Source organism: Camelimonas sp. FR25 (assembly GCF_059740505.1).
Map to the genome: position 1 here is coordinate 115,343 of NZ_JCAWFG010000021.1, position 56,250 is coordinate 171,592.

Below are 56,250 nucleotides of genomic sequence, written 5' to 3' on the forward strand. Positions count from 1 at the left end.
AACGCCATCTTCACCGCTTTTGGCATGACCAAGCGGGCGGGGCGCTCGGCGGCCAATGATCCGGGCGTGGCGGCGCTGCTCGACAGTAAGGCCGACGCCATCTGCTTCGTGGCCAAGAGCTGGGACTACCAGGTGCATGTGGCGCTGGAGATCTCGCTTGACGACAATCTCGAAGGCATCCGCGACAGCATCGCCACCGCCAGGGCCACTGGCCGCGAGGTGATGCTGGACTGCGAGCACTTCTTCGACGGCTACAAGGCCAATCCGGACTACGCGCTCGCCTGCGCCAAAGAGGCCTATGCCGCCGGCGCCCGCTGGGTGGTGCTGTGCGACACCAATGGCGGCACGCTGCCCGACGAGGTGGAGAAGATTGTCGGCGAGGTGGTGCAGCACATCCCCGGCGCCCATGTCGGCATCCACCCCCATGACGACACCGGCTGCGCCGTGGCCAACGCTTTGGCCGCCGTCCGCGCCGGCGCACGTCAGATTCAGGGCACGCTCAATGGGCTTGGCGAGCGCTGCGGCAACGCCAATCTGGTTTCGCTGATCCCGACGCTGATGCTGAAGGAGCCTTACGCTTCTACGCTGCAATTGGGCGTAACGCAGGAGGGGCTGACGACGCTGACCCACGCCTCGCGCGCCCTCGATGAGATCCTCAATCGCGCCCCCAACCGGCATGCGCCTTATGTCGGGGCCAGCGCCTTCGCCACCAAGGCGGGCATTCACGCCTCTGCGGTGCTCAAGGATCCGCGCACCTATGAGCACGTCGCGCCAGAGACGGTCGGCAACGCCCGCCGCCTGCTGGTGTCGCTGCAGGCTGGCAAGTCTAACATTCTCGCCGAGCTGGAGCGGGTCGGCATCAACCTCGACAAGGACGATCGCCGCATCGGCCGGCTGCTTGAGGTGGTGAAGGAAAAAGAGGCGTGCGGCTACGCCTATGAGGGCGCCGACGCTTCGTTCTATCTGCTGGCCCGCCGCGTTCTTGGCGAAGTCCCGGCCTTCTTCGACATCGAGCGTTTCAGCGTCAATGTCGAGCGCAGGTTCAACGCCGTCGGCGATCTGATCACCGTCACCCAGGCCGTGGTCAAGGTGCGGGTTGGCGATGAGGAGCTGATCTCGGCGGCCGAAGGCAATGGCCCGGTCAACGCCCTCGACGTGGCGCTGCGCAAGGACCTCGGCAAATACCAGCCGCTGATCCAGGGCCTCGGCCTGCGCGACTTCAAGGTGCGCGTCTTCCAGGGCGGCACCGATGCGGTGACCCGCGTCCTGATCGAGAGCGGCGACGAAACCGGCGACAGCTGGACCACCGTCGGCGTCAGCGCCAATATCATCGACGCCTCCTTCCAGGCGCTGGTGGATTCCATCATCTACAAGCTGATGAAGAGCGGCGCCCAGGTCTGAGGCGCCGCACGGGGGAGGGCGCCGCGAGGCCGCCGCTCCCCCGTCATCCCCGTGCCTGTCACGGGGATCCACGCGTTACGCGCGCTCGACATCAGCCACGCCAGACGTGGATGCCCGTGACAAGCACGGGGATGACGGCGAAATTGCCTGTCGCGACAGCGCTTGCAGCCCCGCATGTTGACGCGGGTCTCCTGCGCCTGACCGCGTAAAGTCTGACAGCCTCCCGCACGCTTCCTGCCCAAACGGCAATCCTCCCCCGTCATCCCCGTGCTTGTCACGGGGATCCACGCGTTACGCGCGCTCGACATCAGCCACGCCAGACGTGAATACCCGTGACGGGCACGGGCATGACGGCGCAATTGCCGGTCGCGACAGCGCTTGCCCCCCATTTAGGCCGGACCCTCTACGCTAAACGCGCGTTCAATGCCGATACGCGCAAGGAAGGCTGCGTCGTGGCTGGCCGCCAGCAGGGCGCCGTCAAACTGGCGCAGGGCGTCTTCGAGAATCTCACACGACTCAATGTCGAGGTGATTGGTCGGCTCATCGAGGATCAGTAGCCACGGCGGCTGCGGACCCGAGAAGGCGACCGCGAGGCCTGCCCGCAGCCGCTCGCCGCCGGAGAGCGTTCCCACCAGACGCTGGGCGTCGCGATTGCGGAAGGCGAAGCGCGCGCAGATGGCATGGGCCGCTTCATCGCGCAATCCAGGGTGACGCGCCCTGAGATTGGCGAGGATGCTGCGCTCCGGGTCCAGCAAGGCCATATGCTGGTCCAGAAACGCAATCGGCCCCTCGCGTCGCCAGATTTCGCCGGAACTGGGCGCGTCGAGGCCGGCGACGAGGCGGAGCAGGGTGGTTTTTCCGGCGCCATTGGGCCCCGTCACGGCGATCCGTTCCGGACCATGCGCCAGCAGGGACCACGGGCCAAAGCGCCGGTGGCCGCGCTGCGCCGTCACGTCCTGGATGCTCAGCGCCAGCGCCTTCGACGGCATGTGGGTTGGCGGCAGGGCGATGGTCAGCGGTGTGATGATCGCCACCTGGGCCCGGGCTTCAGCCAGCGCCTCCTGCGCCAGACCGATCTTCTGCTGGCGGAACGCGGTGTCTTTCGCGCGCGTCACCTCCGCCTGGCGCGCCATTGCGGTGAGGACGTGGCGTGGTTCGGAGGAGTTCGCCGCCCAGGCGCGGCCTGCGCTCGCCCGCTTGTCGAGGGCCTCGCGGCGCGCCTGGGCCTCGCGCTGGGCCGCCCTGCACGCCGTTTCCGCCTGTTCCACCTGTTTCGCGGCGCGCTCGCGCGCCATGTCGCGCGCTGCGGCGAAGGCGTCCCAGCCGCCGCCGAACCGGCGCACGGCGTCGTGAGCCAATTCGGCAATGCTGTCGACGCCTTGCAGTAACGTCCGGTCGTGGCTGGCGATGACCACGCCGCCGCGCCAGTCGGCGATCAGGGACATGACCGCTTCGCGGCCCGCGGCGTCGAGATTGTTGGTGGGCTCATCGAGCAGAATGAGATCGGGCGCCTCCACATAGAGGCGGGCGATGCTGACACGCGCCCGCTCCCCGCCCGACAGCTCGCCCATGCGGCGCTGCAGAGACAGGCCATGGAGGCGCACCCTGGCCAGCGCCCTGTCGATGCGCGCTTCAAGCTCCCAGTCGGCGAGGGCGAAATCAGCTGGCGCGCCATGGCCCGCAACAATGCGCGCCATGGCTTCGCAAGCCTCAGAAACGCCCAGTGCGTCGGCCACCGACCATTGCGGCGGCGCCTCCTGCGCCAGCAATCCAACCGAGCCATGGCGGCTGATCTCGCCCTGCCATGGCGGCAGATCCCCGGCCATGATGCGCAACAGGGTCGATTTGCCGGAGCCGTTGCGCCCAACCAGGCCGATGCGCTCGACGCCGACCAGCAGCGTCAGGTCATGAAACAGGACGCGCCCGTCAGGCGTGCGCGCGGCGACAGAGGAAAGAGAGAGAAATTGCGGCATGGGTGGACCTGTTCAATGAGACAACACGGAGCATCGGCGACGTGTTGTTGGTCATTGTCTGGTCCTCCTCTGGCGGCCCGCTGGTATGCGTAAACGGGCGGCCTGTGGCGCTGTCCTGCGCTGTGATCTCCACCTCGCGACTGGTCAACGTAGCTGCTGACATGGTCTGCGCAGGAGCGCCGGACGTGGGCTATTGTGCCAGAAGCGTCTGATGTGCGCAGTCCCTATATGGGGACTGCGGTAGCCAGGGCAGGCTTTTCATCGTGATCCCCACGCTGAAAGGCCGCCGTATTTTAACGCTTACTTCTTTTCGGTCGCCGCTTCAGGCGCCGGGTCGAGCTGGGTGCAATTGCCCTCGGAGATCGGGCGCATGATGTCCTCGGCCTTCACCACCTGCTTGATCTTCACCAGATCCCAGGGGGTCTTGACCTCGTCCGGCTTCTTCACCTCGACCAGCAGCATGTCGTTCATCAGGCGGCCATCCGGACGGATGGTGGCGCCGCGCGAGAACACGTCGTCCAGCGGCTTCGACTTCATGTCGCGCATGACGGTCTTGCCGTCGAGCGAGCCAGTGGCCTCGACCGATTTCAGATAGTGCTTGACGGCGCTGTAGACGGCGACGTGATTGTGGTCCGGCTTCTTGCCGCCCGACTTGGCCTCATAACGCTTGGCGAAAGCGCGGCTCTCGTCGTCCTTGTCCCAGTAATAACCGGACAAATACTGCACGCCCTGCAGCGCTTCAGCGCCGAGCGAATGCACCGAGGTGAGATAGAAGATCAGCACGCCGAGCTTCTGGTCGCCCTGGCCGACCTGGAACTCGCGGGCCTGCTTCAGGCTGTTGACGGTGTCGCCCGAGGCGTTGGCGAAGGCGACGATATTGGCGCCCGAGGCCTGGGCCTGCATCAGGAACGACGAATAATCCATGACGCCGACTGGATGCCGCACCGAGCCGAGCACCTTGCCGCCGGCAGCCTCTACCACCTTGGTGACGGCGGCCTGCATGGCGTGGCCGAAGGCGTAGTCGGCGGTCAGGAAGTACCAGGTCTTGCCGCCCTGGTCGACGACGGATTTGCCGAGGCCCTTGGCCAGCGAATAGGTGTCATACAGCCACATGGCCGAGGTGGGGGCGCAGGCCTTGCCGAACACGTCAGCGGTGGCCGAGCCGGTGTGAACCACGACCTTGCCGCGCTCGCGGGCGATGTCGTTGACGGCGAGCGAGATCGCCGAATTGCCGATGTCGAACAGCGCGTCGATGTTTTCGCGGTCATACATCTGGCGGGCGAGCGAGGCGCCGATGTCAGCCTTGTTCTGGTGGTCAGGCGCCAGCAGCTTCACCGGATGGCCGCCAACCTTGCCGCCAAAATCCTCGATCGCCAGTTCGGCGGCCCACACCGAGCCAATGCCGCCTGGGTCGGCGAACACCGACGATTTGTCATTGAGCACGGCGATGCCGACCGGGCGCTCGAGATCCTTGGCCGAGGAGGCGCTGACCTGCGCCGCAAGGGCAAGACCGAGCACGGCCGCCGAGGCGAGGCTGCGGCTGAGGCAGCGGGAGAGAGTACGACGCATGGATATTCCTCCGGAAGCTTTATGCTTTGTGCAGAGCGCATAGCTGCGGCCCTGTTGAACATCAATATATTGTCATATTCGACTTTAGGCGATGTGGATCAGCGCAGAAAAACCTTGCTGCGACACTGAAGCCGGCACGAACGGCCCCGCTGAAGCCCCGCTCAAGCCCGGCCGAAATCTGGTTCATCCCGCGCGCCGTCATGCCCGTGCTTGTGACGGGCATCCACGTCTTCCCAGTCCAGCATCACCAGGCGCGTCACGCCAGCACAAACGCCGCCAAATGATACAGCCGCCGCGCAGGGATGCGCAGCGGCTGCTCAGTCGTCTGACACTAACCAAACCCGACCGAGGCCCTCACAGCCTGGCGGTCCGGGCCCGATTGCCCCGTGCGGCTTACTGCGGGTCGAGCTGCTTGCAATTGCCCTCGGAAATCGGGCGCATGATGTCGTCGGCCTTCACCACCTGCTTGATGCTCAGCAGGTCCCACTCGCCATTCTTCACGTCTTCCGGCTTTTTGACTTCCACCAGCAGCATATCGTTCATCAGGCGGCCGTCCGGACGCACCTTGGCGCCATTGGCGAAGAAGTCGTTGACCGGGGTCTCCTTCATCTTGCGCATCACGGTCTTGCCGTCGGTGGACTTGGAGTCCTTCACCGCCTGCAAATAGTGACGCACCGACGAATAGACGGCGGCGTGGGTGTGATCAGGCTTCTTGCCGTTCACCGCCTCGAAGCGCTTGGCGAATGCGCGGCTGGCGTCGTCGCGATCCCAGTAATAGCCGGACAGATATTGCACGCCCTGGGTGGCCTTGGCGCCGAGCGCATGCACCGAGGTCAGATAGAAGATCAGCACGCCGAGCTTCTGCTTGCCTTCGCCCACCTGGAATTCGCGCGCCTGCTTCAGCGAGGTGACGGTGTCGCCTGAGGCGTTGGCGAAAGCGACGATGTCCGCGCCAGAGGCCTGGGCCTGCATCAGGAACGAGGAGAAATCCATGGTGCCGACGGGATGGCGCACGGCGCCCAGAACCTTGCCGCCACTTGCCTCGACGACCTTGGTCACCTCATTCTGCATGGCGTGGCCAAAAGCGTAGTCGGCGGTGATGAAGAACCAGGTCTTGCCGCCCTGTTCGACCACCGATTTGGCGAGGCCCTTGGCCAACGAATAGGTGTCATACAGCCACATGGCGCCGGTTGGCGAGCAGGCCTTGCCGAACACGTCCGCCGTGGCCGAGCCGGAGTGCACGACGATCTTGCCGCGCTCGCGGGCGATGTCCTGCACGGCGAGCGAGATGGCCGAATTGCCAATGTCGAAGATCGCCTCGACGCCCTCTTGGTCATACATCTGCCGGGCCAGGGAGGCGCCGACGTCGGTCTTGTTCTGGTGGTCAGGGCCGAGCACCTTGACCTTCATGCCATTGATCTCGCCGCCGAAATCGTCGATGGCCAGCTGCGCCGCCTTCACCGAGGCGACGCCGCCGGCGTCGGAGAACACCGAGCTCTTGTCGTTGAGCACGGCGATATTGAGTTCTTTCTTCTCCTGCGCCGCAGCGCCGGCGAGCGGAGCCGCTACGGCAAATCCAACGGCGAGGCAGCTGGCGAGGCAGCGCGTCAGCAGGGCGTTCATCTTTATCCTCCCGCAGACCTGGCCTGGGGCCAGGTTCCGACATGTCCTGGCAGAGGCCAGGGTCCGACATGTCCTGGCCAAGGGCCAGGGGCCGATATGACCTGGCATGCGCCAGGGTCCGGCATTTTCTGGTCGCGGACGCAGAGTGCGTCGCAGTCGTCCCAAGGCGCGCCCTGGCCTTGTTGGCCTTGTGGCGGCGCGTGCGCCGGCTGGGTTCTGACATGGCGGGACAGCGGCGCGCGGCGGTTGGCCGCAACGACTGACCAAGACCTTGCGCCACGCCAGTCCGCGCGACCAGGCAAGGCCTGGCGCGTTCGCCAACGCATCATGGTGACAACAGATCTACAACTATCGCGGCGGAAAAATCTGAGCAATCGCCGCTATATGCGCCTTTAGACTAGGCCGAGGGGTCCCGGCCGGCGCGCCGGCCAGCGCCGGTCAGAACGGCCCAGGGGCGGCGGGACGATCGGCGTCAGGCGGGGCGTCGCGGCGGGCGTCGCTGTCGCTGGCAGCCTGGGCCATGGCGGCGCGGAGCAAGGGCACGACGTGCTCGGGCTCATCGACCACGGTGAAGGTGACGTCGAGATTGGGACGGATGAACTGCAGGCGCCGCATGTGCTGCAGCAGGTCCAGCAGCGGCGTCCAGAAACCGAGGGTGTTGAGCAGCACGATCGGCCGGTCATGGGCGCCCAATTGCGCCCAGGTCATTTGCTCGACCAGTTCCTCCAGCGTGCCGATGCCGCCTGGCATGGCGATGAAGGCGCCGGCGCGCTCATACATCAGGCGCTTGCGGGTATGCATGTCGGGAACCACGATGGTCTCCTGCACCTCGGCGAGCACCCGCTCGCGGCGGACCAGGAATTCGGGAATGATGCCCGTGACATGGCCGCCATGGTCGAGCACGCTGTGGGCGACTTCGCCCATCAGCCCGACATTGCCGCCGCCATAGACCAGGCCAATGCCTGCGCCGGCAAGGGCCGCGCCGAGCCGCCGCGCGGCGTCGGCAAATTCAGGATGCGCGCCCGCGCTTGAGCCGCAGAAGACGCAGGCTGTGGCGGGAATGGCGACGGGGGCCGCGCCGTGCGTCTGCTGATTATCGCCAGTCATTGCCAGTCATCGATTGTAACGCCAAATAGTCTCTGCGAAACTTGCTACAGGATTGCAGACAGGGATGGGCGCAACTCGCCCCTTCCTGCGCCTGCGTCTGACAGTGCGGCGTCTGCCCCAGGGGGGCGCCGCGGCGGTCAGGCGTCATAGCGCAGGTTGCGGGTCACCGCCGGCCCATCGCGCAAGGATTGAGCGCCGCATGAGCGAACCGGAAATGCCGCCTGTCAACGTCAAGGCCATCGCCCGCATTGCGCTGGGTTTCGTCGCGGCAGCGGCTCTGGCCATCGTTGCCCTGACATTCGGACCATTCCGTGACCGCAGCGGCGACGATGCGACGCGGCTCGCCCAGACTGACGCCAGCGGCGCGGCGACGGCGGCGGCCAACGGCAAACCGAAGGACGGGCAAGGAACGGCGCCGCCTGGCGGCGACGCGACATCGACCGGCGCGGCGGCAGGTGCCGGCGCGGCGGCAGGTGGCGGCGCGCGCGGCGCTGCCGGGAGCACGGCGCAACAGGGGACGTCCGGGGCCGCCACAGACGCTGGTCAAAATCCCGTGCAGGCCGCCCCGCAGACGGCGGCGCCCGCTTTTGATGTGGCGCGGTTCGAGCCCAATGGCGAATCGGTGGTGGCGGGCCGCGCCACGCCGCACGCCATGGTGGAATTACTGGCCGATGATGGCTCTGGCGCGCCGCCGAAAGTGGTTCAGAAGGGCGCGGCTGACGCTGCGGGGCTGTTCGCCTTCACCGGCGGCCCCTTGCCAGCTGGCCGCCACGCGTTTTCGCTGCGGGCGACGGATGCCGGCGGCGTGGTCAGCCAGTCGCGCCAGGCGGTGACGGTTGAGCTCGCGCCGCCCCGGCCGCCGCTGGTGGCGCTGGTCGAACCCGATAGGCCAACCGTGTTGCTGTCGCGTCCCGACGGCCAGCCAGCCAGCGCAACGGCGACTGCACAGGCAGGGGCAGCGGGTTCTGGGGCAGCAGGTTCGGGGGCAGCGGGTTCTGGGGTAACGGGGGCAGGGGGCGCTGGCGTGCAATCGTCTGGCGCCGTTCCGGCGGCGGCCGCAGCGACAGGGCAGGCCGGTGGCGCTGGCAAGGACAGCAGCGGCGACGCGGGCACAGCCATGGCCGCCGCGGCCCGGGTGGTGCAGGTCGAGGCTGATGACGGCGGCAAGCTGTTCGTCGTCGGCAAGGCGCGGCCTGGCGCGACCTTGCGGCTGTATCTCAACGACTCCTTGCTGGCTTCGGGCGTCGCCAATCCGCAGGGCGTGGTCGAATTCGCCATGGAATCACTCCTGCCAGACGGCGCCTATCGGGTGCGGCTCGATGAGGTCGATCCGGCGACGGGCAAGGTGCTGTCCCGGGCCGAAGCGCCATGGGACCGGCGTCAGCACGCTCAGGCGGGGCAAGTCGCTCAAGGTGGGCAAACTGCCCAGGCTGGCGCGACGCAAGCTGGCGCTGGCGGCAAGCCTGGCCAATCAGGCGGCGCGGCCAGCGCCCCTGGCCAGCCCGGCGGGCGCGACGACCAGTCTGGCGTTGCGGCGGCGGATGTGGTGCGGGTGCCGCCGGTGCGCACCCATGTGGTGGCGCGCGGCGACAGCCTGTGGAGCATCAGCCGCCGCACCTATCGGCTCGGCTCGCGCTACACCACCATCTATGACGCCAACCAGGACCAGATCGCCGACCGCGACCTGATCTATCCCGGCCAGGTGTTTGTGCTGCCGGATCACAAGGCGACAACGCCGCAGCGCTGACCGCCCCACGTTAACAAGGCCTCATGCACGGCGGCGCCCCTCGAGCGGGCGTCTGCGCCGCGTCATGTCGCTGGCGCTGGCCGGTGTTTCCGTCTAGTGACAGGCCCTTGAGCGGCTCCCCCAAGCGTCATCGTCGCGGGAGCGGGCGCTGCGCGCCGTTCGCTACGGGCGCAGATCGGGACCTGGCGCAGATCAGGCGCGGGTCTTGCGCCTGCGGGTCTTGTTCCTGCGGGTCGATGCGGACCTGCGGTCGCTTCACATGGTGAGACGAAGGTATTTTCCCTGATGGCGCGCGGGTTTGGTCGACAGGCCGGATTGTATCCGGCCCCTGGCAAGACGGATGTGGAAGGGGGCCTGCTCGGCGCGGCCCGGCGGCTGGCGCCCTATGTCTGGCCGACCGCCGATCGTGGCGACCTGCGGTTGCGCATCTATATCGCCACGGCGCTGATCCTCGCCGCCAAGCTGGTCACGGTGGGCATGCCCTATGCCTTCAAATGGGCGACGGATTCGCTGGCTGGCGACCAGCCGCTGTCGGGCGGCTCGCTGCACTGGCTGTGGCAGGCGCCGCTGGCGCTCACGGCGCTCTATGGCCTGACCCGCATCGGCATCGCCGTGCTGACCCAGTCGCGCGACGCCATCTTCGCCACCGTCACCATGGCGGCGGTGCGGCGGCTGGCCACCGACACCTTCGAGCACATGAACCAGCTGTCGCTGCGCTTCCACCTCGACCGTCGCATGGGCGGGCTGACGCGGGTGCTGGAGCGGGGCCGGCTCGGCGTGCAGGAGCTGTCGCGGCTGTTCGTGCTGCAATTACTGCCGACCATCGTCGAATTCGCCCTGGTGCTGGCGGTGCTGACCTGGCAGTTCGACTGGCGTTACGCCGCCATCGTCGTGGTGATGGTCGCCGCTTACATCCTCTACACCTACCACGCCACCAACTGGCGCATCGCCATCCGCAAGCGCATCAATGACAGCGACAATGTGGTGCAGACCCGAGCCGTCGACGCGCTGCTCAATTTCGAGACGGTGAAATATTTCGGCGCCGAGGCGCGCGAGGCGCAGCGCTATGACGAATCCATGGCGCGCTACGAGGTCAATTCGGTCAAGAGCTATGTCTCGCTGGCGGTGCTCAACGCCGGCCAGGTGATCATCTTCACCCTCGGCCTGACGGCGGCGATGGCGCTGGCGGTCACCGATATCCGCGCCGGCCGCACCACGGTCGGCGGCTTCGTCATGATCAACGCCATGCTGATCCAGCTGTCGATACCGCTGAACTTCATGGGCATGATCTATCGCGAGGTGAAGCAGTCGCTGCTCGACATCGGCCAGATGTTCGACGTGCTCGACCAGGCCCCGGAAATCCAGGACGCCCCAGGCGCGCAGCCCCTGCAGGTGGCGGGCGGATCGGTGCGGTTTGACAATGTGCGCTTCGGTTATCACGCCGATCGCGAGATACTGCGCGGCGTCACCCTGGAGGTCCCGGCGGGCCGCACCCTCGCCATCGTCGGCCCGTCCGGCGCCGGCAAGTCGACGCTGTCGCGGCTGTTGTTCCGGTTCTACGAGCCAACCTCTGGCCGCATCCTGATCGACGGCCAGGACATCGCCAGCGTCACCCAGCACAGCCTGCGGGCGGCGATCGGCATGGTGCCGCAAGACACGGTGCTGTTTAACGACACCATCGGCTACAACATCCGCTACGGCCGCTGGGACGCCAGCGACGACGAGGTGCGCGCCGCGGCCCGCATGGCCCAGCTCGCCCCGGTGGTCGAGGCGATGCCTGAGGGATATCAGACCATTGTCGGCGAACGTGGACTCAAACTCTCAGGCGGCGAGAAACAGCGCGTCGCCATCGCCCGCACCATTCTGAAAGCCCCGCCGATCCTCGTGCTGGACGAAGCCACCTCGGCGCTCGACAGCTTCACCGAACGGCAAATCCAGGACGCGTTGGCCGAAGTCAGCCGTGGCCGCACCACTTTGGTGATCGCCCACCGGCTGTCGACCATTGTCAACGCCGACCAGATCGTGGTGCTGGACAAGGGTGAGGTGGCGGAGCGGGGCACACACACCGAATTGCTTGCTGCTGGCGGGGTTTACGCTGGTTTGTGGAATCGGCAACGCAAGGCCGAGGCGGCGCGGGAAACCCTGCGCGAGACAGGCGAAGACCTTCAGGTCGAAGCCGCCGGCTGAGCTGGGGGGGTGGGGGGCGAAACCGGCTGCGCCGGTGGCCCCTTGTGATTGGCCGCGACCCTCGCCACATGGCGGGAGCTGGCCAGCGCGGGCCGCGCCTGCCTGCGTGGGGCGACGCAATGTGGCCCGCGGTGGCGCTGCGCCACAGGCTCATTGCGGCATTCCCTGGCTGGCCGTGTTAGGATAGAGCTTGTCCTCCCCGCAGGCCGTGGTTTGCGGGGCTTCGTCTGCGCACTTCTTACGCGCGTACTCGCGCAACCTGACGGCAGGCGCCGTGGCGCGCCAGTCGCTGAACACCGCCCGCTGGGCAATGCATGGAGCAGGAATGTCGGTCTTCAACTCGGTCCGTGAAACGCTGGTTCCGATCCACAAGGAAGGTTACCCGTTCATCGCCATCGGAGTGGTCGTATCCCTGCTGCTCGGCTGGCTGTGGGAGCCGCTGGGCTGGATTGGCGCGCTGATCACCTTGTGGATCTGCTATTTCTTCCGTGATCCGGTGCGCGTCACGCCGCAGGACGCCGATCTGGTGATCTCGCCTGCCGATGGCCGCGTCAGCTCCATCGTCGAAGTGATCCCGCCGCCGGAGCTGGCGCTCGGCTCCGAGAAGATGCTGCGCATCTCGGTGTTCATGAATGTGTTCGACGTGCACGTGAACCGCGCTCCGGTCGCCGGAACGGTCAAGCGCATCGCTTACACCCCCGGCCTGTTCCTCAACGCCGATCTCGACAAGGCCAGCGAGGACAATGAGCGCAGCGCCATGGTGATCGAGACGCCGCGTGGCGATGTCGGCGTGGTGCAGATCGCCGGCCTGATCGCCCGTCGCATCGTCGGCTTCGTCAAGGAGGGCGACGCCCTTGTCACCGGCGAGCGCTATGGCCTGATCCGCTTCGGCTCGCGCGTCGACGTGTTCCTGCCGCTCGGCACAATCCCTGCCGTGGGGCTGAACCAGCGTGCTGTCGCCGGTGAAACCGTGCTGGCCGACCTGCGGGCTGGCGCGACCCGCCGCACGTTCATCAGCGCCTGAGTGGAGTAGCACGCCATGGCGGACCTGTTTCCTCCCTTCGCTCCGGACGGCGGCGAACCTCGCCGACGCGGCCTCAAATCCGTGCCGGTGCGGGTGCTGGTCCCCAATCTGATCACTTTGGTGGCGCTGTGCCTTGGTCTCAGCGCCATCCGCCTCGGCATCGAGGGCAAGCTTGACCTCGCCGTGCTCGGCATCCTCGCCGCCGCCATTCTTGATGGCGTCGACGGCCGGGTGGCGCGCCTGCTCAAGGGCACCTCGCGCTTTGGCGCCGAGCTCGATTCGCTGGCCGATTTCGTCAATTTCGGCGTGGCCCCGGCGTTGCTGATTTACACCTTCACCCTCGACGGCCTGCGCTCGGTCGGCTGGATCGTGGCGCTGATCTTCGCCGTGGCGGCGGCGCTTCGGCTGGCGCGCTTCAACGTCATGCTCGACGATCCGACCCGACCGGAATGGATGAAGAACTATTTCGTCGGCATGCCGGCGCCTGCGGGCGCCTTGTGCGCGCTGCTGCCGGTGTATCTGCACCTGATGGGCCTGCCGACGCGCGACTTCGCCGGGCTGATCTGCATCTTTATGCTGGCCATCGCCTTCATGATGGTGTCGAAGATCCCGACCTGGTCGGGCAAGAACCTTGGCCAGCGCATCCCGCGTGAGCGGGTGCTGCCGCTGTTCGTCGCCTGCGTGCTGATCGCCGGCCTGCTGGCCAGCTACACCTTCGAGGTGCTGACGGCGATCACCCTGGTCTATCTGGCGCTGATTCCTGTCGGCATCATCAGCTATCGCCGCAATCTGCAGCGCTTCGGCGCCGTGGCGCCCGACGCGCCAGCGGCCGATGCCGTTCCGCCGTCGCCGCGCCCCGCCGGCACGGACAGCGAGACCCCGACCGGAGCGTGAGGCGATCGTCGCCGCCGGCGACCACGCGGCGGCGTCGGCGCGCCTGAAGACATGGCCAAAGCAGGTCACAGGCCTCGTCCTGTGGCCGCCGCCTGGAGAGTTTGATGTCGGCAGAAACTGCCTCCCCCCCAACCTTGCGGCTGATCCTGGCGTCGGCGTCGCCCCGGCGTCTCGCTTTGCTGGAGCAGGTCGGGGCGCGCCCCACGGCGCTGTTGCCCGCCGATATCGATGAGACGCCGCGCAAGGCCGAGAAGCCGCGCGACTACGCCCGACGCATGGCGCGGGAGAAAGCCCGCGAGGCTGAGCGCCTGCTGCGCGAAACCGGCGGCGCCGATGACGCCTTCATCCTCGCCGCCGATACGGTGGTGTCGGTGGGGCGGCGCATCCTGCCCAAGACCGAACTGGTGGAGGAGGCGGATGATTGCCTGCGGCTGCTGTCAGGCCGCAGTCATCGCGTCCACACCGCCGTCGGCCTGATCTCGCCGCGCGGCGGCCTGCGCGAGCGCCTTGTCGAGACGCGGGTGCGTTTCAAGAATCTTGGCCGGGAGGATCTGGCGGCTTACCTTGCGTCCGGCGAGTGGCGTGGCAAGGCTGGCGGCTACGCCATTCAGGGCATCGCCGGCGGCTTTGTCATCAAGCTCGTCGGATCCTACAGTTCGGTGGTTGGCCTGCCGCTGTATGAGACGCTCAATCTGCTGTCGGGCGAGGGCTATCCGGTGCGCGCCGGCTGGACAGCGGATTGACAATGCATGGCGGACGCCTGCGCGCTGCATGGCCTGTCGCGCCGTCCGCCAGCAGACCCCAACGGGCGTTGCGCGCCACCCGTCGCGGCAGTGGGCAGGCCTTGGCGATGCATGCCCGTTCAGACCGCCGATGCATGGGTGGCTGGCGCAAGCTTGCTTGAATGAGGACGAGATGAGCGACAGCGACAGGCTGCAGCAGGATAATTCACCACTGACGAGCCCTGGCGATAGGGGAACCGCTGCGAAGGCGTCGGCTGGCCAACCCGGCGGGCGCACCGGCAAGGCGCTGGCCTGTCCGGTCTGCGGCAAACCAGCGACGCAGGCGCACAAGCCGTTCTGCGGGCCGCGCTGCGCCGATGTCGACCTCAATCGCTGGCTCACTGGCTCTTATGTGATCCCGGGCCGGCCAGTCGATGAGGTTGAGGACGACTGAGTAAGGAGCACGGCGCATCGTCAGTGCGTTGTCGCGCCGAGCGCCTGCGTGAGGGACGTTGCCCCGAATACAGTCACACCTTGTGGCGCCGTCTGCGCATGAAAAAACGCCCGGCGCGCCCGGGCGTTTTCTGCGTGACATGCTCTCCAACCGGTCGGTGGCGAGCTGAAGTCCGGCGTCTACGCCGGTCAGACCGGAATGGTCGGCAGGATAAAGGGGAAGATCGCCAGCGCCGACACCACCGTCAGCACCAGCGCGACCACCGCCGCGCGCACGCTGCCTTCCTTGCCCATATCAACCTCGCCATGCCGGGCGTCGACCTGGCGTGGGCCCACGCCCGTGGAGGCGGTGTTGGCATGGACGGGGTTGGTGGCGGTGGAAACGGTGGTCATCAAACACTCCGGCGACCCGGTTCAGGGGCAAATCATGGCTGAGGCTGTGGTTATGTCCACAATGGACCTGCGCGCGCCGGCGCTAAACGCACTGCCGGACGAGGCGCACAGGCCACGCCAGCCAAAAAACTCTTCTGCAGCCATAACGTGCTGCCCCAACATTGGTTCCGGATTTTAGCAGCGCCAGCTGTCGACAAATCAGGAAAATTTTGGCGTCAGCACGCCTCCATGCGCTGGGCACACGGCTGGCGTCGCCGCGCTTGCGAAAATCATGTTCATTTATACGCTGGTTGCTCTACAAGCAGACGCAACCCGCGCCACGCGTGGGACAAATGCGGTCGCCTCCTGATGCCGCAGCGCGCCTTGCAGCGCCCGCCATGCGCTGCAGCGCCGGTGATCCGGGCTGGCGACCCTCCGGGAAACGCAACGATGGACCCTGGCTTCGGCGCACGCGGTCCAGGGCAGGGATCAGACATGGCTGCATTCAGCGACATGAACGTCATCATCACCGGCGCGGCCACGGGGCTCGGCGCCGCCACCGCCATTGGCCTTGCCCGCGCGGGCGTGCGCCGCATGGCGCTCAATTACGCCTCGAGCCGTGAGGCATGCGAGCAGACCGGCGCCGCCTGCCGCGACGCCGGCGCGACCGATGTGCGCCTCGTGCAGGGCGACGTCTCCCAGGACGCCGATTGCCGCAAGATCGTCGCCGCCGTGGCCGACTGGGGCGCGCTGCATGCGCTGGTCAATAACGCCGGCACGACGCTGCATGTGCCGCATGATGAGCTGGACCGGCTGTCGGCGGAGGATTTCCACCGCATCTACGGCGTCAACACGGTCGGCCCGTTCCAGATGGTCCGCGCGGCCCGCGCTCTGCTTGAGGCCGGCGCCGCCGATTGGGGGCTGCCAGCCTCGGTGGTCAATGTGTCGTCGATCGCCGGCATCTCTGGCATCGGCTCGTCGGTGGCCTATGTCGGCTCCAAGGCGGCGCTCAATGGCATCACTTTGTCGCTGGCCCGGGCGCTGGCCCCGGCCATCCGCGTCAACGCCCTGTGCCCTGGCTATATCGATACGCCATGGTTCGTGAAGGGCACTGGTCAGGACAACGCCGACAAATTGCGTGACCAGGTCGCCGCGACCATGCCGCTCAATGTGGCGCCCAAGCCCGAGGATGTGGCCGAGGCGGCGATCTTCCTCGCCGGCCCGAACTCGCGTTTCATGACGGGCGAACTGGTGCCGTTCGACGCCGGCGCCCGCCTCGTCGGCCCCGGCCCCAAAAAGAAATAAGCCGCAACGCCAAGCGGTCACGCGCCCCATGAGCCGCCCAGCGCCCCCGTATAGCGCTGAACCGCCCCGCAGCCCTGGCGCAGCGCGGGCACGGCGGCGGGGGCAGGCAGCGGGGACAGGCGGCGCACCCAATTTAACGCAAGGAGCATTGAGATGGATCTTAACGGCATCACCGCCCTGATCACCGGCGGCGCCTCTGGCCTTGGCCGCGCCACCGCCGAGAAGCTGCTGGCCGGCGGCGCCAGCGTCGTCATCGTCGACCTGCCGACCTCGGACGGCGCCAACACCGCCAAAGAACTCGGCGCCAAGGCCCAGTTCATCGCCGGCGACGTCACCAGCGAAACCGACATGCAGGCGGCGGTTGATCTGGCCAACGCCAATAACAATCTGCGCGCCGTGGTGCATTGCGCCGGCCGCGGCGGCGCCCTGCGCATCCTCGACAAGAACGGCAACCCCGGCGCGCTCGACCATTATGAGATGGTGGTCCGCATCAATCTGATCGGCACCTTCAACGTGCTGCGTCTGGCCGCCGCCGCCATGGCGAAGAATGAGCCTGTCGATGGCGAAGAGCGCGGCGTGGTGATCAACACCGCCTCGGTGGCCGGTTACGAGGGACAGATTGGCCAGATCCCTTATGCCTCCGCCAAGGCCGGCATCATCGGCATGACCATTGTCGCCGCCCGCGATCTCGCCAGCCGCGGCATCCGCGTCAACACCATCGCCCCTGGCATTTTCGACACGCCGCTGCTGGGCCGCCTCGCCGAGCCGATTCGCCAGTCGCTCGGGGCCAGCGTGCCGTTCCCACCGCGTCTGGGCAATCCGAAGGAATTCGCGCTGCTCGCCGCGCAGATCATCGAGAACCCGATGCTGAATGGCGAAACCATCCGCCTCGACGGCGCCATCCGCATGGCCCCGCGCTGAGCCAGGGAATTCCGGGGCGGCCTGCGTCGCCCCGGAGCTGCCGAGCCTGCGTCGCGCCCTGCGACGCCAATAACCGCGCACGCCTCACGCTGGCGGCCACAGCGCGGCGCAACAATAATCGGGAACGCCACCAATGAATTTTGATGATTTGCCGCTGGTCGAGGTGCGGGCGGCGCACCGCTTCGACGAAGGGCGGCTGCACGCCTGGCTGGCCAGCCAGATCAGCGATTTCGGCGATAACATGCGCGTGCTGCAATTCGCCGGCGGCGCGTCCAATCCGACGTTCCTGCTGTCGACCACGGCGGCGCAGGGCGACCGGCATTTCGTGCTGCGCAAGAAGCCGCCGGGCGTGCTGCTGCCCAGCGCCCATCAGGTTGACCGCGAATACAAGGCGATGCGGGCGCTCGCCGGCTCCGCCGTGCCAGCGCCAGTGGCGCGCGCCTATTGCGACGATCGCGACCTGATCGGCACCGAATTCTACGTGATGGATTTCCTCGAAGGCCGGGTGTTTCGCGACGCCACGCTGCCCGACCAGACGCCCGCCGAGCGCGCCGCCATCTATGACAGTCTTAACGCCGCCTTGGCCAGCCTGCACGCGGTCGATTATCACGCCGTGGGCCTTGGCGACTTTGGCCGCACCGGCGACTTCTTCGCCCGTCAGCTCAAGCGCTGGTCGACGCAATATCGCAACGCCCAGACCGAAGAGATCCCGGCGATGGAGCGGCTGCTGGCCGAACTTCCTGGCCGCATTCCCGCTGACGACGCCTCGACCATCGCCCATGGCGATTACCGTCTGGGCAATGTGATGTTCCACCCCACCGAGCCGCGGGTCGTCGCCGTGCTCGACTGGGAGCTGGCGACCATCGGCCATCCGCTCGCCGATCTCGGCTACAATTGCTTCATGTGGCACACGGATTCGGTTGAGCTGGGCAGCCTGAAGGGCGTGGACTTCGCCTCAAGCGGCATTCCCACCGAGCAGGACTATGTCGCGGCCTATTGCCAGCGCACGGGCCGCGACGGCATTGACGACTGGAGCTTCTATCTGGCCTTCGCCGCCTTCCGGCTGGCGTCGATCACCCAGGGCGTCTATCGCCGCGCGCTCGACGGCAATATCTCCACCGAACGTGAGGTGGTGAACGGCGCCGCCGCCATGTCGGAGCTGGCGCTTCACCTGTTGCACCGCAAAAGCTGATCTGAAGCCGTGGGGCAGGCGAGCGCCCGCCCTACGTCATCTGATCGACATGGGCGGGCGCCTTCCGCCTCAGGCGCCCATCAGCCCGGCGGCGATCTCATAGGAGCGCAGCCGCGCCTTGTGGTCGTAAATGGCGGCGGCGAGGATCAATTCGTCGGCGCCGGTGCGGGCGACGATGGCGTCGAGCTGCTGGCGCACGCTGTCGGGCGCGCCGACCGCCGAGCAGGCCAGCATCGACGACACATGCGCCTTCTCATGCGGCTCCCAATAGGCGTCGATATCATCGATCGGCGGGCGCATGCGGCCGCGCGTGCCGCGGATCAGATTGACGAACTGCTGCTGCGGCGAGGTGAACAGCCGCCGCGCCTCGGCGTCGGTGTCGGCGGCGATGACATTGACGCCGACCATCACATAGGGTCGGTCGAGCTGGGCCGATGGCTTGAAGCGTTCGCGATAGATCGCCACCGCTTCCTCCAGCGCCTGCGGCGCGAAATGCGAGGCGAAGGCATAGGGCAGGCCGAGCACCGCCGCCAGTTGCGCGCCATACAGGCTCGAGCCGAGAATCCACAGCGGCACATTGGTGTCCGTGCCTGGCACGGCCTGGATGACCTGCCCCTCCTGGGCGGGGCCAAGCAGCGCCTGCAATTCCAGCACGTCCTGGGGGAAATGGTCCGCGGCAGCGGGATCGCGGCGCAAGGCGCGCAGGGTGCGCTGGTCAGTGCCTGGCGCCCGCCCAAGGCCCAGATCAATGCGGCCCGGATAAAGCGTCTCCAGCGTGCCGAACTGCTCGGCGATCACCATGGGCGAATGGTTGGGCAGCATCACGCCGCCCGCGCCGACGCGGATGCTGCTGGTGTGGCCCGCCACATGGCCAATCACTACCGAGGTGGCGGCGCTGGCGATGCCCGTCATGTTGTGGTGTTCCGCCAGCCAGAAGCGGCGATAGCCCCAGCGCTCGGTGTGCTGGGCGAGATCAACAGTGTTGCGCAGGGCGTCGGCGGCGGTGAAGCCATCGGGGATGAAAGCAAGGTCCAGAACGGAAAACGGCGGCACGGACGGCGCACTCCTCAGACATTCCGGCGGGAAGGCCACGGCCCCGGGCCAGATACGCAAACCTGGGCGCCGCAGGTCACAGCCCGCGACGCTGCATGAATTCGCCGTCGACAGCGCCGGCGCCTGGCAGTGCGCCAGCGTTCTCCGCCGCCTTGTGGCGCAGGGCGCGCCGCCGGTGGGGAATCCATTGCCCACAACATCGGCCTGTCAAAGCCTGATCTCAAGTGTGCTGCGCAAAATTACTGGCGGGCAGGCGGCGCGCGGTCGATACTGCCGCAACAGGAACGAGGAAACGGACCCATGCGGAGAAAACCCTGGATCGGCGTCGATCTGGATGGAACCCTGGCGCATTTCGACGAGTGGCGCGGGGTGGAGCATATTGGCGAGCCGATTGGCCCGATGATGGACCGGGTGCGGCGCTGGCTGGCCGAGGAGCGTGAGGTCAGGATCTTCACAGCGAGGGCGTCGGTGGAGGAGCCGCTGCTCAGCGAGATTATCGGCCATATCCACGCCTGGCTGGAACGCCATGGTCTGCCGCAGCTCGAAGTCACCTGCGTCAAGGATTTGTGGATGCGCGAATTGTGGGATGATCGCGCCGTGCAGGTGATCCCCAACACCGGGGTCTCGGTGGCTGACGAACTGGAGGCGGAACGGCTCGCCCGGGTCGGCAAGCCCTGAGACGCGCGCCATGCAGGCGCATCGCTGGCTGGGTCATTGGGGCTGGCGGGTGACATGGCTGCACAGCGATTGGCGCATAAGCGACAGGCGACGGCTGCGTGCGCAAACTATGTCGACAGCGGCCCTAACGCATTGAATAATGGCGCGTTATCGGGTGTGGCAATCCGTTCGCGGTCCTTTCCGCCACGACCGATGCATCGGATGGCGCGCATGGCGACACAAACAGCAAGACGTCTGGCAAAAGACGATACAGGGAGAGAAGCTCATGTTCAGTCACATCGTGCTTGGCAGCAACGATCTGGAGAAGTCGAAGCGGTTCTATGACGCCATTCTGGCGCCGCTTGGCGCGCCGGCTGGCGAGCCTGGCTTCCTGCACACCAATAAGGTGTTCTATAACCACAATGGCGGCATGCTGATCCTGTCCGAACCGCTGGACGGCCAGCCGGCCACGGCGGCCAATGGCGCAACCATTGGCTTCGCCGGCCCGGATACAGCCGCCATCGACGCCTGGCACGCCGCCGGTCTCGCCAATGGCGGAACCACCTGCGAGGACCCGCCAGGCGCCCGCGAGACGGCGATGGGCAAATTCTACCTCGCCTATCTGCGTGATCCGGACGGCAATAAATTGTGCGGCTTCCACCCCATGGCCTGACGGCTGTGGCGGAGGATAAACCCGGGTCGCCACTGACGCACGCGGCCGCTGGCCGCCCGAGCGCCAATCCTCCGGCGGCGCGGCTGCTTGGCCGCACCGTGCTGGATTTCGACACGGGCAAGGGCGAGGGCGCCTTCAGCTATGTGGCGGGGGCAGATTTCTGCAACCGCCACGGCACGGTGCAGGGTGGTCTGCTGGCGGCGATGCTGGATTCGGCGACGGGCTTCACGCTGATCGAGAGCCTCGGGCCGGGGCTGACGGCGGTGACCCGCGAATTGCGCACGCGCTATCACAACCCTGCCGCGCCCGGCGTCATCCATGCGACCGCCCATGTGGTGGCCAATGATGGCCGCGATGCAGAAGTTCAGGGCGAATTGCGGGCCCCCGATGGCCGTCTGTTGGCCAGCGCCGTCGCCCTGATGCGGGTGCTGCGGCGCTAGGGCCGCGCTCCAGTGGCGCAACGTTTGGCTAGCTGTACGCGGCAGGCCAGCGCTCGCGGCTGCAGGCGCCTGGCGGCGCGGTGCATGCCAGGGCTTGCCATGAGCAGGGCTTTCCATGAGGTGGAGCTCACCTTTGGTCAGCTGGCGTCGGCGCCGTCTGCGTCCCTCGCAGCGCTCCCGGCGTGAAGAAGCATATTTCAGCCCATGGGTGTACGCCGGAAATAAATTCCCGAAATACGCTGGGGTGGCTGAATTTTTCCAAAGTGAATTCAGCGCCTTCGATCAATATTGACCATGACCGCGCGCCCGGCGTTTCATGGCTGTGGTCATAACGATCCGCGGGCATTTGACATCAGCAGCTTGCGCCGCGTCACCAAACGCTAAAGCGACGCCTCGTGCCATCAATCGATGAACGTGAGTCATCGAGTGATGGTCAAGCCCGTGCGGCGACTGAGCATGTCAGGTCGCGGATGCATCAGCATCTTCGCAGCCTGGCGTCAGTAGGCGGATCGAGCTGGAGCAGACAGATGGTTTACCTCACAAGGTCCCGGGGGCGCAGCGCCTCCTTCATGCAGATGTGTCGCCGACCGGCCTGTATGCAGCGCGGCTGCTAACGGCCGCCAGCCTTGCGGGCGCGCGCCGCCTGCAGCCAGGAACGGCGCGCCATGCGCCGTCGTTCAAGCAATCCGGAATATTCAAAGACATCGAACGCCGGCCTTTCCGGCGCATGGGGACGTCATGTCTGCTTCACCTGTTACATCAGCCGCCAGCCCGTCGGGCTCCGCCAGCTCCGGCCATCAGCTCACCGCCGTGATCATTGAGGTGGCCAATCGCGCCGCCGGCATTCTCGCCGAAGACGGCGCCCGCTACCGCTTCCACAGCGCCGAGGCGCGTTATGCGTCGCTTGATGGCCAGCACTTCCGCTCGGCGGGCGAGGCAGAGCGCGCCGCCCGACGCCTTTACGCCAATCGCAAGCAGGTCGCGGCGCAGGCCGTGGCGACTGCTGCGCCTGCAAGGGAGGCGCGTCGATGAGCGCCCTGCGTCTGGTCGCCCTCAGCGGCAACACCCATCGTCCATCCAAAACCCGCGCCCTGGTCGAGGCGGCGGTCAGCGCCGTGGCGCGCCGCCACACGGTGACGCCCGAGATATTCGACCTCGTGGATATTGGCCCTGGCGTCGGCGCCTTCAGCCGCAGCAAGCTGCCGGAGGCGGGCCAAAAGGCGCTTGAGGCGATCGAGAACGCCGATGCGCTGATCGTCGCCTCGCCCGTTTACAAGGGCTCCTATGTCGGCCTGCTCAAGCATCTGATCGATTTTGTCGATCCACTGGCGCTGGTCGGCAAGCCGGTGCTGATAGGCGCCACCGGCGGCGGTCACCGCCACGCCCTGGTGGTCGAGCATCAGCTGCGGCCCCTGTTCGGCTTCTTCAGCGCCCTCAGCACGCCCACCGCCGTTTACGCCGCCGATGCTGACTTCAGTGACGGCGTGCTGAGCGCCGCCGACGTCCGAGCCCGCCTTGATCAGGCGGCCAGCGAACTGGCGCATCTGGCCGCCGCCCGGCACGCCGCCTTGCAACGCCAGGAGGCGGCCAGCCGTCAGGTCGCCTGAAGCTTCACATCCCAAGCGGTCAGCACATCCCAGCCCGTTGCGGCTGGGATGTGCGGTCTCCGCCGTTACGTCACAACTGTTTCAAACCAATTGCGTTTCAAACCAATTGCCCGCGCAGCAGCGACCGACATCCCCCGCGTAACGCGCTGCAGGGCACAGCAACCGAAAGTCAGAACCATGCTCAACCGTCGTCATCTTACCAGGCTGATCGCCGGCGCCGCGCTTGCCGGCGCCTCCTTGTCCATCGCCGCCGTTAGCCCGGCCTATGCCGACAGCGCTCCCAAGGAGGTCCGCATCGGCTTCCAGAAGGCCTCGGTGTCGATCATCGCCCGTCAGTCGGGCCAGATTGAGAAGCGCCTCAAGGAGCTGGGCGTCGACAATGTCAAATGGGTCGAGTTTCAGTTTGGGCCGCCGATGATGGAGGCGCTCGGCGCAGGCGCCATTGACCTGGGCGCAGTGGGCGACAGCCCGCCGGTGTTCGCCCAGGCGGCGGGCGCCAATGTGGTCTACGCCGCCGTCACCCCGGCGTCGCAGCACGCAATCCTGGTGAAGGCGGATTCGCCGGTGAAAACCGTCGCCGACCTCAAGGGCAAGAAAGTCGGCATCCCCAAGGGCTCCAGCGCCCACAATCTCGTGGTGCAGGCGCTGGCCGCCAATGGGCTGAGCTTCACCGACATTCAGCCGGTCTATCTGTCGCCGGCGGATGGCTCGGCGGCCTTCGCCCGTGGCTCGATCGACGCCTTCGCCGTCTGGGACCCCTTCTTCGCGCTGGTGGAGCTGCGCCAGAATGGCCGGCCAGTCACCGGGCTGGAGAATTTGCCGCCGACCAACGCCTTCTATCTCGCCAACCGCAGCTTCGCCGAGAAGCACCCCAAGGCGCTGCAGGCGACGCTGGATGAGATCGGCAAGATCGTCAGCTGGGCGGGCGACAATCGCGCCGCCGTGGCCGAGGCCTCGCAGAAGGCGACGGGCCTCGATCCGGAGGCCAACCGCCGCTCGGTCGATCGCGCCGCCTATTCGCTGCGGCCGTTGAGCGAGACCGAGATCACCAATCAGCAAAAGGTCGCCGACGGCTTCTTCGCCCTGGGCCTGATCCCCAAACAGATCAAGGTGCGCGACGCGCTGTGGACCGCTCCGCAGGAAAAGGCCAGCCGCTGATCACCATAGCCGCCCGCCCCAATCTGTCGGGGAAGGGCGGCTTTAGCTTTTCGCCGCATGGGTTCGCCGTGGCTGCCGCCCCGCCCATGCCGCCGCACTGACATGGAGCACGCCATGACCGGCATTTCCGCATCCGATGCGCGCGCCAGCGCCGATCCACTGAACTTCTTCTGGTTCATTCCGACCCATGGCGACGGCTCTTATCTGGGCTCCGAGACCCAGCAGCGTCCATCCGACCATGGCTATTTCCGCCAGATCGCCCAGGCCGTCGACCGGCTCGGCTATCAGGGCGTGCTGCTGCCCACCGGCCAGAATTGCGTCGACAGCTGGATCACCGCCGCCGGCCTCGCCGAAGTCACCGAGCGGCTGAAATTTCTCGTCGCCCTGCGCCCCGGCGTCACCACGCCATCCTTCGCCGCCCGGCAGACGGCGGCGCTTGACCGGCTGAGCAACGGCCGGCTGCTGCTCAATGTGGTGGTGGGCGGCGTGCCGCTGGAGCTGGCCGGCGACGGCATCTATCTGTCGCATGATGAGCGCTATGAGCAGGCGCAGGAGTTCATCCACATCTGGCGGCGGCTGATGGCCGGCGAGACCGTTACGTTCGACGGCAAATACTACAGGATCGAGAACAGCCGCCTCGACTTCCCCCCAGCCCAGGAGCCGCATCCGCCGCTCTATATCGGCGGCTCCTCCGACGCCGGCATTGATCTGGCCGTCGACCAGACCGAGCTGTATCTGACCTGGGGCGAGCCGCCGGAACAGGTGGCCGAAAAGATCGCCCGGGTCCGCGCTGCGGCGGCGAAACGTGGCCGCGCCATCCGCTTCGGCATTCGCCTGCACTTCATCGTGCGCGAGACCAATGACGAGGCCTGGGAGGCGGCGGAGCGGCTGATCAGCCGCATCACCGACGAGCAGATCGCCTTCGCCCAGAACCGGCTGCGCACGGTGACCGACTCCGTTGGCCAGACGCGCATGCTCGATCTGCATCAGGGTCGCCGCGACCGGCTGGAGGTATCGCCAAACCTCTGGGCCGGCGTCGGTCTGGTGCGCGGCGGCGCGGGCACGGCGCTGGTCGGCGACGCCAAAACCGTGGCTGAGCGGCTGCGCGAATATCAGGCGCTGGGCATCGATACGGTGATCGGCTCCGGCTACCCGCATCTGGAAGAATCCTATCGCGTCGCCGAGCTGCTGTTCCCCGAGCTTGGCATCGAGCGCCCTGGCGCACGCTACCGCAAGGGCCTCGCCAATGAGTTCGCCGCCGTCGGCGCGGGCATCGGCCCGGTCGATCTCAGGGCGGCCGCATCATGAGCGACGTCGCCGTGAAATCTGCGCCGGTCGAGCAGGCCGCCGTCGCCGGGGCGCGCAAGGCCGGCCCATCGCGGCTGCGCCGCGCCGTCGACCGCTTCAGCGTCAGCACGCTCGCTGGCTGGGTCGTGCCGGTGCTGATCCTCGCAGTGTGGGAGGGGCTGTCGCGTATCGGCTATCTGCAGGCCAATGTGCTGCCAGCGCCCTCTGCCATCCTCGCCGCCGCCATCCGGCTGACCGCCTCAGGCCAGCTGCCCGAGAGCATTCTGGTCTCGACCCTGCGCGCCTTCGCCGGTTTCGTGGTCGGCGGCGGCATTGGCCTCGCGCTCGGCCTCGCCAATGGCCTGTCGAAGCTGTCGGAAAAGCTCACCGACACCAGCCTGCAGATGGTGCGTAACGTGCCGCATCTGGCGCTGATTCCGCTGGTGATCCTGTGGTTCGGCATCGATGAGGGCGCCAAGCTGTTCCTGGTGGCGCTCGGGGTGTTTTTCCCGATGTATATCAACACCCTGCACGGCATCCGTCATGTCGATCCGCAATTGGTCGAGATGGGCCGCATCTATGGCATGAAGCCGGGCGAGCTGTTCTGGCGGGTGATCCTGCCTGGCGCGTTGCCGTCGATCTTCGTCGGCCTGCGCTATGCGCTGGGCATCATGTGGCTGACGCTGATCGTCGCCGAAACCATCGCCGCCGAATCCGGTATTGGCCACATGGCCATGCAGGCCCGCGAATTTCTGCTCGTCGATGTGGTGATGCTGTCGATCATCATCTATGCGCTGCTCGGCAAGGCCGCCGACAGCATCGCCCGTCTGCTGGAGCGCCTGTCGCTGCAGTGGCACCCGGCCTATCGCAAATAAGGAGGCGGCCATGGCTTTGACCAATGCAAGGGCTGACGCCGCAAGCCGGGCGCCGGCGGCCAACGCCGGCAGCGCCAGGAGTGAAGCGGGCAAGGGTGGGGCAGGCAAGGGCACTGCAGGAAAAGGCGGGGCAGCCGTCACCATCCGCGGCCTGTCGCGCGCCTTTGGCGACAAGCAGGTGCTGAACCATGTCGATCTGCACATTCCCGCCGGACAATTTGTGGCGGTGGTGGGCAAGAGCGGCTGCGGCAAGAGCACGCTGTTGCGGCTGATCGTCGGCCTCGACCAGCCCAGCAGCGGCCATATCGCTTTGTCCGGCGTCGCCCAAGGCGAGGCGGGCGGCCATGAGGCTGGCGCCGATGGCGTGCGCATCATGTTTCAGGAGCCGCGCCTGCTGCCATGGGAGCGGGTGCGCGGCAATGTCGAGGTCGGCCTCAGCCGCTACCTGCCGAAGCCGGAGCGTCAGGCCATCGCCCAGCGCACCCTTGAGGCGGTGGCGCTGGGTGACCGTGGCGGCGAATGGCCCTCGGTGCTGTCGGGCGGGCAGAAGCAGCGCGTCGCTCTGGCCCGGGCGCTGGCCAGCGGCCCGCGCCTGCTGGCGCTGGACGAGCCGCTCGGCGCGCTCGACGCTTTGACCCGCATCGACATGCAGCGGCTGGTCGAGAAGGTCTGGCGCGACCAGGGCTTCACCGCGATCCTGGTGACGCATGACGTCAGCGAGGCCATCGCCCTGGCCGACCGCATTCTGGTGATCGACCAGGGAACCATCGCCGCCGACATCGCCGTGCCCGGCCCCCGCCCACGCCACCGTGGCGACGCCGAACTGGCGGCGCTGGAGGGGCGGATCATCGACGCTTTGTTCAACGACCAGGCGTCGGGGATCTAGCGGAACAAAAACGCCGCCACGACCGCCTGCGGGCGCTTTGCAGGCGGTGGGGCGCACATGAGGGCGTACGTTGCACGCGCGTGTCTACTGCCGGTCCATATGTGATCCGGATGCCGTTTGCGTCCGGATGTTAGCGTCGCCGCGGGGTGATTGCGGAGGGATCAGAAGCGGGATCGTATGCGTGAATAGATCATGACTATTGGTGGCGCACTTGGTTTGCCGTGCATTTATTATTCCCGCATCGATATTTGTTGCAATTGTTGCGTCCGCTATTGCCGGTTGTTCGCCCCCATGTCCATGCATGGGCTGTGGTGGTTCAGGCGGCCAAACAGGCATGAACGTCCACGATTTGAGCGACGTTCCAGCTGATGTCGTCCAGACATCAGAGGGGGACAGCGGGGTGGGTTCCCACGCACTGAACGCTTCCGACCTGTCAGAGATAGGGCGCGAGGACGGAGTCAGCGATGACCCGGACGGACACTGCCAGTCCTGTGGCCTCCTTGAGCGCGCTTTGTGATCAAACGGGATGGTTTTGGCGATCCGACCATGCTTCCTGCATAGGGAGGGAGCCGCAGATGGAGCGGGCGCCGCTCGGCCCGCTACGGCGCTGGCGTCCTCACCTCCGCCATCATGCTTGCTGCATCCGTTATTTGTCATAACATGTCAAAAAACATGGGAGGATAATATGACGGTGACCCGGAGACTGTTCCAGTTTGGCGCGCTGGCGTCGCTACCTGCGGCGGGGGCGCTGCTGTCGGCGACGGGAGCGCGCGCCGCAGGTGAGAAGGTCCCGGGCGTCACCGCCACTGAGATCAAGCTCGGCCAGACCATGCCCTACAGTGGCCCGGCCTCGGCCTATGGCATTATCGGCAAGACCGAAGCCGCCTATTTCCAGATGATCAACGATCAGGGCGGGGTGAATGGCCGCAAGATCAATCTGATCAGCCTCGACGACGCCTATTCGCCGCCCAAGACCGTGGAGGCGACGCGGCGGCTGGTGGAACAGGAGGAGGTGTTCGCCATCGTCGGTGCGCTTGGCACCGCGCCCAACGCCGCCATCCATAAATACCTCAACGGCAAGGGCGTGCCGCAATTGCTGATCTCCAGCGGCATCAGCAAGTTCAACGACCCGAAGAACTACCCATGGACCATGGCGGCGCTGCCCAATTACCTCAATGAGGCGCGCATCCTCGCCGTCTACGCCATGCAGCAGAAGCCCGGCAAACGCATCGCTTTGCTGATGGCCAATGATGATCTGGGCCGCGACGCTCACGCCGGCATCAAGCAGGCGCTGGGGAAGGACGCCAATCTGCTGGCGGTGGAGAGCTATGAGATCACCGACACCAATGTCGATTCGCAGATCCTGAAGCTGAAGGCCTCAGGTGCCGAGACGCTGATCACTTACGCCTCGCCGAAATTCGCCGCCCAGACCATCCGCAAGGTCAAGGAAATGGGCTGGCAGCCGCTGCATCTGTTGTCGAGCATCGCCGCCTCGGTGGCTGGCGTGCTGCAACCGGCTGGCCTCGACAACAGCGTCGGCGTGATCTCGGTGGCTTACGTCAAGGATCCGACCGATCCGGCTTGGGACAATGATCCGGGCATGAAGCGCTGGCACGCCTTCATGGACAAATATGTGCCAGGCGCCAACAAGGCCGACCTCAATTACACCACCGGCTACTATATCGCCGATTTCGCCACCCGCCTGCTCAAGGCCTGCGGCGATGATCTGACCCGGGCCAATCTTATGAAGCAGGCGGCCAACGTGCCAGGCTGGGAGTTCGACACGCTGATCCCCGGGGTGAAGGCGCGCACCACGCCCGATGATTTTGCTCCGCTGAAGCAGATGCAGATGATGACCTTCGACGGCAAGCGCTGGAAGCTGGTCGGCGGCCTGCTGGGGTAGGCGGCCGATCACGGCTCGGCGCTGGGCGCGCACCCATGCTGCCGGCGCCGGGCGCGAGGTCTGAGGCGGGTGGGGGAGCGAATGCGCCCTGTTCTAGCCCCCCACTTGCTTTCCTGCGCCAGGCGCGCGACTTGCCGCAACGGCCCGCCGGCCATTACAACCGGCGTCATGCCCGTGCTTGTCACGGGCATCCACGCGTTGTGCAGCGACGTGGTCATCTGGCGTCGGTCAGCCTGCGGACTACCCCCTCCCGAAACGACAGAACCGACGGCTGCGACGACATCGCCCGCCGTTTCCGAGGCAGACGCAATCCCCGGTGAGCGGCGCCCCCACCGATCACCGTTGTGGCCGCCGTGCCCATGTCCGCTCGGGCAAGGGCATCGCTCCACGACATGCGCTGTCGAGGCGCAAATGCGCCCCAACGCGAACAGCATATTGCGTCACAGATCAACGATCTGGGCGTCGGGAGCGTTCTTCTTCACCGATTCAATGCCCTTGTCACGGCTGGCGGCGGTCTCATAGGTCTCGCTGGAGCCGATAATCTGGCCATTGGCCGCCTTGAGGCTAAAGGTGAATTTGCCTGAAGAGGTCTGTTTGCGTTCATAGCGATTGTCGTCGGGGGCATTGTTCTGCACCGACTGCACGCCATTCACGGCGCTGGCGCGCTGCTTGTAAGCCTCGCTCGACAGGATGTTCTGGCCATTGGCCGCCTTGAGCCGGAACCGGAACTGGCCGCCGGCATCGACATAGATTTCGAACTTCGCCGCCATTGACTTTACTCCGGTTGGCTCAGGTTTCGTTGACGTTTCTTGGATGTCACAGGGCTCGCATGCTCCAGTCATCTGCTGTGACGGCATCATCACCAATAGTGTGGCCGATTGGCAAGGGATTTGCTCTTCACATCTTGTATGTCATCCGCAGGGTCGCGACTGGATGAGGCAGGTGATTGCCCTAGATGACGTTACGCCGTTCTGTTTGGCTATTGTATGTCGATGCCCCTTTATTGTTAAGCTTGACTCATTGTGACAGTTGCGACAGCTGCATGCGTCCGCTGGCGCATGCCATGCGGCTGGCTGCGTCCAGTTGCGGCGATCGCCTTGCAGTCGTGACCCGGTTCATTGGCCAGAAAATCCAGAATAATGTTGTATTCTTGCCGGACATGTTCTTGAGGCGCGGCCCATTGGAGCGGAAATTGCGCCGGATTTCTGTCGAAATGGCGCGTGACGGACTGCCTGCAGAGCGTCTGACGTCGCGCGGCGGTGTGTTGTCGCAGTTGCTGAGCGCCCATCCGCTAGCCCAGCGTCGGCAACGCGTCAGCCGCCAACACTGCGGGCGCAAGACAGCAGGACAAGACAGCAGGACAAGTCGGCAGCACAAGACAGCAGTAACTGGCGCGCTGGGGCCGTAACAGGCTGTGCATGGCCATGGGTTCCAGGCTTCTGCACCACACGCCAGTTGAGGGGGGCACGCAATTTGCTCACCGCATCGGCTTCGCAGAGTGGCGCCGATGGTGGGACGCATGGCGTGACGTTTCCTCATGGCCGACGCCGCAGCCTGTGATGCACATTGGATGTCACGCAGGTAGCGCCGGGTTTACGGGGGCATGTCGCAGCGTAATCACGCAAGAAAGTATTTCAACATGTCAACGTATTGCGATATATTTCTGAAATAGAATCTTGCGAGACGTGATCGTGAGCGCAGCGGATGGCGGCGTCCCGGTTGTGAACCCGGCTGAATAGCTGAGATTGCCGGAGCGTTCCGCGCAGCACGGGCGCTGTGGGCCGAGGATGTGGCTGGTCCAGGCTGTCGCGGGCCCGGGGCGGTGGGGGGCAAGGCGTCGTGGGGGGGCAATCACGGCGTGGGCGGCCGCATGTGGTCGTTGGCGCACATCGGGGGAGATCGGGGGCGGGATTGGGGATCGTACAGGAGAGCCTGATGACCGACGCCCCGATGATGCGCCTGATCCGCAAGCAGCAGAAGCGTCACGTGCAGGACGGGAAGTCCTTTGTCGTCGACAGCGAGAAAATGGACATCCTCATGGCATGGGAGCGGTTGTACTGCGCCCATCTGGTCGACGAACACTTTGTCCCATCGCGGTCGCAGCGGCCGGTCAGGTGGAACGACGATGACGCCAGCCTGGCTCTGGTGCACATGGTCCGCCATGACCAGGGGCCTGTCTATTGCCGGCGTTTTCACGAGCTGGTGGGCGGCTGGGATGTCGTCAGTTGCTCGCTGATACGGCTGACCTGGCCGGGCGATGACACCATCGCCAGCGTGGGTTTCGCTCTGCGCGTGCCGCCACAGAACATTGTTGGCGCACACAATGACGATGTCTGGTTTCCCAACCATGTGGGAGCGCGCTACGCTGAACGCGCCCAAAGCCTGCGCCGCATCGAGCAAGCGGCGCTGCTGTCGGAGTGTCTGCTGACCGACGTGACGCTCAAAGGTCTGTTCCAGCGCCAGAAGCCAGCCGCCAAAAGTCTGATCAATGTCAGGGCGCCCAGAGACCTGATACCCAGACGGGCAGGTGGGCACAATGAGGTGCTCGTCGTCGGCAAGAGCAACGCGGTGTCCCTATATGACTTCCGTAACGTTCCGCCGCCTTGCGGCGCGCCGCAGATGCGCTCCGTGACGGGGCGGATTGGCGTGCGCTTTATCCTGATCAATCCCTCGGACAGGGCGCACAAGGCGTGCGTCGCCAGACATGGTTGCCCGGATGAGCTGTATGAGCATTGCTGGAGACAGGCCCTGAGGTTGAGAATGGTCAACCCGCAGCTGGCGATCAGGGTTGTCCGATGCCGCGCCCCGGGGTGGCGCTGGTCGGCGCTGAACGGCCAGCGCCCTGGCGACGGTTTCATCGCCGCGCCGAACGAGGCGCTGGGGGCAAGCGTCATCACCACCTGATCCGCTGGTTCCCGAGGGCCGAACGCTTCCGCCGTGACGGCGCAGGCAAACCAGATCTCAGGAGCCCGCGCCCAGTTGCGCCACATGCCGCGCGATGGCGAAGGATGCGGTCAGGCCAGGGCTCTCGATGCCAAACAGATTGACGAGGCCGGCGACGCCGTGGACCTCGGGGCCATCGATCCGGAAGTCGGGCGCAGGCGCGCCTGGGCCATGCAGCTTGGGCCGCACGCCGGCCCAGGCTGGCGCAAGGGCGTCGTCCGGCAGGCCGGGCCACCATGTGCGGATCGCCTCCTCGAACAGCGCCTGGCGCGCCGCATTGACCGTGTAGTCATCGGCGGCGTCGGTCCATTCCACATCGGGTCCGAAACGCAGCTGACCGCCGAGATCTATCGTGGCGTGCACGCCAAGTCCGGCGGCGAGGCCGCTGGCGGCGACGCCGGCCGGATAAACCAGCCGCCGGAACGGATTGCGCCCGGTGAAGGCGAAGTAATTGCCCTTGGCGAACCATTGTTGCGGCGCGGGCGCGCCAAGCCCTCGCGTCCCCAGGGCCAGCGCCGGCGCGCCATGGCCGGCGGCGTTGACGACGGTCCTCGCCCGCAATTCAATGTCGCCATCGTCGCCCTGCACCAGCACGCGCAGGCATGCGCCATCGGGGATGATGGCTTTGGCGATGGATTTGAGCGCGATGTCGCCGCCCGCCGCCTGGATGTCGCCGGCAAGGTTGGCGGCCAGGGCCAAAGCGTCGACGATGCCGGTGTCGCCACACAGCAGCGCGGCGATACAGGCCAGCTCCGGCTCCAGCGCCCGCGCCAAGGCCCCGTCAACCATGTGGATGTCCCGCACGCCATTGGTCTTGGCGCGGACCATGAGGGCCGGCAGGGCGTCGGCCTCACGGTCATTGCAGGCGACGATCAGCTTGCCGCACTGGCGGTGCTCCACGCCCCGGTCGACGCAATAGCGCTGCAAGAGCGACCGTCCCGAGGCGCAAAAGCGGGCTTTCAGCGAGTTGGGCGGATAATAAATGCCGGCGTGCATGACGCCGGAATTGCGGCTTGAGGTCTCGCGCGCCAGGCCCCCGTGCCGCTCCAGCACGATGGTCTCACGGCCCGCCAGCGCCAGCTCGCGGGCGATGGCGAGCCCAACGACGCCGCCGCCCACCACAATGGCGTCCGTCTGGTAGCTGGTCATGGGCGGCTCCAAAGGCGGGTGATCGGGCGGATAGATGCGCTGCAACCCGGTGCGCGCTGGGATGATCTGTAGCAGGCGTCAGGACTGCGCCGCGCCGCAGGCTGCTGTATAGCAGGTGCGACACGGGAGGAGCAGGTGATGACGGTCACGACAATCTATGGCATTCGCAATTGCGACACCATGAAGAAGGCGCGGGCCTGGCTCGATGACCATGGCGTGGCCTATGAGTTCCACGATTACAAGACCGCAGGCGTTAGCGAAGACCTGCTGCGCGGCTGGATGGAGCGTGTCGGATGGGAGACGCTGCTCAATCGCGCCGGGACGACGTTTCGCAAATTGCCTGAGGCCGAGCGCGCCGATCTTGACGCCGCGCGGGCGCTGACGCTGATGCTGGCCCAGCCGTCGATGATCAAGCGCCCGGTGCTGACGCGCGGCGACGCCATCATCGTCGGCTTCAAGCCGGGCTTCTACGATCCGTTGCTGGCTGGCTGAGGCCGCTCGCCGCCATACACCCCTCGCGCACCCATTGTTCTGCCAACAGGAGCCATCTCATGTCCGCTGTCGCGCCGCAGGGCGAGCCAGACGCCGGCCAGCAGCCAGACGCCGCCCCATTCTGCGTGGCGGCGCTGTATCATTTTGCGCGTTTCGATGATCCTGCCGCCCTGCGCGAGCCGCTGGCGCGCCTGTGCTGTCGCCTCGGCGTCAAGGGCACGCTGCTGCTGGCGCGCGAGGGCGTCAACGGCACCATCGCCGGCAGCGCAGACGCCATCGCAAAGGTGGTCGCGCATGTGCGGGCGCTGCCTGGCTGCGCCGGGCTTGAGGTGAAATACGCCGCCGCCGCCACCATGCCGTTCTGGCGCATGAAGGTGCGGCTGAAGCAGGAAATCGTCACCATGGGCGAGCCTGACATCGATCCGTTGCAGGATGTCGGCGCCTATGTCGCGCCCGAGGACTGGAATGCGCTGGTCTCGGCCCAGGACGTCATCGTCATCGACACCCGCAACGATTATGAGGTGGCGGTCGGCACCTTCAAGGGCGCGATCGACCCGCGCACCCGCAGTTTTCGTGATTTTCCGGCCTGGTTCCGGGCGGAGCGGGCGCGGCTGCTGGGCGAGGATGCGCCAGGCGGCAAGCCGCCGCGGGTCGCCATGTTCTGCACCGGCGGCATCCGCTGCGAGAAGTCGACGGCCTTCCTCAAGAGTGAGGGCGTCGAAGAGGTGTTTCACCTCAAGGGCGGCATCCTGAAATATCTGGAGACCGTGCCGGAGCAGGACAGCCTGTGGCAGGGCGACTGCTTCGTCTTCGACCAGCGCGTCACCGTGCGCCATGGCCTTGTGCAGGGCGATTACACCCTGTGCCACGGCTGCCGCCGTCCGTTATCCGCCGATGATCGCGCCCATCCGGCGTATGTGGAGGGCGTCAGCTGCGCCGCCTGTGTCGATGAACTGGACGACGCCCGTCGCCAGAGCCTCGCCGAACGCCAGAAGCAGGAAACGCTGGCCCGCCAGCGCGGCGCCGCCCACCTCGGCGCCCAGCCAAAGCCGCGACAACGCAAACAGGCAGAAGGCGACCCAGACGCCGGCTGACGTTTGCCGGCGACGCCCCGACGCCCCTGATCCTGTCTTGTATGCGACGCCCCCCAGCCCGTCATGCCCGTGCTTGTCGCGGGCATCCACGCGTTTGCTTTGCCCTGCCAAGGGACGCGCGCCTGCAGCCGTCAGTGTTGGCGGGCGTTACGACGGAAGTCGTGGATGCCCGTGACGAGCACGGGCATGACGGCGGTGTGTGTTCGCTGCGGCGGCCGGGGAGCCCGCTGGCGCGTCCCGGCCGCCCATCCTGTCCGCCGACCAGTGGCCTTACGCCAGACGCCCGCTGTTGCGCATTGCGGCTAGCATCGGCGGCGAGGCCAATGTGAGCGGCCACCCGCGCCCCCCAGCCCGTCATGCCCGTGCTCGTCACGGGCATCCACGCGTTTGCTTTGACCCGCCATGGGGCGCGCGCCTGTGCCCGTCGTTATCGGTTAGCGTGACGACGGCAAGACGTGGATGCCCGTGACGAGCACGGGCATGACGGCGGTGTGGGTGTTCGCTGCGGTCACCGAAGTCCGCTGGCGTGTCCCGGTCGCCCAACCTGTCCGCCAGTCCTGTGGCCTTGCGCCAGACGCCCGCTACGACGCCGCCTTGCGGCTGGCGTCGGCGGCGAGGCCGATGGGGGGAGCCGCTGCGGCGGGCGGCGTGACGCCGGCCTGGGCAAGCGTCCGCTCCAGCATCTGCTCGTAGATCGGGCGGCCGCGCAGCCATTGGGCGACGAGGCTGGCGGTGAGGCAGGCGGTGAGCATTGGCAGGGTTAGCGGATAGGCGCCGGTCAGCTCCATCACCAGCACCACGCCGACGGCAGGCGCGCGCACTGAGGCGCTGAACAGCGCCGCCATCGCCACCACGGCGAAAGCGGCGGGCGTCAGTCCCCATTGGCTGAACAGCTCCGGCAGCCAGCTCTCGAAGCCGAGGCCAAAGGCGAGGCCCATACAGGTGGCGAGCGTCAGGATCGGCGCGAAAATGCCGCCAGGGGTCCCGGCGGAGTAGCTGGTCACCGAGGTGACGAAGCGCGCCGCCGCCAGCATCAGCAACACGCCGATTGAGGGGGCGAGGGGGACGATCTCGGCGATCACCCGCTCGCCGCCCGTCACCGTGCGCGGCGCGATGACGAGGAGCGCGCCGATCAGCAGGCCGACAAAGGCCGGCCACACATAAGGGGCCCGGCGCTGGCAGGCGGCGGCGAAGTCCAGCGTCGCCATGATACACAGATTGAACAGCACGCCGATGACGCCCAGGGCAATCCCCATCACCGCAAAGGCGGGCAGGCTGGCCAACGCCGCCTCGCTGGTGGTCAGCGGCAGGAAGGGCCGGACGCCGGAAATCAGCTGCGTCACCACCGTGCCGGTGATGGCGGCGGCGAACACGCCCATATAGGTGCGGAAATGGTAGGGAAACTGCTTGCGGGTCTCTTCGATGACGAACAGCACCGCCGACAGCGGCGCGTTGAAGGCGCAGGCAAGGCCTGCCGCCGCGCCAGCCGCCAGCAGCGCCCGGCGGTCTTCGCCCTTGACCCGGAACATGTCAGACGCCGCCAGCGCCGCCGAGCCGCCCATGTGAATGGTCGGCCCCTCGCGACCCAGCACGAGGCCGGAGCCGATCGCCGCAATGCCGGCGAAAAATTTGACCGGCAGCACTCGCTGCCAGCGCACATGGCGGATGCCCTCAATCGAGCCTTCGATTTCCGGCACACCGCTGCCGCTGGCCTCCGGCGCGAAGCGGCGGGTCAGGAATACCGCGAACACCGTGGCGAACATGGTGATGGCGGCGCTGGCCCCAATCAGCCGCCAGCCGCTGAGCTGGGCGGCGAGCCAGCCCGGCCAGGCGATCAGATAATCAATGACCAGATGGAAGATGCCGCCAAATACGCCGGTCAGCGCGCCAGCGACCAAAGCGACGAATACGAAGCGCGCCTGGCGCTTCGGCGTATCTGGCTGATCCACCGTGGTCATCGCCCCCCCGGACTATGGGTCATGCATTGGCCGCAGCGGCGGCAAGCCTGGTCGCCGCCCCGTGGCGCGCCACAGCTCGCGGCGACAGGAGAGGCTAGCGGGCGAGACCTGCGGCCGCTTGTCCGCCGTCTGGGCCCTGGCCGGGCGCGACGCCAGACAGCCATCTCTGGCGCAGGGGCCGCGAGTTCGCGGCCGCCCGTGCGACAGTTCAATGTGAGCGAGCTGACGCGCGAGGATGGACCATCATCGCGTGCCGCTGGGGCTGAGCGGCAGGCCGTGCGCGACCTGCCTTAGCGCACGCGCCTTACAGCGCGCGCCTTATTTGGCGACGGTGGTGGCGACGGCGCCAGCGATCCACTCGGACGGCGACACGCCGAGCGCCTTGGCGCGGGCGGTCACGGCGTCGGCCAGATCCGGCGGTAGCGCCACGTCGATGATCACCGCTTCCTCATTGGTCAGATTATAGACGCGCTGGGTCAGGATGGCGGCGACGCGCTGCACGCGCAGGTTCTTCTGCAGGTCGGTCAGCGATTTGTTGGCGGCGACCGACGGGCAATAGGCGCTGACCACATTGTCGATGATCATGGCGCGGCTGACGCCGGCCTTGTTGAGCGCGTCGACGGCGGTGTCGAGCAGCTCGGGCTTGTCGAGCGGATCGCCGCCGCCAAGAATCCCCTGGACCGTCTTCGCCTCGGCCTGCGCGTCAGCGCCAGTGATGGCCGGGCAGGTGAACGCGCCAGCGGCCTGCGCAGAGACGGCGCCAAACGTCAGCGCAACGCCGAAAGCGGCTCCCGCCAGAACAGTCTTGAACATCGGATGCAATCCTCTGAAAAAAAATCCCTGCCCCGACATTTGCATGTACGGCGACGCTGAAGCAACCGGCGGCCTGTCCTTGTAACCAGGCAATATGCGCGCAAGGGCAGCTCGCATCGGGGCCAAAGGGCAGGGGCTGCGCCTGCGGCCGCGACGTAGCGATCGGGGGCGCGTCGCCTGTCGTCCGCTTGCGTGGTCAGTCCGGCGCGCGGCGGCCAATGCGCGCCAGCACGATCACCGGAATGATGCCCGCCAGCACGATGGCCAGCGCCGCCAGCGCAGCGTCCTCATAGGAGCCCCGCGCCGCCTCGCCATAGAGGTGGGTGGCGAGCGTCTCCACATTGAGCGGGCGCAGCAGCAAGGTCGCCGGCAGCTCCTTCATCACATCGACAAACACCAGCAAGCCGGCCGAGGCGAGGGCGCCGGTCGACAGCGGCAGATGCACGCGGAAAAACGTCCCGCTCAGCGTCTGGCCGAGGCTGCGCGCCGCCTGGTCCATGGATTGGGGAATGCGGTCGAGGCCCGCGTCGACCGAGCCGACGGTGATGGCCAGAAAGCGCACCACATAAGCGTAGAGCAGCGCCGCGCCGGAGCCGAGCAGCACAAGACCAATGCTGGCGCCGAACCAGGCCCGGGCGCTCTGGTCAAGCCATTGGTCCATGAACGCCGTGGGAACCAGCACGCCGATGGCCACCACGGCGCCGGGCATGGCGTAGCCGATGCTGGCGAGGCGGAGCAGGCCGGTGGTGAGGCCGCCAGGCCGCGACCGCGCCGCATAGGCCACCACCACGCCAAGCGTCAGGGTGATGGCGGTGGCGATGGCGGCCAGCGCGATGGTGGCGGTGGTTTCGCTGAGCAGCTGGCTGGAGAGACCGGCGAAGCTGTAGCGCTTCCACGCTTCAACCACGAGATAGCCCGCCGGGGCGACGAAGCCGACCAGCACGGGCAGCAGGCACCATGCGGTGGCAAGCGCGCCCGCAGTCCGGCCCAGCCGTTGCGGCGCCAGAGGGCGATTTCGCTGCGGGCTGCTCCAGTAGCGCTGGCGGCGGCGGGCCCAGCGCTCACAGGCGATCAGCGCCACCACCAGCACCAGCATCACCAAAGCGATCTGGGCGGCGCCGGCGAGGTCCGAGCGGTTCTGCCAGGTGGAGTAGATCGACAGGGTCAGCGTGTTGACCCCGAGAAATTCTGACGCGCCGACGTCGTTGAGCGTCTCCATCAGCGCCAGCGACACGCCGATGGCCACGGCGGGCCGCGCCAGCGGCAGCGCCACGCGAAAGAACGCCTGGGCGCGGCTCAGCCCGAGGGTACGCGATGCCTCCATGAGATTGGCGGCCTGGGTCAGGAACATCGCCCGGGTGGTCAGATAGACATAAGGATAGAGCACAAAGCCGAGCAGGATGATGCAGCCGCCGAGCGAGCGGATGTCCGGCAAACGGAAATCACGCGGGCTGGCGTAGCCAAGCAGGGCGCGGACGCCGCCTTGCACTGGCCCCACCGGATGCAGCAGATCCATGTAAGCGTAAGCGATGATGTAGGTCGGCATCGCCAGCGGCAGCAGCAGCGCCCATTCCAGCATCCGGCGACCGGGAAAATCGCAAGCCGCGGCGAGCCACGCCGTCGAGCAGCCGAGCACGGCGGTGATCACGCCGACGCCGAGCAGCAACAGCAGGGTCTGTCCCGCCGCATGGGGAATGACATGGGCGAGCAGATGCGGCCACAGCGCCACCGAGCCGCTGAGCGCCTGCCACAGCAAAGCGATCACCGGGATGCTGGTCAGCACGGCGGCGACGATGGCGCCGGCCAGCCAGCCGCCGCCGGCGGTGAGACGCTGTGCGCTGCGCCCTTGCAGCGTGAACTCTGTCGCCATGGGCGCGCGAACCTGCCTGAGAGCGAGGCCGCCAGCTGGCGGGCGCCGCCCGATAGAGTTGATCTGACGCCAGCGCCAGCGGGAGCCGTCAAACGAAAATAACGCCCCGATGGCCGGCGCCAGTCGCTGGCTTATGCGCCTGCCGCCGCCCGGGCGAAGCCGCCGGGCAGGTCAAGGCGCAAACATGAGCCAGACCGCCCGGAGCGATGCTGTTTATGCGCAGCTTGCCTGACGTTCATCAAGGCATGATCCGGTCTTCGCCTGGCGAACCATGCAGTCTGCGCGCCTGCGCCGGGGGCAGGCTGCCGCATCAGGCGAGATGGCCAGCCCGGCAAAGTGGCCCACCAGGCAGATGCCCACCAGACATTGTCGCCTGATGGGATCGTCCGTGCGCTGACGGGGCATCTGTGCCTGTCAGCATGCGTCAGCCACGCGCCGCCTTGGGTTACTGGTCGAAGCCGATCTCTTCCGCCAGCTGGGTCGCCTGCTTGCGGTGCTTGACCAGCTCGGTCAGCGACACGCTGTCGAGCTTCAACGGGCCGAAGCTGGCGATGATGGCGTTGGGCTTGACGCCTGGCTTCACCGGATACTCGAAGTTCTTCTCGGCATACATGTTCTGCGCCTCTTCCGAGACGAGGAACTCCAGCAGGCGCACGGCGTCCGCGCGGTTCGGCGCGTGCTTGGCCACCGCCGAGCCGCTGATGTTCACCTGGGTGCCGCCATCCTTGAAGGTCGGCAGCACCACCTTGATGGCCTCGCCCCAGGTCACCTGCTCCGGCCCGCCGCGACCCGAGCGCATCAGGCCGACGTAATAGGAATTGCCAATGCCGATCTCGCAGACGCCGCCCATGATGTCCTTGGCCACTTCGCGATCGCCGCCGCCGGGCTTGCGGGCGAGGTTAGCCTTCAGGCCTTTCAGCCATTCGCGGGTCTTTTCCTCGCCGTGGTGGACGAGGTAAGCGGCGAACATGGCGGTGTTATAGGGGTGCTTGCCGTTACGAATGCAGATCTTGCCTTTCCACCTGGGGTCGGCGAGCTCTTCGTAGGTGATGGCGTCGAGCTTCAGGTCCTTGGCGGCATAGACCACGCGGCCACGCGAGGAGGTGGCGAACCAATTGCCGTCCGGATCGCGCAGATTGGCCGGGATGTTGGTTTCCAGCACCTCTGATTTCACCGGCTGGGTCAGGCCCTTGTCGACCAGATCCATCAGGCGGCCAGCGTCGACGGTCATCAGAATGTCGGCAGGCGAGCTCTGGCCTTCAGCCGTGACGCGCTCGGCGATGCCGTCCTTGAGCAGCACGGTGTTGACCTTGACGCCGGTCTTGGCGGTGAAGGCGTCGAGCAGCGGCCGCACCAGGCCCGGCTCGCGGTTGGTGTAAATGTTGACCTCAGCAGCGCTGGCGCTGGCGACGCCGAGGCAGGCGAACACGCCGCCGAGCAGGAGAGTCCGGATAGACTGTGAGCGACCCATAAAGGTGTCCTTGGGTTAGGTGGCTTCCCGGCCACAATGGTTGCTGCTGAACCACAAGCCGTAATGGCATTCAATGCAATTTCCGGCGAGCATCTCAGTCCGGGCGGAAGATATACACGTCGCGCCGTTCCACCTGGACCCAGATGGCGTCACCGCAGCGCGCCGCCCCGTCGCCGGAGGTGCGCATGAACAGCGGCTGGGCCGCGCCAGGCAGCTCAAGCCGCATCTGTCCGACATCGCCGAGAAAGGCGTAACCGCGCACTGTGGCCGCCACGCCATCGCCCTCACGCGCGGGCTTCAGCGCATGCTGGCGCACGCACACCACCACCGCCTCGCCCTCGGCCAGGCCTGGGGGCGCATCAAAGGCGCCGAGCGCCGACATCACCTGGCCGCCGGCGACGCGACCGGCGAGGCGATTGCAGGGGCGAAAGAATTCGGCGGCGTAGAGGCTATTGGGCGCGTCATGCAATTCGCGTCCTGAGCCCGCCTGGACGATCTGGCCGTCGCGCATCAGCACCACCCGGTCGCCAGCGGCCAGCGCCTCTTCCGGATCATGGGTGACGATAATGGCGCTGGCGCCGAGCTTGCGCAGCACGGCGAGGGTCTCCTCGCGCACATGTTCGCTGAGGCCGCGATCGAGATTGGAGAAGGGCTCATCCATCAGCATCAGCGCCGGCTGCGGCGCCAGCGCCCGGGCCAGCGCGACGCGCTGCTGCTCGCCGCCCGACAGCATGTGCGGGAAGCGCCCGGCGAGATGGCTGACGCCAACGATATCCATCACCTCTGCGATGCGGCGGCGGGCGTCGGCGCGGCTGAGGCGGCGCAGGCCGAAGCCGATATTGTCGGCGGCGGACAGATGCGGAAACAGCGCATAGTCCTGGAACATGAAGCCGATATTGCGCCGCTCCGGCTCGACGAAGCTGCGTGGGCCGGCGATCTCGACGCCATTGAGGCAGATGCTGCCCGCGTCCGCGCGATCAACACCGGCGATAATGCGCAGCAGCGTGGACTTGCCGCAGCCGGACTGACCGGCGAGGCAGATGATCTCGCCCTGGGCGAGGTCGAGGCTGACGTCGGCTAGCGCCGCCTTGCCGCCAAAACGCCGGCTGACATGGCGCACGGTCAGCATCGGCGCGCAGGCCGCGCAGGGCCCGGCGGAACACATGTCGCCCGAAAGGGCTGAGGCTGGCGTCAGTAGTTGCATTGCGACCTGGACTGTCTGCCGTCGCGTCCTGCGACGGCCCGTCGATGGCATAGGGCAAGTTTCTGCAGAACTGAAGCCTTATGCCAGGGCATGGCGATGCCGACGCAACCTGACATGCTCTGGCGCCGCCTGGCTTCTGGCATGACGCTACGCCTGCAGCCTCACACGGCGCGCTCGGCGCGAAAGGCGTCGTCCACCGGGATCTGCAGGCCATTGGCGATGGCGTTGGTCTGCGAGGCGAGGCCGATGATCGCCATCAGCTCGGCGTGCTGGGCGTCGCTCATGCCTTTGGCTTTGGCGGCAGCCGTATGGGAATGCAGGCAATAGGCGCAGTTGTTCACGGTGGAAACAGCGATATAGATCATCTCGCGAGTCAGCGGATCCAGCGCGCCCGGAGCGACCATGATCTGCTTGACGTCATTCCAGATGCGGGCAAGCAGCGGCGGGTTATTGGCCAGCGCCAGCCAGAAATTATTGATGAAGTCCGACTTGCGCGTGGCGCGGATATCATCCAGCACCGCCCGCGCCTCAGGAATTGCGTCAGCCTCTTCGACGCTGAGCAAGCGCATCGTCGCCATGGTCGTCTCCTTGTTTGCTTGCGGCAAGTCTTACCGCGGAGCGCAACCGCCGCGCCAGCCCCTGCAAGGGGCGGGGGCAGGGGGGCGGGGGCGGGAGCGGCCAGGGGCAGTGTCGTCACAGCCAACAAGCGCGCCGCAGGGTCGCCATGCCGATCCTCCCACGCCGTCATGCCCGTGCTTGTCACGGGCATCCACGTCCTGGCGCCACTGACGCTAACCCCACGCGTCGTCCTGTGACGGCCCCGCTGCAACAGGCGAGCGCGCCAACGCGCCGCCAATGCGATGGCATGTACCGTCAAACGCGTGGATGCCCGTGACAAGCACGGGCATGACGGCGGAGGGGAGGGCTGCGGAAGGCATGACGGCGGATGGCATGGCGGCGGAGGCCAGGGCGGCGCAGGGCATGACGGCGGAAGGCATGGCGGTGAGGGGCGTGGGGCGGACACAGGAGCGAGCGTCGGGCTGGGCGGGGGCTTCTCCGGCGTGGTCCAGGCCGTGGCCGCACAGCCGCCCCCCTCAAAAAGCGAAGAGGTCGGCGTCGCTGTCCTTGCCGCCGGCCAAAGCGGTGGTGATCAACTCGGCCCCGATGCGCGACCAGGTCACGCCATTGCCGCCATAGCCCATCAGTGAGAACACCCGCCACCTGCCAGGCAGCGGGCCGATCAGCGGCAGGCCAGTGGTGGTGTCGCCGAAACTGCCGGCCCAGGCGAATTCTGGCGTCGGATCAATGTCGGGCAGCAGCTTTGCCAGTTTCTGGCGAAGCTGCGCCGTCTTGGCCGGCAATTTGGCGTCACGCGCCGCCTCGTCCTGAAAATCCTCATCCTCGCCGCCGCAGATGATGCGATGATCCTGGGTGACGCGCAGATACAGATAAGGGTCCGAGGCTTCCCAGATCAGCCCCGCCCCTGGCCAGAGCGCCGATTTGCGTTGCGGCGGCGTGGCGATGGCCCAGGTGGAGATGATGCGGTGGCGCCTGTTGGGCTCGCCATTGGCCAGCTCATAGCCCGTGGCCAGCACCAGATGGCGGGCTCGGATGCTGCGGCCAGACACGGTTTCGATCGTGACGCCATCGCGCCCTTCGCTGAAGCTGCGCATTTCCTCAGGCGCATGAAGGCTTGCGCCGCGGGCCTTGGCCGCCCGCAGCAGGGCGCCGGTGAGCTTGACCGGGTCGAGCGCCAGATTGCCATGCGAGACGATGGCGCCGTCGCGGGTGAGGCCAAATTCATCGCGCAGGGCGCCTTTGGTGAGGTAGCGCGCCGGCAGACCCGCGCCGCGCCGCGCCTCCGCCTCGGCGCGCAAGGCCCCGCCAGTGAGCACATTGCCGGCCAGATACAGGGTGGGAACCGCGCGCATGTGGCAGGGGGCGCCAAGCTCATCGATACGATCACGCAGATTGCCTACCGCCAGCCGAGCCCGGCGCCAGGCGCGCACTGCTTTGTCGTGGCCAATGCTGTGGGCGAGCGTGGTGAGGGGGGTGTCGACCTCATACTGGATCAGCGCTGTGGTCGCCGGTGTCGAGCCAAACATCGGCCCGCGCCGGTCGATGATCGTGACCTGATGCCCGGCTTCGCTGAGCAGATCGGCGACCATGGCCCCTGAAATGCCCATGCCGACCACCAGTACGTCGGTGTCGATATCCCTGGTGAGGCGCCGGCTGACCGGCCGCTGTGAGCCATAGCTGAGCCACACCGGATCGCCGGTCCGCAGGTCAAGTTTACGCTTCACGCCGTCGCTCCCCCACAATTGCCAATCGCCAACGTCTGACGACGCCTCCGGTTCCGCGCGCCGCCAGTCGACGACGGTAGCTGTTGGCGGCGCTGCGGCTGGCCCCACGTCTGCGATCACGCCCGGGGAACAGCGGTCACGGCGCGTGCATTGAAGAAAGACGGGGACGGTGCAGCATCTGGCGGCTTGAGGAGAAGCAGGATGGCGATGGCGACGGGCCTGCGCTGGGGTGAGATCGGGGCCAGCGCCCTGCATGTTTGCGTCGACATGCAGGTGATGTTCAGCCGGGGTTACCCTTGGGCGCTGGACTGGTTTGAGCGCACCATGCCGCAGGTCGAAGCCCTGTGCGCTGTCGCGCCGGCGCAGACCGTGTTCACGCGTTTCATCCCGGCCGCGCGACCGGGCGAGGGGCAGGGCATGTGGGCGCGCTATTACGAGCGCTGGGCCGAGGTGACCTTGCAGGAGGCGCCGCCGGAGGCCGTAGAGCTGGCGCCTGCCTTGCGCGCCTTCACGCCGCCAGCCCGGCTGGTTGACAAGCACGTCTACTCGCCCTGGCCCGAAGGCGCGCTGGACAGGCTGCTGGCCGCCACGCCAACCGACACGCTGATCATCTCTGGCGGCGAAACCGACATTTGCGTGCTCGCAACGGTGATCGGCGCCATTGATCGCGGCTATCGGGTCATCCTCGCCGCCGACGCCGTGTGCAGCTTCGATGACCGGTCGCATGACGCGATGCTGGCGATGTTCGGCCGGCGCTTCTCGGCCCAACTCGAACTCTGTCCAGTAGCGGAGATCATCCGCCACTGGCGTCCACGATAGGACAACGGCGCCGCAGGCGCGGAGCCATCCGGTTTTGTTGGCCCCACCAGACGTCGCCGCCTGATGGGGCTGAGGCTTTAGAACAGGCCGTCGCGGAAGTCGCGATAAGCGTCGCGCAATTCGTCCTGGCTGTTCATGACGAACGGCCCGCCCATGACGATCGGCTCATCGATCGGCGCGCCGGCCAGCACGAGGACATGCGCGTCGTCCTTCGCGGCGAGGTCGATCACCCCGGCGTCGCGGCTGAAGATCACCGAGCCGGGCGACGGCAGCGGCTGCACGCCATTCAGCGTCAGCTGTCCCTGCAGGGCCAGCACGGCGACCGACTGACCTCCCGGCAGGTCGAGCCGCTGCGTCGCCCCAGCCGGCAGCCGCAGATCCCACAGCTGCAGCGGCGTCGCCGTTTCCGCCGGGCCCTTCAGCCCGTCGAAAGCGCCGGCGATAACCCGCAGGCTGCCGCCGCCAGCAAGCGTCGCCGTGGGAATGTCAGCGGCGGCGATGTTTTGGTAGCGCGGCGCCAGCCTCTTGTGGCTGGCCGGCAAATTGACCCACAGCTGCACCATTTCCAGCACGCCGCCATGGGCGGTGATCAGCTCCGAATGATGCTCCTCATGCTGGACGCCGCTGGCCGCGGTCATCCATTGCACGTCGCCGGGGCCGATTTCGCCGCGATTGCCCAGCGTGTCGCCATGGGCGACGCCGCCCTGAAAGGCCATGGTCACGGTCTCAAAGCCGCGATGCGGATGCATGCCGATGCCCTTCGGCCGGTCGGTGGCGTCAAACCACAGCGGCGCATTGTAGCCGGCGAGCAGGAACGGGCTGACATCGGCGGCATGCTGGGGCGGCAGCAGGCTCTGGGTGCGGAAGCCGTCGCCAACCCAGTGTTTCTCAGGGTTGCTGAAGCTGGTGAGGATGGGTCTGGTGCTGGTCATGGTGCGCTCCCGCGCCGTCATGGCGGCGCAAATCATTGTGTGTTGCCAGCAAGATATGTTTCGGATTTGCTGCGATAAGGCCGCGATCTGCGCCGCAGCATTGCAGAACTGTAACGCTGGCGTCGTCGCCTATGGCAGGCGGCGGGGCGCGTCATGCCCGGATGCCAGGACGCTGACGCATGCGCATCCTGAAATGCTCAGGCGCCGCCGCGCGCCTTCAACGCGACATGCTGACCGGCGGCATGTCCCAACCCCGATCGCCTTGCATGACCAACCCGCACGACCTCAATGATTTACGCCTGTTCGTGCAGGTGGCGCAGGCCGGCGGCTATGCCGCCGCCAGCCGCCAGTCGGGGGTGTCGCGGGCCACGCTGAGCCGCCGGGTGGCGGCGCTGGAGCAGGCGTTGGGGGTCCGGCTGATCGCCCGCAACAGTCGCAGCTTCGGCCTCACCCAGGCTGGGACAGAGCTGTTCAAGCGCGGCGAAACAGCGGTGGCGCTGGCGGATGAAGCCTTTGCAGCGCTCGATGATGGCGGCGGCGCCTTGCGCGGCGTCGTGCGTTTCGCCGCGCCGCCGTCCTTGCTGCAATTGCGGCTCGACGGCATGGCGCTGGCGTTCATGGCCGAACATCCGCTGGTGCGTGTCGAGATCGAGTCGACCAACCGTCGCGTCGATCTGGTGCGCGAGGGCTTCGATTTCGCCGTGCGGGCTGGCGATAGCAGCCATGGCCCGCTCGATCAGGTCGTCACGCCCTTCGCCGAGGTGGCGCATGTCCTCGCCATCAGCCCGGACCGGGCCGGCGAGGTTGGGGAGACCCTCGCCGACACGCTTCAGCGGATCCGGCCTCTGGCCTGGGGCGGGGTCGGCCGTCCGGCGCACTGGCGGCTGCGCGCTCACGACGGCGCCGAGCGCCTCATGCGGCTGGAGCCCATTCTCGCGGTCGAGGACATGGTGATGCTGAAGCGCGCCGCCGTGGCGGGATTGGGCATGGCTTTGCTGCCGCGCTTTATGGTCCAGCAGGAGCTGGAGGATGGCCAACTGCTGGCGCTGCAACTGGATCTGCAGGCGCCGACGGGCCGCATCCACGCCGCGCACCTCGGCCAACGCGGCATGCGGCCGGTGGCGCGCGCCTTGCTCGATTGGCTGCGGCGCGGCTATCGCGACGTGTGCTGAGCCTGCCCGATCAGGCTGCGACACAGCTGCGGCGGATGAGCCGTGACCCGCGCGGGCGCTGAACAGGCTCTGGCCTCAGCCCTTGCGCCTCAGCCCTTGCGCTTGCTGGGGCGGGCGGCTGGCGCGGCGGGCATGGCGCCTTCGGGGGCCATGAATTCGATCAGCTTCAGGGCGCGATCGGCGTTGTCGACCAGCAGCGGCAGCAGCTTGCGCAGATTCTGGAAATCGGTGCGGGTAAGCTCGGCGAACAGCTCGTCATTGGCCGGTTGCTGCACGCTGACGATGGCCTCGAGCTCGCGGCGCGCCAGCGGCGTCACCGTCAGCAGCACGCGCCGGCGATCGGCGGGGTTGGTCACCTTTTTGACGAAGCCTCGGCTGACCAGCTTGTTGACCTCGATGGTGACGAAGGCGCCGCTGAGATGCAGATGCTCGGCGAGGGTGTTGACGCCGATGCCGTCCTCGCCCTGCAAATGCGAGAGGGCCACCAGGATGGTGTATTGCGAGCCCGATAGCCCCAGCAGGCCGCCGAGCCGGCCGCGCACCTCCTGAATGCGGGCCGAGAAGGCCAGCAAATCATGCACCATGTTGCGGAAGGCGGCGTCGCTGCCGTCGATCAGCAGCGGCGCCCGCGACACGGTGAGTCGCGACCGCCCAGCGGCTGGCGCAGCGGCGCGCGTGGCGGACGGGCTGTCCGCGCCAGGCGTCTGCGCCGTCGCGCGCGGATCGTGACCGTGGATGTCGTTGTGGCGTTGCCCTGTCATGCCCTGTCCCGTGTGGCGACGCAGCGATGGCAGCATGCGCCTGCACATTCAGTGTCCGGCTGGTGTTGAGGCGGCGTCAAGGCCTTGTCCCGGCGCGGTTTCCTGTCGCGACGCCCGTTGTGGCGGCGCCACGGCGCCTTTGCTGACGGCGCCCCCCAAAGCACCTACAGCCCGATGGCCTGCCCCGCAATCGCGAAAAACCAGGCGCCTGGCGCCCAAAAATCAGGCGGTTGGATTATTGACATAAAATAGGTTTGTTCAATACCTTTGTTTCAAAGCTAATTCACACCGCATCCAGCGACGGGTATCCGCATGCACACTGATCAGGACCAAAGCCCGCCGGCCTTCGACGCCCGCGCGTTCCGTCAGGCGCTGAGCCACTTCGCCACCGGCATCGCCATCGTCACGGCGCGCGGCGAAGGCGAAGAGGCCATTGGCATGACCATGACCTCGTTCAATTCGGTGTCGCTCGATCCGCCGCTGGTGTTGTTCAGCGTGGCGCGCTCGGCCTACAGCCTGCCGGCGATGCAGGCCGCGAAGAGCTTTACGGTCAATGTTCTGGAGGATGCGCAGCAGCATCTGTCCGACCGTTTCGCCCGCGCTTCGACCGATAAATGGGCCGACGTCGCCCATCGGCCAGGCGCCCATGGCGCGCCGGTGATCGAGGGCTCGCTTGCGCATTTCGAATGCGCCCCCTGGGCCAGCCACGACGGCGGCGATCACGTCATCTTCCTTGCCCGGGTGCTGGATTTCTCGGTCGCGCCCGACGGCGAACCCCTCATCTTCTTCCGCGGCCGCTACCACCGGCTCGCAGGCGCGGCCGCCTGAGCGCCGGCCGTCCATCCCGAATTTTCAGGAGCCTCCCATGATCAAGACCGGCGCCCAGCACATCGCCAGCCTCAACGACGGCCGCGAAATCTATCTCGACGGCCAGCGCATTTCCGACCCGACCACCCATCCCGCCTACAAGGGCGCGGTGGCCTCGGTTGGAAAAATGTTCGATTTCCAGAGCGCCCCTGAGAATCAGGAGCTGATGACCTTCGACACCGGCACGGGTCATCGCGCCAATCGCATCTGGCAGCTGCCGAAGAGCTATGACGAGCTGAAGACCCGCCGCGCCGGTCTTGAGGCATGGACCAGCCTGCACGCCGGCTATCTTGGCCGCGCCCCCGACCACGTCGCCTCGTGCATCTCCGGCATGTTTATGGGCCTCGACGTGTTCGAGGCCTATGACAGCGCCCGCGCGAAGGCCCTGGCCGATTATTACGCCTACGCCCGCGACAACGATTTGTATCTGACCTACGTCATCATCAACCCGCAGGCCGACCGCTCGAAGAGCGCCGCCCAGCAGGCCGATCCTTACCTCTCGGCCGGCGTGGTTGACCAGGACGCCGAAGGCATCACCGTGCGCGGCGCCAAGATGCTGGCCACCGGCGGCATTATGGCCAATGAGGTGCTGGTCACCATTATCCAGCCGCTGCAGCCTGGCGACGAGCGCTACGCCATGTCGTTCGCCATTCCGATGAACACCAAGGGTCTGAAGATCCTGTCGCGCAAGTCCTATGAGGCGGAAGCGGCGTCGGTGTTCGACAATCCGCTGGCCAGCCGCTTCGACGAGAACGATGCGGTGCTGTATTTCGACGACGTGAAGGTGCCGTGGGACCGCGTGTTTGTGGTCAATGACATCGCCATGGCCTCGAAGCAGTTCATGGCCACCCCGGCGCACAGCTACCAGAACTATCAGGCGCAGATCCGCCTGTCGGTGAAGGTGCGCTTCCTGCTCGGTCTCGCCCACCGCATCACCGCCATCAATGGCACGACCAATTTCCCACAGGTCAAGGAGATGCTGGGCCAGCTGTCGGCGGAAGCCGCCATGGTCGACGCGCTGGTCGCCGCCATGGAGGCCAAGGGTTCGTATTACGGCGAATATTTCGTGCCGGATCGCCACACGCTTTACGCCGCCCAGGTGCTGACCCAGCCGCTGTACGGCAAGATCCTCAACACCCTGCGCGAGCTGGCCGGCGGCGGCATGATCATGCTGCCCTCGTCGATCCACGATTTCGAGAACCCGGACGTCGCCCGCCTGATCGGCAAGACCCAGCAGTCGCCAGCCGCCGGGGCCATCGACAAGGTGAAGTTCTACAAGCTGGCCTGGGACGCCGTCGGCTCCGAGTTCGCCTCGCGCCACGCCCAATATGAGATGTTCTATGCGGGCGCCGCGTTCGTCACCAAGGGCCACGCTTACCGCACCTATGACTGGGGTTCGGCCGACGCTTTGGTGAAGAACATCCTCGACAGCTACCAGCTCAATGACGAGCTGCCGGGCTTCAAGCTCGCTGCTGAATAAGCAGGCAAACTGCCCTTAGGTCAGCTTGGCAAAGCGTCGTTTCGCTTCGACCAGGCTGGCCGTCCGGGCTACCAGTCGCCTTCAGGCGGTGTCGCCACACCCTGCGTAACGACAGCCATCCTGGCGCGGGGCGCTGCGGCGGCGACGATCACGGTTTCAGGGTCTGCGCGCAGGCCCCTTGCGATTGACGATCAGGCGCTCGTTCAGGCGCGGGATGGTCAGGAGGTTCACCATGGCGGTCAACAAGACGCACGACGAATTCTACACCCTCGACATGGACGCCGGCTGGGAAGTGCCGACTGGCTATCCCACGGGCATCAAGCAGAAGATTCTCTCCGGCGCGCTGGATGAGGAGAACAGGGCGGGCACGCGCACGCGTCTGCTGAAGTTCGACGCCGGCACCTTCACCACGGCCCCCTTCGTGCACGAGTATTGGGAAGAAGTGTTCCTGGTCTCGGGCGATCTGACGGTTGGCAATGACGTCAATGGCGAAGGCGGCGAATCCTTCCAGCCCTTCACTTACGCCTGCCGGCCGCCAGGCGCCTGGCACGGCCCGTTCAAGTCCGAGAACGGCTGCCTGCTGCTCGAGATCCATTACTTCGACCCGGCCTGATCAGCCATAAGCCCCGGGCCGCCTGCCATTGGCCTGGCGGCCCTGCTGACGTCTCGCCTGCATCTGCGGAGCACTCCATGTCTGCCACACGGCCCCATCTCTCCCGGCCCACGCTCGTCAGCCTGGCCCACGCCCTAGCCAGCGGCGCCGTGACCTCGCGCCAGCTGGTCGAGCAGTGCCTTGCGCGCATTAAGGCGCCAGACGGCGAGGGCGCGCGTGCTTTCGTCTCGGTGGCGGCCGAGGCGGCGCTCAAGGCGGCTGACGCCATGGACGCGCTGCGTGCTGCGGGCGCAGAGCCCACGCCGTTCGCTGGCATCCCCTTCGCCACCAAGGATTTGTTCGACGTGCGCGGCGAGGTCACCACGGCAGGCTCGCGCGTGTTGTCCGACAGCGCGCCCGCCGTGCAGGACGCGACGGCGGTGGCCCGGCTGCGCGCCGCTGGCTTCATTCACATTGGCCGCACCAATATGACCGAGTTCGCTTATTCCGGCCTCGGCATGAACCCGCATTATGGTAATCCGCGCACGCCGTGGCGGCGTGAGGAGGGCCATGTGTCGGGCGGTTCAACCTCAGGCGGCGCGGTGGCGGTGGCCGATGGCATGGCCTTTGCGGCGCTCGGCACCGACACCGGCGGCTCCTGCCGTATTCCGGCGGCGTTCTGTGGCATCGTCGGCTTCAAGCCCACGGCGGAGCGCGTGCCGCAGGACGGCTGCCTGCCGCTGTCGCAGAGCCTCGATTCGATCGGCCCGCTGGCCGCCTCGGTAGAATGCTGCGCCATTCTCGACGCCATTCTGGCGGGCGAGGCGCTGTATGAGCTGGAGCCGGCCAGCCTGTCCGGCCTGCGTATCGCCGTGCTGCGCACGGTGGCCATGGATGGCCTCGACCCGGATGTGGCCGTGGCTTTCGCCGCCGCGCTCGAAGATTTGTCGGCGGCCGGGGTCTCTATTACCGAGATCGACGCGCCAGAGCTGGCTGAAATCGCCGACATGAACAGCAAGGGCGGCTTCACCGCCGCCGAGAGCTACGCCTGGCACCGCGAATTGATCGACGCCCGCGCCGATGGCTACGATCCGCGCGTGGTGGGCCGCATCCGGCGTGGCCAGGAGCAGAGCGCCGCTGATTACATCGCGCTGCAGGGCCAGCGCCTGTCGATCATGGAGCGGGCCACGGCGCGTTTCGCCGCCTTCGACGCGGTGGTGTTCCCCACCGTCGCCATGCTGCCGCCGCGCATCGCCGATCTCGGCGAGACGCCGCAGGCCGATGGCGACGTCACCTACACCAGGGCCAATCTGCTGGCGCTGCGTAACGCCACGCTCATCAATGTCATCGACGGCTGCGCCATCTCGCTGCCTATCGGCCCGCAGGACGGCCCACCCGTCGGCCTGACCATCGCTGGCATCGAAGGCGACGATCACAATATTCTCGCCATCGCCGCTGGCGTCGAAGCGCTGCTGCGCAAGGGCTGACGCCACGGCCCGATGCACTTGAGCCATCGGGATCTGGTATGAGACAGGCGCGGCGCGCCACCGCCATTCACGGTTCCCGCCAGCCGGCCCTTCCAGGCTGTCGGGTCAAGGAAAACGCGGCCCCCGCACGGGCCGCGTTTTCTTTTTGGCGTCAGGACTGGCTCGCTCGCCTCACCGGCGCGCCGCCTCCGGAAAATATTGCGGGGCCTCGACGCGGTTGAACATGCCGTAGTCGCGATAGACTTCGATCACCCGCACCGTGCTCACCTCTGGCGCCTGCGCCAGCTGTCGGGCGAGGGCGGTCGCCGCCTCAGCGTCGGGCGTGTCGAACAGATGGGCGTAGCTGCCCTCCTGGTATTTGCTGGCGAAGGCCTCGTGGCCGTTGGCCGCTGCGACAGGGGCGCTTTCCGACGCTGAAGGTGACGCAGGGGAGGCTGACGGCGGCGCGGCTGTGCTGGCGTTGCAGGCGACGAGCCAGGTCGACGGCCGGCGGGCCGGGTCGTTCCAGGCAGCGGGCGCGGCGGCGCGGGCCGTTTCAGCCCCGCCTGTCAGTTCCAGCGCCAGCTGGCCGACGCGGATGCGATAGTCGTTAAACACCTGGTCGCGGCCCTTGGCCTGCACCTGATGGTGATGATGCTGTGCCCGCCAGGCGGTCATCGCGCCCTCGTCGCGCCACACCTGGTAGGAGAGCAGCAGGCGCGGCCGCGACAGGCTGACGAAGCGCTCGATGTACAGGCAGCCGCCATTGTCGGCCAGGGCAGGCCGCAGGCTCATGGCGAGGTCCATATAGACGTCGGTCAGGCCTTCACGGATATCGACTTCGAACAATTGGCAGATCATCGGGCGCCCCTGGCAATGCTGTCGTGCGCACTGTGGCAGACCTGGCCTCAGGCGTCATTGCCAGAGGCTGGGCGCGGCAAGCCCATCCTGCGCCAATTTTCCTCCCTGCGCAGCCATGTAGCGCGGGGCGCCTGAAACAATGGCTGGCGGGGGCGTTGCGTGCGCGCCAGACCCACGAAAAACGGGGCGGACCACTGGCCCGCCCCGTCAATAGCTCAAGATTACGCCTGCCAGAGCGCCCAGCCGCCGCATCTGAGTGCTTCAAGATGCAGGCGCCGCACGGGCTTAATCAGAACCCGATCTGTCATGCGCATCGGGTTCTGGCGTCAGCCGAATACCGGCAGCTCCACCACGTCATAGGCGTGGCTGATCTTGCGGCCGAGCACCGGGTTCTCGATCTCCATCTCGAAGCGCGAGGCGGTGCGGATGCCGCCGATGGCGGCGAGGGTGCCGCAGAACATGGCCGAACCATTGGCGAGGTCAGCGTCGCCGCTGTAGCCGGCGCGGATCTCCTCCGGCGGCAGCATGGCGGTCACCGGGCCCTGCTGATACAGCACGCGCTCGCCATTGATCGTCGCCCAGGAGCGCAGGATCAGCTCGTCCCAATGCGGCAGCACGTCGGCCAGCAGCCACAGGTCGCGGCTGATGGGCTTGTCGCAGAGCTGCTTGGAGACGGTGACGCCATAGGCCTCGACAACACGGTCGGTGTGGTCCGAGCCAATGCCGAGATAGCGCTCGCCCGCCGCCTCAAGCAGCATGAATTCGACTTCGCCGCTGGAATCCGAGCCGGTGCATTCGATCACCGGCGCCTGGGTGAGGCGGGCGGTGGCGGCGCGATAATAGATCGGCGTCGAGGCCGGACGCTTCACGCCAAGCTCTTCCAGCTCGACGATGTGCTTCTCAAGCGCGACGCGATCGCGGCCAGTCCAGCCGGCGATAATGAAATTATTGACGGTGAGCGCGACGCTCTCGGCGCCGTCGCGACGATGCACGGTGAAGGTAAGGTTCTGGGCGGACATCAGTTGATCCCTGGGCGGCGCCTGCGTCGGCTTCTGCGGGCGCATGGGGGCCTGTCTCGAACAAAGCCGGCGCCGCCTGCGCCTGAGGGCGGCGCTACGGCAGGGCCGGGCCAACGGTTACGGCCGGAGGCAGAACCTCCGGCCGCAGTGCGCCAGAACGCATCCATCGAGGGGGGGAAGAGGGATGCGCCTGGCTATGGCGTGTGCGGACCTCGCCACAACCCCGCGAGCCAGGCCCATCGGGGTTCTGACAGGGGCGCGCCCTTACTCAGGCTTGCGGGTGTCGAACAGGTTCCACTTGCCGCCCTTAACGTCGATCACATAGATCGGCTTGACGCTGTCGCCGTCGACGAAGGAGATCTCGCCTTCAAGCGCCGGGAACTTCTTCAGGCCAGCCACCTTGTCACGGATGATGGTGCGCTCTTCAGCCAGCTTGGCCTTGTCGCCGGTGACGCCGCCCTGCTTCATCGCTTCTGCGTAGATCAGCACGATGTCATAGGCCGAGGCGTCCATCTGGTTCGGGTCGTGGCGGTTCAGGCCAGCCGCCCTGGTGCGCTCGCCGAACTCCTTGGTGAAGGCGCGGGCGCCATCGTCCACATCGTGGAAGAAGGTGGTGCCGATGGTCAGGCCTTCGCCAGCGCCGTCCATGCGCTTCGGCAGCTCCGGGTCGGCGATGGTGGTGCCGCCGACGACGCGAGCCTCAAGACCCTGGCGCTTCATCTCGCGGGCGAGATTGATCGCGCCTTCCGGCGGCGAGCCGATGCCGATGACGTCAGGCGCCATGCGCTTCAGCTGCGACACCTGGGGGGAGAGGTCGAAGGCGGCGAACTGGAAGTCCACCGAGCCCTTCAGCTCCGTGCCATAGGTCTTGAACAGCTCAGGCACCACCTTGGTGCCGATGGACTTCGACACGGTGTCGTCGGTGGCGAACGCCGCCGCGCCGGCCTTGATCGGCAGGCCCTTGTCCTTCAGCGACGCCATCACGGCGTCAATGGCCTTGCCCTCGTCCACGGTGTTGCGGAAGGCGTAGGTGAAGCCCTTGGTCAGGCCCGGCGCCGAGGACGAGTTCGACATCACCGAAATGCCGGAACGCTCGCCCAGTGGGAAGGCCGTGCGCACTTCCGAGGAAGAGAACGGGCCGATGACGGCGAGCGCGCCGCTGTCATTGGCGAACTGGCGCAGGCCAGTGGCGGCCTGCTTGGGGTCGCCGGCGGTGTCGAAGGTCACCACCTTGATCTTCTTGCCATTGACGCCGCCAGCGGCGTTGATCTTCTCAACCGCCATGTTCACGGCGACTTCATTGGTGTTGGCCAGGCTGACAAACGGGCCGCTCTTGGCGGTGAGGAAGCCGAGAACCAGTTCGTCCTGGGCCTGGGCGCCGGTGACGCCGAGCACCAGCGCGAGGGCCGTCGCAGTCGCAACGCCGGGAAGTGCAAACTTCATTGACCGTCTCCTTCAGGACCTGCGCCGCCATGGGTGCGCGGCGCGGTCTTTTGCCTCTGGATGTTGTTGCTGACGTCGCCGCTCATGCGAGACGGTCGCGCCGGTTGCTCCGTCGCCGGACCTTCCTGGTCCGACGGCTGATTGATGTTCGCCCCTATGGCGAGGGCGCCGTTGGCGCTGGTCAGTGACCGTCGCCGAGATAGGCCTCGCGCAGGCGCGGGTCGGCGGCCAGCGCCGCCGGATCGCCCGCCATCACCACGCGGCCGAGTTCGAGCACCGTGGCGTGATGGGCGACGCCCAGCGCCTTGCCGGTGTTCTGCTCGACCAGCAAAATGGTCAGACCCTGGCCATTGAGCTCGCGGATCAGTTCGAACAGCTTCTGGACGAACAGCGGGGAGAGGCCGAGCGACGGCTCGTCGAGCAGCATCAGGCGCGGCTTGGCCATCATCGAGCGACCGATGGCCAGCATCTGCTGTTCGCCGCCCGACAGGCAGGACGCCAGCATGTGGCGA

At 66.8% G+C, this 56,250-nt stretch carries 50 protein-coding genes (2 of these 50 only partly in view); 29 read left to right on the forward strand and 21 right to left on the reverse strand.

Annotated features, from left to right (window positions below; all coding sequences use genetic code 11):
- A protein-coding gene (cimA, locus tag AC6A67_RS03145; RefSeq protein WP_498035099.1) for a citramalate synthase crosses the window boundary here: on the forward strand, positions 1 to 1,401 show its 3' portion. The gene continues 195 nt to the left of window position 1, outside the view; 1,401 of the gene's 1,596 nt are visible here — the last part of the coding sequence; its start codon lies off the left edge, out of view; the stop codon is at positions 1,399 to 1,401.
- A gap of 389 nt (positions 1,402 to 1,790) precedes the next feature.
- Here cimA and AC6A67_RS03150 read toward each other — a convergent pair whose 3' ends face one another.
- The 4 genes from AC6A67_RS03150 to AC6A67_RS03165 form a co-directional block, all read right to left on the reverse strand.
- Entirely contained in the window at positions 1,791 to 3,374 is a 1,584-nt protein-coding gene (locus tag AC6A67_RS03150; protein WP_498035100.1) for an ABC-F family ATP-binding cassette domain-containing protein, read from the reverse strand.
- Positions 3,375 to 3,674: 300 nt separating this feature from the next.
- The gene (locus AC6A67_RS03155; protein ID WP_498035101.1) at positions 3,675 to 4,943 is read right to left on the reverse strand and encodes an ABC transporter substrate-binding protein; all 1,269 of its coding nucleotides are present in this window, start codon (positions 4,941 to 4,943) and stop codon (positions 3,675 to 3,677) included.
- Between the two features lie 393 nt (positions 4,944 to 5,336).
- On the reverse strand, positions 5,337 to 6,566 hold the full coding sequence (locus AC6A67_RS03160) for an ABC transporter substrate-binding protein (RefSeq protein WP_498035102.1): 1,230 nt from the start codon (positions 6,564 to 6,566) through the stop codon (positions 5,337 to 5,339).
- A gap of 438 nt (positions 6,567 to 7,004) precedes the next feature.
- Positions 7,005 to 7,673, reverse strand: coding sequence for an LOG family protein (locus AC6A67_RS03165; RefSeq protein ID WP_498035103.1), 669 nt, complete (start codon positions 7,671 to 7,673; stop codon positions 7,005 to 7,007).
- A gap of 199 nt (positions 7,674 to 7,872) precedes the next feature.
- On the opposite strand from AC6A67_RS03165, the gene AC6A67_RS03170 reads away from it, so the two are divergent.
- The 6 genes from AC6A67_RS03170 to yacG all read left to right on the forward strand — a co-directional run bounded on the left by AC6A67_RS03170 (position 7,873) and on the right by yacG (position 14,701).
- Complete coding sequence (locus AC6A67_RS03170; RefSeq protein ID WP_498035104.1) at positions 7,873 to 9,420, forward strand: LysM peptidoglycan-binding domain-containing protein; 1,548 nt, start codon at positions 7,873 to 7,875, stop codon at positions 9,418 to 9,420.
- A gap of 285 nt (positions 9,421 to 9,705) precedes the next feature.
- Positions 9,706 to 11,607, forward strand: coding sequence for an ABCB family ABC transporter ATP-binding protein/permease (locus tag AC6A67_RS03175; RefSeq protein ID WP_498035105.1), 1,902 nt, complete (start codon positions 9,706 to 9,708; stop codon positions 11,605 to 11,607).
- Between the two features lie 325 nt (positions 11,608 to 11,932).
- The gene (locus AC6A67_RS03180; protein WP_498035106.1) at positions 11,933 to 12,631 is read left to right on the forward strand and encodes a phosphatidylserine decarboxylase; all 699 of its coding nucleotides are present in this window, start codon (positions 11,933 to 11,935) and stop codon (positions 12,629 to 12,631) included.
- A 15-nt stretch (positions 12,632 to 12,646) separates the two neighbouring features.
- The gene (pssA, locus tag AC6A67_RS03185) at positions 12,647 to 13,525 is read left to right on the forward strand and encodes a CDP-diacylglycerol--serine O-phosphatidyltransferase (protein WP_498035107.1); all 879 of its coding nucleotides are present in this window, start codon (positions 12,647 to 12,649) and stop codon (positions 13,523 to 13,525) included.
- Between the two features lie 104 nt (positions 13,526 to 13,629).
- Positions 13,630 to 14,268 carry a Maf-like protein gene (locus AC6A67_RS03190; protein ID WP_498035108.1) on the forward strand — a complete coding sequence of 213 codons (639 nt, stop codon included), beginning with the start codon at positions 13,630 to 13,632 and terminating at the stop codon, positions 14,266 to 14,268.
- Between the two features lie 172 nt (positions 14,269 to 14,440).
- Positions 14,441 to 14,701, forward strand: a complete 261-nt coding sequence (yacG, locus tag AC6A67_RS03195) for a DNA gyrase inhibitor YacG (RefSeq protein WP_498035109.1) — start codon at positions 14,441 to 14,443, stop codon at positions 14,699 to 14,701.
- A 188-nt stretch (positions 14,702 to 14,889) separates the two neighbouring features.
- On the opposite strand, the gene AC6A67_RS03200 is transcribed toward yacG, so the two are convergent.
- A complete protein-coding gene (locus tag AC6A67_RS03200) occupies positions 14,890 to 15,093 on the reverse strand; it encodes a hypothetical protein (RefSeq protein ID WP_498035110.1) in 204 nt (67 codons plus the stop codon).
- A gap of 474 nt (positions 15,094 to 15,567) precedes the next feature.
- Between AC6A67_RS03200 and AC6A67_RS03205 the strand changes: the two genes are divergently transcribed.
- From AC6A67_RS03205 to AC6A67_RS03215, 3 genes are all read left to right on the forward strand, one after another.
- Positions 15,568 to 16,377 carry an SDR family NAD(P)-dependent oxidoreductase gene (locus AC6A67_RS03205; protein ID WP_498035111.1) on the forward strand — a complete coding sequence of 270 codons (810 nt, stop codon included), beginning with the start codon at positions 15,568 to 15,570 and terminating at the stop codon, positions 16,375 to 16,377.
- Between the two features lie 153 nt (positions 16,378 to 16,530).
- Positions 16,531 to 17,298 (forward strand): SDR family NAD(P)-dependent oxidoreductase, encoded by a 768-nt coding sequence (locus AC6A67_RS03210; RefSeq protein ID WP_498035112.1) that lies wholly within the window; start codon positions 16,531 to 16,533, stop codon positions 17,296 to 17,298.
- A gap of 133 nt (positions 17,299 to 17,431) precedes the next feature.
- Positions 17,432 to 18,490, forward strand: a complete 1,059-nt coding sequence (locus tag AC6A67_RS03215) for a phosphotransferase family protein (protein WP_498035113.1) — start codon at positions 17,432 to 17,434, stop codon at positions 18,488 to 18,490.
- Between the two features lie 69 nt (positions 18,491 to 18,559).
- Here AC6A67_RS03215 and AC6A67_RS03220 read toward each other — a convergent pair whose 3' ends face one another.
- Complete coding sequence (locus AC6A67_RS03220) at positions 18,560 to 19,543, reverse strand: LLM class flavin-dependent oxidoreductase (RefSeq protein WP_498035114.1); 984 nt, start codon at positions 19,541 to 19,543, stop codon at positions 18,560 to 18,562.
- A gap of 300 nt (positions 19,544 to 19,843) precedes the next feature.
- Here AC6A67_RS03220 and AC6A67_RS03225 point away from each other — a divergent pair, with 300 nt between their 5' ends.
- From AC6A67_RS03225 to AC6A67_RS03270, 10 genes are all read left to right on the forward strand, one after another.
- Complete coding sequence (locus AC6A67_RS03225; RefSeq protein WP_498035115.1) at positions 19,844 to 20,221, forward strand: hypothetical protein; 378 nt, start codon at positions 19,844 to 19,846, stop codon at positions 20,219 to 20,221.
- A gap of 265 nt (positions 20,222 to 20,486) precedes the next feature.
- A complete protein-coding gene (locus AC6A67_RS03230) occupies positions 20,487 to 20,873 on the forward strand; it encodes a VOC family protein (protein WP_498035116.1) in 387 nt (128 codons plus the stop codon).
- 5 nt (positions 20,874 to 20,878) lie between these two features.
- Positions 20,879 to 21,313 (forward strand): PaaI family thioesterase, encoded by a 435-nt coding sequence (locus AC6A67_RS03235; protein ID WP_498035117.1) that lies wholly within the window; start codon positions 20,879 to 20,881, stop codon positions 21,311 to 21,313.
- Positions 21,314 to 22,051: 738 nt separating this feature from the next.
- The gene (locus AC6A67_RS03240) at positions 22,052 to 22,345 is read left to right on the forward strand and encodes a hypothetical protein (protein ID WP_498035118.1); all 294 of its coding nucleotides are present in this window, start codon (positions 22,052 to 22,054) and stop codon (positions 22,343 to 22,345) included.
- Positions 22,342 to 22,920: an FMN reductase gene (msuE, locus tag AC6A67_RS03245; RefSeq protein WP_498035119.1), complete on the forward strand. Its 579-nt coding sequence runs from the start codon at positions 22,342 to 22,344 to the stop codon at positions 22,918 to 22,920. The genes AC6A67_RS03240 and msuE overlap by 4 nt, the downstream gene beginning before the upstream one ends.
- A 177-nt stretch (positions 22,921 to 23,097) precedes the next feature.
- Complete coding sequence (locus AC6A67_RS03250) at positions 23,098 to 24,078, forward strand: aliphatic sulfonate ABC transporter substrate-binding protein (RefSeq protein WP_498035120.1); 981 nt, start codon at positions 23,098 to 23,100, stop codon at positions 24,076 to 24,078.
- 114 nt (positions 24,079 to 24,192) lie between these two features.
- Complete coding sequence (gene ssuD, locus AC6A67_RS03255) at positions 24,193 to 25,386, forward strand: FMNH2-dependent alkanesulfonate monooxygenase (RefSeq protein ID WP_498035121.1); 1,194 nt, start codon at positions 24,193 to 24,195, stop codon at positions 25,384 to 25,386.
- Entirely contained in the window at positions 25,383 to 26,240 is an 858-nt protein-coding gene (locus AC6A67_RS03260; protein ID WP_498035122.1) for an ABC transporter permease subunit, read from the forward strand. Before ssuD ends, AC6A67_RS03260 begins: the two co-directional genes overlap by 4 nt.
- Positions 26,241 to 26,250: 10 nt before the next feature.
- On the forward strand, positions 26,251 to 27,126 hold the full coding sequence (locus AC6A67_RS03265) for an ATP-binding cassette domain-containing protein (RefSeq protein ID WP_498035123.1): 876 nt from the start codon (positions 26,251 to 26,253) through the stop codon (positions 27,124 to 27,126).
- Between the two features lie 685 nt (positions 27,127 to 27,811).
- A complete protein-coding gene (locus tag AC6A67_RS03270; RefSeq protein ID WP_498035124.1) occupies positions 27,812 to 29,029 on the forward strand; it encodes an ABC transporter substrate-binding protein in 1,218 nt (405 codons plus the stop codon).
- Between the two features lie 440 nt (positions 29,030 to 29,469).
- Here the strand turns inward: AC6A67_RS03270 and AC6A67_RS03275 are convergent, their stop codons facing one another.
- The gene (locus AC6A67_RS03275) at positions 29,470 to 29,799 is read right to left on the reverse strand and encodes a YegP family protein (RefSeq protein ID WP_498035125.1); all 330 of its coding nucleotides are present in this window, start codon (positions 29,797 to 29,799) and stop codon (positions 29,470 to 29,472) included.
- Positions 29,800 to 30,964: 1,165 nt separating this feature from the next.
- Here AC6A67_RS03275 and AC6A67_RS03280 point away from each other — a divergent pair.
- Positions 30,965 to 31,933, forward strand: a complete 969-nt coding sequence (locus AC6A67_RS03280; protein ID WP_498035126.1) for a hypothetical protein — start codon at positions 30,965 to 30,967, stop codon at positions 31,931 to 31,933.
- Between the two features lie 57 nt (positions 31,934 to 31,990).
- On the opposite strand, the gene AC6A67_RS03285 is transcribed toward AC6A67_RS03280, so the two are convergent.
- Complete coding sequence (locus AC6A67_RS03285) at positions 31,991 to 33,121, reverse strand: NAD(P)/FAD-dependent oxidoreductase (protein ID WP_498035127.1); 1,131 nt, start codon at positions 33,119 to 33,121, stop codon at positions 31,991 to 31,993.
- Positions 33,122 to 33,259: 138 nt separating this feature from the next.
- Between AC6A67_RS03285 and AC6A67_RS03290 the strand changes: the two genes are divergently transcribed.
- Together AC6A67_RS03290 and trhO are read left to right on the forward strand one after the other, a co-directional pair.
- The gene (locus AC6A67_RS03290; RefSeq protein WP_498035128.1) at positions 33,260 to 33,613 is read left to right on the forward strand and encodes an ArsC family reductase; all 354 of its coding nucleotides are present in this window, start codon (positions 33,260 to 33,262) and stop codon (positions 33,611 to 33,613) included.
- Positions 33,614 to 33,672: 59 nt separating this feature from the next.
- The gene (trhO, locus tag AC6A67_RS03295) at positions 33,673 to 34,707 is read left to right on the forward strand and encodes an oxygen-dependent tRNA uridine(34) hydroxylase TrhO (RefSeq protein WP_498035129.1); all 1,035 of its coding nucleotides are present in this window, start codon (positions 33,673 to 33,675) and stop codon (positions 34,705 to 34,707) included.
- A gap of 581 nt (positions 34,708 to 35,288) precedes the next feature.
- Here trhO and clcA read toward each other — a convergent pair.
- From clcA to AC6A67_RS03330, 7 genes are all read right to left on the reverse strand, one after another.
- On the reverse strand, positions 35,289 to 36,665 hold the full coding sequence (gene clcA, locus AC6A67_RS03300; RefSeq protein WP_498035130.1) for a H(+)/Cl(-) exchange transporter ClcA: 1,377 nt from the start codon (positions 36,663 to 36,665) through the stop codon (positions 35,289 to 35,291).
- 318 nt (positions 36,666 to 36,983) lie between these two features.
- Positions 36,984 to 37,478 carry a hypothetical protein gene (locus AC6A67_RS03305; protein ID WP_498035131.1) on the reverse strand — a complete coding sequence of 165 codons (495 nt, stop codon included), beginning with the start codon at positions 37,476 to 37,478 and terminating at the stop codon, positions 36,984 to 36,986.
- Between the two features lie 196 nt (positions 37,479 to 37,674).
- A complete protein-coding gene (locus tag AC6A67_RS03310; protein WP_498035132.1) occupies positions 37,675 to 39,348 on the reverse strand; it encodes an ABC transporter permease in 1,674 nt (557 codons plus the stop codon).
- Positions 39,349 to 39,793: 445 nt separating this feature from the next.
- Positions 39,794 to 40,819 (reverse strand): Fe(3+) ABC transporter substrate-binding protein, encoded by a 1,026-nt coding sequence (locus AC6A67_RS03315; RefSeq protein WP_498035133.1) that lies wholly within the window; start codon positions 40,817 to 40,819, stop codon positions 39,794 to 39,796.
- A 94-nt stretch (positions 40,820 to 40,913) separates the two neighbouring features.
- Entirely contained in the window at positions 40,914 to 41,948 is a 1,035-nt protein-coding gene (locus tag AC6A67_RS03320; RefSeq protein WP_498035134.1) for an ABC transporter ATP-binding protein, read from the reverse strand.
- 236 nt (positions 41,949 to 42,184) lie between these two features.
- A complete protein-coding gene (locus AC6A67_RS03325) occupies positions 42,185 to 42,601 on the reverse strand; it encodes a carboxymuconolactone decarboxylase family protein (protein WP_498035135.1) in 417 nt (138 codons plus the stop codon).
- Between the two features lie 516 nt (positions 42,602 to 43,117).
- A complete protein-coding gene (locus tag AC6A67_RS03330; protein WP_498035136.1) occupies positions 43,118 to 44,326 on the reverse strand; it encodes an NAD(P)/FAD-dependent oxidoreductase in 1,209 nt (402 codons plus the stop codon).
- Positions 44,327 to 44,527: 201 nt separating this feature from the next.
- On the opposite strand from AC6A67_RS03330, the gene AC6A67_RS03335 reads away from it, so the two are divergent.
- A complete protein-coding gene (locus tag AC6A67_RS03335; RefSeq protein ID WP_498035137.1) occupies positions 44,528 to 45,145 on the forward strand; it encodes a cysteine hydrolase family protein in 618 nt (205 codons plus the stop codon).
- A 77-nt stretch (positions 45,146 to 45,222) separates the two neighbouring features.
- Here the strand turns inward: AC6A67_RS03335 and AC6A67_RS03340 are convergent, their stop codons facing one another.
- The gene (locus AC6A67_RS03340) at positions 45,223 to 46,077 is read right to left on the reverse strand and encodes a pirin family protein (RefSeq protein ID WP_498035138.1); all 855 of its coding nucleotides are present in this window, start codon (positions 46,075 to 46,077) and stop codon (positions 45,223 to 45,225) included.
- Between the two features lie 266 nt (positions 46,078 to 46,343).
- On the opposite strand from AC6A67_RS03340, the gene AC6A67_RS03345 reads away from it, so the two are divergent.
- Positions 46,344 to 47,249, forward strand: a complete 906-nt coding sequence (locus AC6A67_RS03345; RefSeq protein WP_498035139.1) for a LysR substrate-binding domain-containing protein — start codon at positions 46,344 to 46,346, stop codon at positions 47,247 to 47,249.
- Positions 47,250 to 47,338: 89 nt separating this feature from the next.
- Here the strand turns inward: AC6A67_RS03345 and AC6A67_RS03350 are convergent, their stop codons facing one another.
- The gene (locus AC6A67_RS03350; RefSeq protein ID WP_498035140.1) at positions 47,339 to 48,010 is read right to left on the reverse strand and encodes a MarR family winged helix-turn-helix transcriptional regulator; all 672 of its coding nucleotides are present in this window, start codon (positions 48,008 to 48,010) and stop codon (positions 47,339 to 47,341) included.
- Between the two features lie 312 nt (positions 48,011 to 48,322).
- Between AC6A67_RS03350 and AC6A67_RS03355 the strand changes: the two genes are divergently transcribed.
- The 4 genes from AC6A67_RS03355 to AC6A67_RS03370 all read left to right on the forward strand — a co-directional run bounded on the left by AC6A67_RS03355 (position 48,323) and on the right by AC6A67_RS03370 (position 52,436).
- The gene (locus AC6A67_RS03355) at positions 48,323 to 48,838 is read left to right on the forward strand and encodes a flavin reductase family protein (protein ID WP_498035141.1); all 516 of its coding nucleotides are present in this window, start codon (positions 48,323 to 48,325) and stop codon (positions 48,836 to 48,838) included.
- A gap of 37 nt (positions 48,839 to 48,875) precedes the next feature.
- Entirely contained in the window at positions 48,876 to 50,357 is a 1,482-nt protein-coding gene (locus AC6A67_RS03360; protein WP_498035142.1) for a 4-hydroxyphenylacetate 3-hydroxylase family protein, read from the forward strand.
- A 232-nt stretch (positions 50,358 to 50,589) separates the two neighbouring features.
- A complete protein-coding gene (locus tag AC6A67_RS03365) occupies positions 50,590 to 50,970 on the forward strand; it encodes a cupin domain-containing protein (protein WP_498035143.1) in 381 nt (126 codons plus the stop codon).
- Positions 50,971 to 51,047: 77 nt separating this feature from the next.
- Positions 51,048 to 52,436 (forward strand): amidase, encoded by a 1,389-nt coding sequence (locus AC6A67_RS03370; RefSeq protein ID WP_498035144.1) that lies wholly within the window; start codon positions 51,048 to 51,050, stop codon positions 52,434 to 52,436.
- A 171-nt stretch (positions 52,437 to 52,607) separates the two neighbouring features.
- Here AC6A67_RS03370 and AC6A67_RS03375 read toward each other — a convergent pair whose 3' ends face one another.
- The 4 genes from AC6A67_RS03375 to AC6A67_RS03390 form a co-directional block, all read right to left on the reverse strand.
- A complete protein-coding gene (locus AC6A67_RS03375) occupies positions 52,608 to 53,276 on the reverse strand; it encodes an antibiotic biosynthesis monooxygenase family protein (protein WP_498035145.1) in 669 nt (222 codons plus the stop codon).
- A gap of 326 nt (positions 53,277 to 53,602) precedes the next feature.
- Positions 53,603 to 54,295, reverse strand: a complete 693-nt coding sequence (locus tag AC6A67_RS03380; protein WP_498035146.1) for a DUF2848 domain-containing protein — start codon at positions 54,293 to 54,295, stop codon at positions 53,603 to 53,605.
- Between the two features lie 264 nt (positions 54,296 to 54,559).
- Positions 54,560 to 55,738, reverse strand: a complete 1,179-nt coding sequence (locus AC6A67_RS03385; protein ID WP_498035147.1) for an ABC transporter substrate-binding protein — start codon at positions 55,736 to 55,738, stop codon at positions 54,560 to 54,562.
- 181 nt (positions 55,739 to 55,919) lie between these two features.
- Positions 55,920 to 56,250, reverse strand: the end of a protein-coding gene (locus tag AC6A67_RS03390; protein WP_498035148.1) for an ABC transporter ATP-binding protein. It continues 386 nt past the right edge of the window; the window shows 331 of its 717 coding nt (coding positions 387-717); the start codon falls outside the window, past its right edge — the gene reads right to left on this strand; its stop codon occupies positions 55,920 to 55,922.

Excerpts from the sequence above, each read along its gene's own strand:
- AC6A67_RS03355 (WP_498035141.1), top strand. The coding sequence starts at position 48,323 with ATGCACACTGATCAGGACCAAAGCCCGCCGGCCTTCGACGCCCGCGCG.
- AC6A67_RS03370 (WP_498035144.1), top strand. The coding sequence starts at position 51,048 with ATGTCTGCCACACGGCCCCATCTCTCCCGGCCCACGCTCGTCAGCCTG.
- AC6A67_RS03225 (WP_498035115.1), top strand. The coding sequence starts at position 19,844 with ATGCGGAGAAAACCCTGGATCGGCGTCGATCTGGATGGAACCCTGGCG.
- AC6A67_RS03375 (WP_498035145.1), bottom strand. The coding sequence starts at position 53,276 with ATGATCTGCCAATTGTTCGAAGTCGATATCCGTGAAGGCCTGACCGAC.
- msuE (WP_498035119.1), top strand. The coding sequence starts at position 22,342 with ATGAGCGCCCTGCGTCTGGTCGCCCTCAGCGGCAACACCCATCGTCCA.
- AC6A67_RS03325 (WP_498035135.1), bottom strand. The coding sequence starts at position 42,601 with ATGGCGACGATGCGCTTGCTCAGCGTCGAAGAGGCTGACGCAATTCCT.
- AC6A67_RS03215 (WP_498035113.1), top strand. The coding sequence starts at position 17,432 with ATGAATTTTGATGATTTGCCGCTGGTCGAGGTGCGGGCGGCGCACCGC.
- AC6A67_RS03175 (WP_498035105.1), top strand. The coding sequence starts at position 9,706 with ATGGCGCGCGGGTTTGGTCGACAGGCCGGATTGTATCCGGCCCCTGGC.
- AC6A67_RS03165 (WP_498035103.1), bottom strand. The coding sequence starts at position 7,673 with ATGACTGGCGATAATCAGCAGACGCACGGCGCGGCCCCCGTCGCCATT.
- AC6A67_RS03190 (WP_498035108.1), top strand. The coding sequence starts at position 13,630 with ATGTCGGCAGAAACTGCCTCCCCCCCAACCTTGCGGCTGATCCTGGCG.
- AC6A67_RS03320 (WP_498035134.1), bottom strand. The coding sequence starts at position 41,948 with ATGCTGACCGTGCGCCATGTCAGCCGGCGTTTTGGCGGCAAGGCGGCG.
- AC6A67_RS03305 (WP_498035131.1), bottom strand. The coding sequence starts at position 37,478 with ATGTTCAAGACTGTTCTGGCGGGAGCCGCTTTCGGCGTTGCGCTGACG.
- AC6A67_RS03210 (WP_498035112.1), top strand. The coding sequence starts at position 16,531 with ATGGATCTTAACGGCATCACCGCCCTGATCACCGGCGGCGCCTCTGGC.
- AC6A67_RS03340 (WP_498035138.1), bottom strand. The coding sequence starts at position 46,077 with ATGACCAGCACCAGACCCATCCTCACCAGCTTCAGCAACCCTGAGAAA.
- AC6A67_RS03160 (WP_498035102.1), bottom strand. The coding sequence starts at position 6,566 with ATGAACGCCCTGCTGACGCGCTGCCTCGCCAGCTGCCTCGCCGTTGGA.
- AC6A67_RS03150 (WP_498035100.1), bottom strand. The coding sequence starts at position 3,374 with ATGCCGCAATTTCTCTCTCTTTCCTCTGTCGCCGCGCGCACGCCTGAC.
- AC6A67_RS03180 (WP_498035106.1), top strand. The coding sequence starts at position 11,933 with ATGTCGGTCTTCAACTCGGTCCGTGAAACGCTGGTTCCGATCCACAAG.
- AC6A67_RS03275 (WP_498035125.1), bottom strand. The coding sequence starts at position 29,799 with ATGGCGGCGAAGTTCGAAATCTATGTCGATGCCGGCGGCCAGTTCCGG.
- AC6A67_RS03230 (WP_498035116.1), top strand. The coding sequence starts at position 20,487 with ATGTTCAGTCACATCGTGCTTGGCAGCAACGATCTGGAGAAGTCGAAG.
- pssA (WP_498035107.1), top strand. The coding sequence starts at position 12,647 with ATGGCGGACCTGTTTCCTCCCTTCGCTCCGGACGGCGGCGAACCTCGC.
- AC6A67_RS03290 (WP_498035128.1), top strand. The coding sequence starts at position 33,260 with ATGACGGTCACGACAATCTATGGCATTCGCAATTGCGACACCATGAAG.
- AC6A67_RS03385 (WP_498035147.1), bottom strand. The coding sequence starts at position 55,738 with ATGAAGTTTGCACTTCCCGGCGTTGCGACTGCGACGGCCCTCGCGCTG.
- ssuD (WP_498035121.1), top strand. The coding sequence starts at position 24,193 with ATGACCGGCATTTCCGCATCCGATGCGCGCGCCAGCGCCGATCCACTG.
- AC6A67_RS03240 (WP_498035118.1), top strand. The coding sequence starts at position 22,052 with ATGTCTGCTTCACCTGTTACATCAGCCGCCAGCCCGTCGGGCTCCGCC.
- AC6A67_RS03265 (WP_498035123.1), top strand. The coding sequence starts at position 26,251 with ATGGCTTTGACCAATGCAAGGGCTGACGCCGCAAGCCGGGCGCCGGCG.
- AC6A67_RS03345 (WP_498035139.1), top strand. The coding sequence starts at position 46,344 with ATGACCAACCCGCACGACCTCAATGATTTACGCCTGTTCGTGCAGGTG.
- clcA (WP_498035130.1), bottom strand. The coding sequence starts at position 36,665 with ATGACCACGGTGGATCAGCCAGATACGCCGAAGCGCCAGGCGCGCTTC.
- AC6A67_RS03155 (WP_498035101.1), bottom strand. The coding sequence starts at position 4,943 with ATGCGTCGTACTCTCTCCCGCTGCCTCAGCCGCAGCCTCGCCTCGGCG.
- AC6A67_RS03315 (WP_498035133.1), bottom strand. The coding sequence starts at position 40,819 with ATGGGTCGCTCACAGTCTATCCGGACTCTCCTGCTCGGCGGCGTGTTC.
- AC6A67_RS03260 (WP_498035122.1), top strand. The coding sequence starts at position 25,383 with ATGAGCGACGTCGCCGTGAAATCTGCGCCGGTCGAGCAGGCCGCCGTC.
- AC6A67_RS03285 (WP_498035127.1), bottom strand. The coding sequence starts at position 33,121 with ATGACCAGCTACCAGACGGACGCCATTGTGGTGGGCGGCGGCGTCGTT.
- AC6A67_RS03270 (WP_498035124.1), top strand. The coding sequence starts at position 27,812 with ATGACGGTGACCCGGAGACTGTTCCAGTTTGGCGCGCTGGCGTCGCTA.
- AC6A67_RS03380 (WP_498035146.1), bottom strand. The coding sequence starts at position 54,295 with ATGTCCGCCCAGAACCTTACCTTCACCGTGCATCGTCGCGACGGCGCC.
- trhO (WP_498035129.1), top strand. The coding sequence starts at position 33,673 with ATGTCCGCTGTCGCGCCGCAGGGCGAGCCAGACGCCGGCCAGCAGCCA.
- yacG (WP_498035109.1), top strand. The coding sequence starts at position 14,441 with ATGAGCGACAGCGACAGGCTGCAGCAGGATAATTCACCACTGACGAGC.
- AC6A67_RS03170 (WP_498035104.1), top strand. The coding sequence starts at position 7,873 with ATGAGCGAACCGGAAATGCCGCCTGTCAACGTCAAGGCCATCGCCCGC.
- AC6A67_RS03310 (WP_498035132.1), bottom strand. The coding sequence starts at position 39,348 with ATGGCGACAGAGTTCACGCTGCAAGGGCGCAGCGCACAGCGTCTCACC.
- AC6A67_RS03200 (WP_498035110.1), bottom strand. The coding sequence starts at position 15,093 with ATGACCACCGTTTCCACCGCCACCAACCCCGTCCATGCCAACACCGCC.
- AC6A67_RS03280 (WP_498035126.1), top strand. The coding sequence starts at position 30,965 with ATGACCGACGCCCCGATGATGCGCCTGATCCGCAAGCAGCAGAAGCGT.
- AC6A67_RS03365 (WP_498035143.1), top strand. The coding sequence starts at position 50,590 with ATGGCGGTCAACAAGACGCACGACGAATTCTACACCCTCGACATGGAC.
- AC6A67_RS03335 (WP_498035137.1), top strand. The coding sequence starts at position 44,528 with ATGGCGATGGCGACGGGCCTGCGCTGGGGTGAGATCGGGGCCAGCGCC.
- AC6A67_RS03205 (WP_498035111.1), top strand. The coding sequence starts at position 15,568 with ATGGCTGCATTCAGCGACATGAACGTCATCATCACCGGCGCGGCCACG.
- AC6A67_RS03250 (WP_498035120.1), top strand. The coding sequence starts at position 23,098 with ATGCTCAACCGTCGTCATCTTACCAGGCTGATCGCCGGCGCCGCGCTT.
- AC6A67_RS03360 (WP_498035142.1), top strand. The coding sequence starts at position 48,876 with ATGATCAAGACCGGCGCCCAGCACATCGCCAGCCTCAACGACGGCCGC.
- AC6A67_RS03350 (WP_498035140.1), bottom strand. The coding sequence starts at position 48,010 with ATGACAGGGCAACGCCACAACGACATCCACGGTCACGATCCGCGCGCG.